Raw genomic sequence first — 48,832 nt, 5'->3', positions numbered from 1 at the left:
CCCCCGGGCAGGCACCCCCGGGCAGGCACCCCCGGGCAGGCACCCCCGGGCAGGCACCCCCGGGCAGGCACCCCCGGGCAGGCACCCCCGGGCAGGCACCCCCGGGCAGGACGCTCGCCCACCGCTTCGCGGGGGCATCGCGCCTGCCAGGGAGAGCGGGACCGAGGCACCCGTGTTGCGACCACCCTGACTCAGGCTCAGGATCCATCGGGGTCGTGCGAACCGGCGGGCCCGCGCGAAGACCGGGTGGGACCTGCCACCAGGTATTGAGTCTGGCTACCCCACCCACCCCCAGTACGGCCGTGACCTGCGACTACGTCACGGGACAGGGTGTCCGCTCTATGGCTGGACACCAGATCGGACGTCCATGGAAGGACACCCATGGTCCGACGCCCTGCGCGACAGCGAGCTGGTCACCGCGTCAACGGCAGGACAGGCTCACAGGCACATTCCCGGGCCGTAGCCACCGATCGATGGCGTCCCACCAAGTGGTGCAGCAGGGATCTTGGAATAACCTCTGGTCATGCGGCGGCCATCGCGCAACTCGCTGAGCGAGAAGGATCGCTGAGCAGCAAGCACGTGTCCCGCGGTGGTTCGTGTCACATCCTGCTAGCATCCGCCGCTACCGCACCCAGGGAGGGGTGCCACACCACGGGGAGGGACATGGACCCCGCACTCATCACCGGCATCGCCTCGGTGCTGTCGGCCGGTGTCGCATCCGCTGGAACGTACTTCACCATGCGAGGGAATCGGCGGCACGACAAAACCGAACAGGACTCGAAGATCCGCGACAAACGGGAACTGGTCTATAAGGATGCCGAGAAGCTCGTCACTGCGTTCGAGAGCACCGCCGCGCTTCTCGTCGAAGTTACCCTCCGGGAGCGCGGCGCCGTGCGGAAGGAACTCGGCGACAACTTGGTGCGCATGCTCCGCTATCACCGCACCCTTGCCCTAACCGGGCCAGTGGGGATCACCTACATATGGCGACTCATCGAGGGGCGCGCCAACAACCTCGTGCACGCACTGGACGATCTCGGATTCAGTGACCCGGACCACGAGCCGACGGCGGAGGAGGGGAAGCGGGCCGCCGAGGAGCTGGCGGACTTCGCCAAGCACGTCGCCCCGTCATTCGGCATCATGGGTACGCTGCTGGACGACCCGCGGCTGATGTGCAGGCTCGACATCCAGCACCAAGTCGATGAAGAAGGCGAGAGCCTCAGCGTGAGAGTTCCGCCAGCCAAGCGCCGACTGTGGTGGCTGGATCGGCGCTCTGCCGACAGATATGAGGCTCTGGGGCAGCCGGCGTCGGAGAGGCCCGAGTAGCCATATACGACGAATGGATCGTCTCCCCCACCCTGCGACAAACTCCCGCCCAGCGCACCACCGTTGACCCACGACCACTACACCACTTCATGGGACACGATCCACCGATCACGGGCACCGCGTGATCGGAGCGCCTGGCGCCTGGCGGATTGGGCGGTTCATCACCGTCGGGTATGGACGCTGCGCAACAGAACGGCTGAGGGTCGGCCGGGCCGGTGCGGGGGCGAGGAGGTCCTGGAACGCTCGGATCGTGGCCGGTGTGGGGCGTTCGTCGATCTCGGCCAGGCGGGCGCGCAGGCGCTCTTGGGTCCGACGGACGGCCTCGGTGCGGCCCAGGGCGATGTGCTGACGAGCGAGGCGCAGGTGGAGCTGTTCGTTGTACGGGTCGTGGTCCAGAGCACGTTCGAGGAGGCCGAGTGCTTCCTCAGGATCGGTCGTGTTGGCCGCGAGGGCGCCGAGGGCGTTGAGGACGCGGCGGCGGGCATCCTCGCGCGGGGCGGTGAGCCAGGGGCGGTCCAGGCCCTGGCAGAGTTCGCCGTGGTAGAGGTCGACGGTCCGGCGGTGCGCGGCGGTGCGCTCGGCCGGGTCGGTCGCGGCGGCCGCGCTTCGCGCGGCCACGTGGAACTGTTCGAGGTCGGTCTCGACGAGTGCGGGGTCGAGCCGCCACAGCCCGCCGGCCTGGAGGAGCACCGGCACGGAGGTGGTGGCTCCGAGAGCGGTGCGCAGGGCACCACGGATGCTCTTCTTCGCGGTATGAAAAGCCTCGGTGCCGGTAGTGGCCGGGTCCTTCTCGGGCCAGATGGCTTCGAGAACGGCATCCTTGGTCGAGCCTTCAGGACGAGTGGCGAGGTAGGCGAGGAGTTCACCGGCGTAGCCGGTCAGGCCGCGGGTGATCAATTCTCCTTGGACGGTGGTGGCCAAGGGCCCGAGCAGGGTGATGCTGATCGGTCGCCTCGTTTGTACTTCGGTCGAAGCCGTCGGCGGAGCTTCGCTCGGGACGGATTGCTCGGGTTGATGGCTTGAAGCCGCCCCAAAGGAAGTGCCGGGCTCGCAAGCTGCTTCTAATTGCTCACTTTCCTGAGGGCACTCCGAGAAGTCCCCTTTGTCATTTTCGAAATGGAGCAGCGCGCTTGCTGCCGCCTCATCTGAAAAACTGTCCCTCAACCGAAGAACGTCCGGACTGGTCACGCTCGGAGTGGATCTGACCTCCGGCGCCCCGGTCAGCGATGACGGCACTACGCGCTGTCGCGCTTCCGGGACCTGTTCATCAGCCTCCGGAAGCAGAGCGAGAAGGATGTCCGCGGTGGTGGTGGGCAGATGAAAGAGACGCAGCGAGTCTGGTGCGACCGCGCCTGTGGCAGTGGCGCTACCGTCTAAGGCAACGTGGTAGACGAGCGCGTCAGCGGGTGGGACGGCACCATCGGTGAGCACGACTGCCGCTAGACCGGTACCACGGCCGACTTCGAGGAGTGTCCGCAGGCGCTGGTGGTGGCGCGGCTCGTGGCGGGTGAGCAGGATCAGCAGTTGGGGCTCGTCCAGGCCGGCTGGGCCCGTGCCTTCATGGTGTTGGCGGGTGCGATGCAGGTGCTCATCTTCGAGTGCGCCGATGGCGGCTTCGGTGTCGGACACTAGGCAGCAGTGGTGGAGCCGGCCGTCGGTCAGGCCCGGAGCCAGGCGCGCGATCTCGGTGCGGGGCAGCAGCAGGCGCGCGGTCTCCGGCGCGGTGAGCGCGCTGACGAGCAGCGCGCGGGCGGCGTCTTCGGAGCCGGGGCCGGTGAGTGCCAACATCCGGTGATCGCGCTCGGTCAGCAGGTCGAGAAGGCCTTGCTCCCTGGTCCCGCGGGCTCCGACGGGAAGGTCAGGGGTCTGGGTGCCGGATACGGCGGTGGTGGGAGTGTTGTCCTGCTGGTGCCGGGTGATGCCGCGCATCGCCGCGACGAGCGACGTCTCTTCCGGGCGGGGACCGTGCGTGTCAGTCCCATCGCCGAGTTGGTAGTCGCGACGGCGGCGCAGGGTTCGTCGGACAGCGGCAGCGCTGAGAGCCGCGGCCGCGGTGAGCGCGAGGTAGCCTGCGCCGCTGGGCAGTTGGACTCCGGTCTCGTGGGGATGCCGCAGCACGGCAGCGGGACGGCTGGGCTCGGTGGCCTGCCCAGCGTGCGCAGTTGGCGAGGCTTGCTGCGCAGGCGAGGGAACTGGTCGCGCTGGCTGTGCGGCGAGCGTTGGAGGCGAAGGCGGTGTTTGGGTGGCACCTGGTGGGGCCGGGACGGGCGGCGGTGGAAGCTGGCCGAGGGCTGACGGGGATGTGGTGGGTAGGAGGAGGGTCCAGCCCGGGGTGATCTTGTCGGGGTCGCTGAGGTAGGTGCCGTCGGCCTGGATCTGGTGCTTGTTGAGTTCGTAGATCTCGCGCCAGCGCAGGGGATTGTCGAGGTGGCGCTCGGCCAGGTCCCAGAGGGTATCGCCGGACTGGACCGTGCAGGACGCAGCGGACTGAACCGCCGGGCCCGCCGGATCCTTCTGTGTCTGGTCGGCGAACGGAGGGGCGGTCGGGACGGCAGGCGCGGTGGCGGCGACCGGGGCAGTCCATGCCGCGAGCGTGGTGCTGGTGCGAACAGCGGGTGCGGTGCGCAAGCTGGTGGCGATAGCGAGGGCGATCGCACCGACGAGCAGCCCGGCGATGGTGCGGCGGGCGGTCAGTGCGAGGAGGTTCGGGCTGGTTCCGTGGCTGAGCGTGGCGAAGTTCGCTGCGTGCCAGAGGACTTCGCGAAGCGTCTGCAGAAGGAGGCGGGCCCACAGCAGCCAACACAGGCAGTAGAGGATCTGCAGGAGCAGGATCACGGAGAGCGGGTTGGCGGCCCAGACGGTGAGCTCGTCGAGATCGGGGAGGTGCCGAGGACGGAATGGCGCGGCCCAAGTGACCAGGGCATACGGGAGGCCGGCGAGAAGGCTGAGCAGGGCGACCCCGGCTGCGGCGGCGCGTAGGAGGGCGGCCAGGCGGCCGGCGTGCGGCGTCACTGGCCGGTCTCCTCGGCGTGCGCGATAGCGGTGGCGGTGACGCTGATGCTGGTGATGCCGATGAGCGTGAGAATTTGGGTGCGCTGGGAGCGGTGGACCGTGACGGTTACCTGGTCACCGCGGGCGGACGCGCTGCCAGTGGCACCAGCGGCGCGAAGGTAGGCGGTGGCAGCCTGCTCGGCGTCGGTGCTGCTCAGGACGAGGGTCTGTTCGTCCCGGAGCTGCTTGAGGTCGAGGTGACGGGCGCCGTCGCGGGCAGCCTCCTGTGCTTCGCCGTAGGCGCGGACTCTTGCGCTCAGGGCGAGCCCGCCATCGACGGTAAGGCCGAGCAGAGCAAGCAGGCCCAGGACGATGACCACGGTGAAGGCGGTCACCGTCCCCTCGGCCCTGTCACGGCAGCGTCTGCCAAGCGTGTGGTTGGTCATCAGCCCTCCTCCGCGCGGTAGTTCTCTACGGGTACAGCGAAGGTCTCGGTGAGGGTGTGGGTGCCGGGCCAGGGCAGCTCGGTCAGGCCGGCGAGGTCCGCGGTGCAGGCCACGGTTGCGCTCACCTGGCCGCCGGGCCTGAACGCGGTGGTGTCCACGGTGACCGAGAGTCCGCCGCATCCGGTCCCTGCGCCCGCAAGGGCCGCGGCTGCCGAGGAGTTCGCCGCTGTGCTCGCTGCTGCCGGGTTGCGCGCGAGAGAGGCGGCGCGGGCGGCCTGGTGGGCTGCGTCTGCGACATCGAGACGGGCCGAGACCAATCTGCCGGCACCGACCGCGGCCACCAGCAGCATGATCAGCACCTGGGCAACCAGAACCATCTGCACGGAAGCCGATCCGCAGTCGCCGCGCAGGCGCGGTCGAGTGGGCAAGGTGGGCTCCTCCGGATCAGTCGGTGGACGGGGCGAGTCGTTCGACGGGCCCGCTGGCGTGGGCTCGGACGTGCAGGTGGAGGCCCGGCAGCACGGCCACCACGCCGCCAGTCACCTCCGCACTCGCCTCACGCTCGGTTCGCTGGACGATCACCTGGGGATCCATCAGGGATCCTGATCCAACTTGCTGGAGGAAGGAATGCCCATCGGCCCATCCTGCCGAGGCCGTAGCGTGTTCAGCGCGGGCCGTCGCCAGCGCTCGCGCGGCTGCTGCCTGAGCGACGTGCTGCGCATGCTCGGCCATCGCGAACTGCACAACCGCCGCGATCAGAAGCATCAGCAGCGCAATACTGCCTGCGACTTCGGCAGTACTCTCGCCACGATCTCGATCAGGGGTCAGTGAACGTGGTAGACGCATGGCCACTTCTAGAAGTTGAGGGACTTGGCCTTGTCGAGAACCTTTGTCGTCAGGATGCCGAGTGCGCCCACCGCCACGATGATCAGCAGAGCGGTGATGACGACGGTCTCGGTGGTGTAGCCGGCTTCCGGCTCGCCCTTGGCCCGGGCGCGGGCTTCGGCGAGCCTGGCGGCGACGCGGCGCCCGACCGTGGCAGCGAAGGCGCGGGCGTAGGTCAACGTGTCACGCATCGAATACTCCTTGTGAAAAGGGCGCAGTGCAGCGGAACAGGCAGATTCAGAGGCCGGAGAGGGCGTGGGCGAGCGCGGGATAGCCGATGAACAAGAGGAAGCCGGCGAACAGCACGACGACGGGCAGGCTCATGCGCTCGGTGGCGGAAGCGGCTTCGGCCTCCGCCTCGGCCAGCAGGTGTCCGCGCAACGTGGCGGCCTTGCTGGTCAACGATGCCTTGACCTTCGCGCCTTCCTGGCCGGCCAGGGCGGTCGTGGCCGCCAGCTCCGAGAGCTCCGGCACACCGAGACGCTCGCCGAGTTCTCCGAGCGGTTGCCAGGGCGGGGTGCGGGTCACCTCGGCCTGCGACAGGGCACGGCGGAAGGCCGTGAACGCGGACCCGTGCCCGGCCATCGCGGCCGCGGTCAGGGCCTGCTCGACACCAGCGCCGCCGGAGAGTGCGACGACGGTCAGGTCGAGGAACATCGAGAGCGCGTGGCGGACCTCGGCCCGGTACCGATTGGCTCGCTGACGCAGCGCCAGATCGGGGGCGACGAACAACACAACGGCCACAGCCACAGAGCCCCAGGCGGGAACCAGCAGCGGGAGGCCTTCCCCCGCGATCGCCACCAGCACTGTGACCAGCCAGGGCATCAGGAAGCCCGCCACCGCGGCGGTCGCCTTCTCCGCGAGGTGCCGATCGACCGGGATCGCGAGGGCCCTCAGGTCAGCTGCGATCTTCTTCCCCGGCAGGTGGCAGCGCAGCAGCAGCGGCACGCACCGTGTGCCGAGCCGCCCCGACCAGCCGACGGCTCCGACGGCGGCACGCGGTGGAAGGGGTGCAGCTGGGATGAGGGCACGGGCGAGGGCGGGGACGGGAGGGCGCCAGCCGAGCCAGGCCCACCACGCGCCGGCACCGAAGGCGGCGCCGATCAGCAGGTACATCATGCGGCGGCCCCCGTTCCAGGACCGGCGAGCACGCGGGCGGGTTCGGCGAAGGTGGCGATCCGCCGCAGCCAGGTGAATGCGAGCGCGAACAGCCCACCGATCACGAGCAGGACCAGCTGTCCGGTGGCGGTGTCGAACGGCTGCAGGTAGGAGCGGTTGAGGACGATCAGCGTGGCGGCCATGCCGAGAGTGGTGGCCACCACGATCCGCACCGAAGTCCGGATCCGGGCCCGGGACGTGGTGGTCCGGGCACGCATCAGCGCCTGCTCCCGCGCGGAGCCGGCCAGGCCCGCCAACAAGTCGGAGAGCCGGCCAGACTGCCGGCCGGCGGCGCCCAGGAGCGCGATGACGACGAGGTCGCCGAGCGGGTCCGCGAGGTCCGCCTGGAGTTGCCGCAGCGCGTCCGGCAGACGATGGCCGCGCCGGATCGCCTCTGCACAGGCCGCGACCTGCGGGCGAACCGCGACCGGAGCAGTGGCGGTGGTGGCCAGCAGAGCCTGTTCCAGGCCGGCGGCCGCGGCAAGGGTGTCGCGCAACTGCTCGGTCCAGGTTGCGATCGCCTCGATCCGGGCCACCGCCTTCTCATGCTCCTTGTCGCGGCCCAGCACGGCGGGCAGCCACCAGACTGCCGCGGCAGTCAGCGGCGCCGCCACCGGCCACCCTGTCACCACCAGAGCGACCACAGCCACCGCAGCCGCGAGGGCCACGCGCCGGCCCAGGCACGCGGGCCGGCGCGCCCGCCACCAGACCACCAGGCGGCCTTCCGGCCGGTCCAACGGCCGCTCGACCGGCCGCACCGCAGTGAACAACTGCCAGGCTCCCCCGCCGAACCCGGCACCCAGCAGCAGGACCAGCAGCAGGCGGCCGCTCACAGCCCCCACCCGCCCGTGACCTCGGACGCCCGGTAGCCGACCGCCACCAGGTCCTCCATCGTCGCGGCGCGCAGCGGAGCCGCGGGCACCGCACGCCGGTCCGGTCCAGGACGGTAGATCTCGTTCGAGATCAGCTGGCTCCCGTCGGTATCGACGATCTCCCGGATCGAGGAGACGGCCCGGCGCCCAGCCGTGTCGCGGGTGAGGTGGATCACGAAGTGAACGGCGGAAGCCACCAGCAGGTTCGTCGCCTCCAGACTCAGCCGCTCCGGTGCCTGCACCGCGTAGGCCGCGAGCTTCGTGAAGACGCCGCGGGAGGTGGAGGCGTGGATCGTGCTGAGCGAACCGTCGTTGCCCTGCGACATCGCGTTGCACATCGGCACGACTTCGGCACCGCGGATCTCCCCGACGATCACCCGGTCCGGCGCCATCCGCAGGCCCCAGCGCACCAGCTCAGCCTGGTCGATCGCCCCCTCCCCCTCGATGTTCGCCTCACGCGCCTGCATCGGGACCACGTCCGGGTGCAAACCGTCCAGGTGAAGGCCCAGTTCGTACGTGTCCTCGATCGTCACCAACCGCTCGACGGCGGGAATCTCGGAGGCAAGCGCACGCAGCAGCGTCGTCTTACCCATGTTCGTGCCACCCGCGACGATGATGTTCTTGCGTGCCAGCACCAGCGCCCGCAGCAGTCCCTCCAGGTCGGCGTCAAACACGCCGAGCTGCCGCAACTGCGGCAGGGTTGCGCGCGGGTAGCGATGCATGCGGACGGAGAACGAGACCCGCCCGGAGACAGCCATCACCGCGAACATCCGCTGACCACCGGGAAGTTGCACGTTCAACCGGGGTACCGCTCGGTCGAACCGCCGCTCCTCGCTGCCACCGCGCGCCGCGATCGTGCGGATCAGCTCCACCAGCTCCTCGTCCGAGGCGGCAATCGGCGGCACCTGCTCCTTCCGCCCATCGGCGAACCGCACGAAAACGCGGTCGCATCCGTTCGCATCGACGTTCTCCACCTGCGGGTCGTCGAGCAGCTTCTGCAACTGGCCAAGGCCGAACAGGGCGTCGTGCGCGGCACGCAGCACCCGCCGCTCAGCCTCCGGGGTCAGTGCCTGAAGCCCTTGGGCCAACAGGACGGCCGTGAGCCGCTCCATCGCCTCGCTCAGGAACCGCTCCCCCGCCGCCCGGCGCTCGTGCACCGAGCGCGGCGGCTGGCCCATCTCCTCGCGGTACTGGCCGTCGGCCACCAGCTCCTTCGAGACCTCCGTCCGCAACCGCTCACTGAACTCCTCCTCGCGCCTGCGGTCCTGCTCGCCGCTGGCCGGCGCGGGAAGGTACTGGGGAGTCACGTTCATGCCTGATCACCTCGCAGCGCCGCAGCCAGATCCGCCGAGGCGGTTCGGGAAGGCTGCTCAGCCTGGAGTACTCCGGCCACAGGAACGGGCAGAAGCCGTTCGAGTGCAACCGCCAGGCCGCGAGCAGCATCCAGCAGCGGGTATCGCGTTGACCTCAGCGACCGGCGCTTCGGCGGCGTTGCCCCGCGCAACAGAGCGGCGCCAGCTGCGTCACGGGGCAGCAGCACGCACGCCGCCGCACCCAGCGCCACTGTCACCTCCTGGGCGGGCCAGAGGCAGGTACCGACCAACGCGACCACCACGGTCCTTCCCAACCCGCTCAGCCGCTGTGCGACTTCGGCCGTGTGCGCGAGCGCCTCCACCGCACCCTCACTCACCAACACGACCACGTCCGCGACGCCGACCACCTCCGCCGTACCGGGCGCAGTGGTCAGCCGGCCGCAGTCCGCCAGCACCAGCGTTCCGGCGAGATCCGCGCTCGCCCACACCGGGGCGAGTGCACCCAAGGCGGCTGTGCACTGCGCCGACTCCGCGGGCGCGGCCACCACCTCCACACCGCCGGGCAGCCGCTGCGCGTGCTCGGACACCAGCGACGCCGTCAGGCCCAACCGTCGGGCGGCCGCCGCCATGCTGACCAGTCCGGGGCTCTCTGGCAGGCCGAAGCGCAGCATCGCGTCACCCCCGGCCACGTCGGTCTCCGCCACCACCGGCCGGCCCTCACCCGGCCAGGCGGCCGCCAGGGCCAGCGCACACGTGCTCACTCCAGGTGCGCCCTTCGCCGATCCGAGAACGATCAGGCTCATCAGCGTTCACCGTCCGTGCCCGCGGCACCCAGCAGCACCACCGCGGGTTCCTGCACGGCCACCAACCGGCCCGCCTGGGTGGCAGGCACCTGCAGCGTCACCACCGCCTCGTCCGACGAGCCGCTGGTCGGCCGCACGTCGATCGTCATCGCCTCCGCTCCCACCGCAGCGGTGGCGGGTGATCCGACCCCACCCGGTGTCGTGGCCGGGCGGGCCTCGTACACCGCCACCCGGTCACCGGCGCCGAGGGTCGGCGGGTACCGGCCTTCCTTCAGAGCCAGCGGCACCACCGCCGTCCCCGGCGCAGTCGGCCCCTGGCCCAGCAGGTCCTCCGACAGCATCAAGCCCGCTGGCAGCGACGCGTTCACCCGCCGCCCCACTACCGAGTCCCGGCGGGTAGCCGGGACCGTTGCCGCCCCAGCCTCCGCCGAGACCAGCACCGGCCGCACGTCGTCGGCCGTCAGCACCTGCCCGGCGACCACCGGTCGGGCCAGCACCAGCACCTGGCTCCGATGCCCGGTCGCGATCGCCAGGGCCCCGAACAGCAGCGCGCAGACCGCCATCACCGAAAGGCCCGTGAACAGACGCATCCGATCGCGCCGCTTCACCACCGCGATCCGCACCTTCTCCCCGGCTGTGGTCGGAACGCCGGAAGTCCCACGGCGATCCCGAGCCATCGGGATCCTCAACTCCACCATCACCACACCTCCTCAGCTCTCGAGAACTCACGAACGCGCAGCTCAACGACCGCCATCGGTGACCACCAGCGACTGCACCTCGACGACCTTCACCGGCACCACCGACCGCGTCGTCAGATCGGGGAACACCCCGCCACGCCCCGCGCCCGCCCACGTCACCGACCAGTGCGCCGTCACCACCACCTGGAACACCCCGCCCGGCTCCTCCGCCGACGGCCGCGAGAACGTGTGCCCGCAGTCCGGCGAAGCCGCATCCGGATCCGAGGCCGGCCCGTACGGAGTCCCCGGCCCTGGACACACCGCCGGATCCGTCCCGTCCCCCAAGTCCCAGGTGACCGACGACGGCGTGGCGGTCGCCTGCACTTCCACGCCGGACACCTCGACACTGGAGTGCACCGGCGCCCACGAAGCCGCGTCGACCCACAGCCACGAGGGGACGCCGACAACCTGAGGCGACTGTTCTGACGGCGACATCCGTACCGCTGGCGCGGGCAACTCCAGCTTCGAGGCGGCCTGCTGAGCCAGGACGGCGGGATCAACGGGCTGCGGCTGCTCGCTGGGCTTCTGATCGCCGAAGTCCGTCCACAACGGGCCACCGGTCAGCGGTGTCGACCCGAAGCCGCCCTGCGGAAGCGTGCCCCCGCAGTCGAGCTCGTACCACTGGCCCTGATGCCCGTCCCCGAGCGTCAACACGCCAGTCACGGGCTTGCTCAAGCAGACGGGCTGCCCCGAGTCCGAACCACCTCCAGCCGCCGCTGGCGCGGCCTGGACCCCTGGCCGCCCGGCAGTCGCCGATGACACCGTCGCAGCCAGCTGACACGCCCCCTGTGCACACGACGTAGAGCCCGAGGCTCCCAGCGTTCCGTCGGCCTCCGCTGCCGGCGCGCCCACCACGAGGCCCAGGTGGCAGACCACGCCGAGGACGACAAGCCACTGTCTCAGCATGAGCCGACTTCCCCGATGACCTGCTGGTCCACCACCCAGGACCCGTCAGGCCTACGGACGATGGCCGCCGCGGAGGTGTGCCTGCCGCCCGGGACGTTGTCGGCGAGTTGCCCGTCGGGCTTGTACTTCAGCCAGGCACTGTCGTCCAGGCAGTCGGCTACCTCCACCCGATCCGGGTGCTCTTCCGGGCTCACCTTGGTGACCCGAGGACTCCATCGCGGCGCGCCGTGGCTCACCAGACCCTTGGCGTGGAGGTCGGCCAGCGTGGTGGTCCAGAACGAAAGCGCTTGGCCAGTCATGTGCGCCGCCAGCTGCGGATTCTTGTAGTCCGCAGTCGCTGCCATCGCTGTGATGTCTCGCATCATCGCGTCATAGGCCGCAAGAGCCTCAGGCGGCGCCGGTACACCGCTCCATGCTGGCGGCGCCGCAGCAGTCGAGCTCGGCGCCGGCGAACCCGCGGACTCAGTCGCGCCTGCGGTGACCGCCGGAGGACCGGCCTGCGCGGAGGCCTCATGGCTGGGCGTTCCACTGCTCGCGCACCCGGTCAGGGCGACGAAGCCGATGAAACCCACCGCCAATCGTGCAAGAGGCTCTCGGCCCCACACCAGAGATAGTCGCACTGCGCGCACACCTCACCCGTTGCTCTGTCCGCGGAGAACCTGCGCCACGATTCAGCGGCGACCCGGCTCCATTGCACACCGAGAAAGATCACGAAAGCGATCTTTCTCACACGAGAGAGTGCAAAGTCCGACAAGCTGTCCAGCTGACTCCTGGTCCGACTTCGCGCTCCCTGGTACGGGTCTACTGCGAAGCCGGACGGCAAAGCCAGTACACCATCGGTGGGTTCACGAGCACGGAGGACGGGCTTCTCGAACTAACTGCCCATCCGGAGGAATTCTGGGCGGATTCACCGGGCAAGATCCTCCAACAGTGTCGGCGCCCTTCGAACGTTTCGAGCTCAGCCGGGCAAGGTGCTCCCCGCCCACGGACTATCCGCGGCGCCGGCCCAGACCGTCGGGCGCCACCTGCCGCTCGGCCACGCGGGAACGCTCCGGTACCTTCGTGGCGTGCGGGAGTGACCGAGGGGGTGGCGGCAATGCTGGTGCCGAGCAGCGACGAGCGCAATGGTTACCGGGGATTGATCCTGGATTTCGCGGGAGTGCTTACGGCGGGGATTCTGGAGTCGCAGCTGGCATGGGCCGAGCGTCACGGCCTGGCCCCCGGAGCCTGGCGAGCCGCCCTCAACGACGACCCGGAGGGGCGACGCCTGTATGCGGCGCTGGAGGTCGGGGAGATCAGCCAGGTCGAGTGGAACGCCAGGACGGCGGCGCTGCTCGGACTGCAGGACGGGGCGAACCTGATGGGCCGGGCCTGGGCCGGCGTGCAGCCCGCGCTCGACATGATCGAGCTGGCTCGGGCCGCTCGCACGGCCGGTCTTACGGTCGCCATGCTCTCCAACTCCTTCGGACTGGAGCCCTTCGACCCCTACGCCCACGTCGGGGTATGGGACCTGTTCGACGTGACCGTGATCTCGGAGCACGAGCGGCTCGCCAAGCCGCATCCGGAGATCTACCAGCGCTGCCTTGACCGGATGGGGCTCCGTGGCGAGGAGTGCGTCTTCGTGGACGACCACCTGGCCAACTTGCCGCCGGCTGAAGCGCTCGGCATCACAACAGTGCACGCCGACGGCCAGGGTGACACCGTGGCTCGTGTTGCCGAGCTCCTCGGGCTGGTCCCGGCCGACGGCTCCTGAGCATCAGTCAACGGTTCGTCGCTTCCTCTGTCGGGCAGTTGACGCGGACGGGCACCGCGGAGTGGCCCCGGGGCGTAATTTCGCCTACGAGGCCAGTCTGACGAACGGAGCCGGCCATGACGCAATGGCAGGATCGCACCACGGGCGAACGGGTCAAGCTGCTTCGCGGCCCGGACATGACGCAGGAGCAACTCGCCGCCAGCGCCGGAGTCTCGGTGAAGACCGTGCAGAAGCTGGAGCAGGGCGGCAACCTGTCGCTGCCGTTCCTGCTGCGCATCGCCGGGGCACTCGGCACCGACGTCTCCACCATCCTCGGCCAGCAGTCACCCCGCCGAGGCATGGACCGGGACGAGCGCAGCGCGCTGCGGGCCCTGTCAGCGGCGGTGCACGGGACTGCGATGGGCGACATCGGCGACGTGGAACCGGGGCCGCTGGCCGATTTACGAGCCGCGGCCCGGCAAGCCGACCGGGCGATGTGGGAGGCCCACTATCCGCAGATGGGCGGCATCCTGTCACTGTTGCTGCCGGAGGCTCGTGCGCTGTACGACTCCAGCACTGGCGAGCAGCGCACCGCTGCGGCCGGCGTGCTCGCCGACGCCTACCAGACCGCCGCCTACGCCTCCAACCTCATGGGCGCCCGCGACCTGGCCTATGCGGCGCTGAACTACGGGCGGGCGATGGCGGTCGGGGTGGGTGACGATCTACGGGCGGCTCACCTGTCCTCGACCGTCGCCTGGGTGAGCCTCCGGGACGGGAACATGGCCCGCGGACTGGCGATCGCGGAGAAGGCGGCGGCCTCGATCGAGCCGCGGATGTCGGAGACCGATCCCGACCGGCTGAGCGTCTACGGCCAGTTGGTGACCAACGCCGCTGTCTCGGCCTCCCGGGGCGCTGCCGGCACGGACACTGCGCGGGACTGGCTGAGCCAGGCCCACGCGGTCGCCGCCCGACTCGGCAGAGAGCATGCCCGGGGCCAGCAGAACCAGCCCTTCGGCCCCTCGTACGCCGCAACGCAGTCCCTATCGGTCGCCATCGCCCTGGGGGACCACGGGAAGGCACTGCGGTTGATCGACACCACCCGGCTGGACCCGTCGATGCCGTTGTCCACCCTCGCTCGCTGGCACCTCGACGTGGCGCTGGTACGAACCGAGACCAGGCAGTGGGACGCGGCGTTGGAGGCCCTGGAAGAGGTCTGCGAGATGGCACCGGCGTGGGTCCGGCACCAGGCCCTGCCCGGCGTCATCGTCAACCGGCTGGCCGACGTCTCCGTCACAAAGGTGCGCAAGGTCGCGGCGAAGGCCGGGGTGTCGCTGAACCTTCGCTGAGTCGCTCCCACGGGGCGTGGGAGCCGCACGCCGGGTGATTGCCGAACTCCCACACTGCGGACGTTCACTGTTGGTGATCGGTGCGTGACAGTAATCGTCATGACCTTGGCCACCGGCCCCAGGCGACCCCGAGTACCGGTCGCCGTCTACCTCTGTACCGGGGAGACCGACGCGGTCGACCTCCTGGCGAACTACTGCTACCAGTACGCCAAGGCCCGCGAGTGGACGATCCACGACACCGTCCACGACCCGGACCGTCGGCAGCAGTTGGCCAAGCGGCCCGGGTGGGCCCAGGTGTTCGCCGCGCTCAAGAGCGGTGAGGTGAGCGGCATCGTCACGCTGTCGCTGCCCATGGTGGCCATCGGGGAGGACGGAGCGGCGGACCGGGAGGTCTACGACGCGCTGCGGCAGTCGATCGCCGGCCTCGGCGGCTTTCTGATCGCGATCCGCGCTGACTGGCACCAGGAGGTGCGCCGTAGTGGTGGCGAGCTGGCCCGACGGCACACCCTCCTCACTCGCGCTGCAGGTTGGGAGGAGCTGTGACCGGCGACGACCGACGTCCGCACCCGACCACCCGGGGGTTCGGGTCGACCACGGGCCTCGTCCTCATCCGCTCCATTGGCGGGGCGTCCAACTCGCTCCGCTGCGAGCTGCCGGTCGCACACGAGGCCGCAGGCATGGCCCGTGCACGGTTGAACCAGCACTTCGCCGAGCGCCTGATGCCCGCCGAACAGGACAATGCGAAGCTCATCCTGACCGAGCTCGTCGCCAACGCCGTCGCGGCATCCAAGTCCTCGGAGTCAATCTGGATCGAAGCTCAACTGGCCGACCACGAGCTACTGCTGGAGGTCTTTGACGGATCTGCCTTGGAGCCCAAGCCACGCACCGCGGACGACCTCGCGGAGAACGGGCGTGGGCTCCTGCTAGTGGAGGCGCTCAGCACCTCGTGGGGGTGGCGCCAAGCCCCCGGCGGCAAGGTCGTCTGGGCCGTCGTCAAGGCCGATGCCGCGTGAAGCGCACGACGACACGCCCCGTGGCAACGCACGCCCGGACGCCCGGTTCGACTTCCCGGAGTTCACCGAGACCCGGGAGGCGCCGAGCTCCTGGCAGATGTCCAACGCCTTCGCGCTGTTCGGTCGCTTCGACGGCCGCGCCGTGCTGCTCGTCGGCCATCGACATCGAGGTCCCGGCCGGCCTGACGATGCGGATCGAGGACGCATTGCGCCGCCGCGCCTCCTTCGGCCGGGTGTCCTTCCCCAGTCCTCGCACCACCTCGGCCGCTGGCTCGCCGTCCACCCGGCTGACCGGGAGCTGGCTGCCCGCACGCAGCCCTGCCTTCGGTCCACCGCCTGCCGCCCGGAGCCAGTGAGCCATCTACAGAGGGGAGTTCGACCCGTGGGTCGGGCGCTGCCCAACCGTGCCCGGGCGGCCCTGGGAATCAGCAGCACCCGCTCCTGGACCTCAGTTCGGCTCCCCGCCTCCCTCTTCCCGAGCCGCACCAAAGAAGTGGAGTTCAGCGTGACAGCACCCGCCGTGTTCCCCTCGTTCCAGCACGCCTACACCGCCGTCCTGCGGCACGTCACCGAGAACTACGAGCACATCAACACCGCTCGCGGAAACGACAGCCACGAGGTTATCGGCGCAAGCTTCCGTCTCACCGACCCCCGGCAGCGCGCCCTGTTCCTGAGGAGCCGGCCGGTCAACCCGGTCTACCACTACGCGGAAGCGCTCTGGTACCTGGGCGGCTTGCGGAACGTGGATCTGATCGGGCACTACGCCTCCCGCCGCCGAGCGGACTCGCGTGACGGTACGACGATCGACGGCTCGGCCTACGGCGCGCGGATCTTCGCCCCCCGGCCGGACGGCGCCCCCTCGGCGTTCGACCAGGCACTGGAGATGCTGAGGGCCGAGAAGGACAGCAAGCGGGCCTACCTGCCGGTGTTCGAGAGCCGTGACCTGGACGAGATCAGCAGCCCCGACCTGCCGTGCCTGGTCGGGCTCCACCTGCTGGCCCGTGAGGGATACCTGCACATGGTCACCTACATGCGGGCCAACGACGCCAACCGGGGTCTGGTCTGCGACGTGTACTCCTTCACCCTGATCCAGGAGTTCGCCGCCGTGCTACTCGGCCTGCGCCTGGGCTCGTACACCCACCACGTGGGGTCGATGCACGTCGGCGTCCGGGACCTGGCCCGCGTGGGCAAGGTGTTGGAGGAGACGGCGGCCAGCCCCAAGGGCATGCCGCTCTTCGCGGCCCCGGTGATGCCCGCCGACACCACCTCGAAGCACGTCCGAACCCTCTTGGAGCACGAAGAGCTGCTGCGCACCAACCAGGTCCAGTACGCCCCAGCCGACATCGCCACGCTGGACCTGCCGCTGTACTGGCAGCGGGTGCTGCTGCTCTTCGAGGCGCACCGGCAGGTGGTCAACTGCCCGGCGGACCCCGTCGATCAGCAGTTGCTCGACGCGCTGGAGCCAGGCGCCCGCTGGCAGTTCGAGCGCCGCTGGCCGACCCGGGTCGCCACCGGGGAGGTCGCGTGATGCAGCAGGATGCGCTGCGGGGCGTGGACTGGTCCCGCTGGAGCGTCGTGCTCCTCAAACCGGACTGCCTGCGCCGCGGTCTGAGCGACCAGGTGCTGGCCCGGCTGGAGCCGGCCGCGCGGATCGTCCACCGACGGCAGGTCATCGTGGAGGACTGGCAGATCTTCGTCCACTACTGGGACCTGCTGATCACTCGGGACCGGTTCGACGTGAACGTACCCGGTTGCCTGCGCAGCACCTACGTGGGACAGCCGGTGGAAGTGGCACTCGCCCACGGCGGGCCCGGCACCCCCGAGCGGCTGCGCGACCTGCTCGGGCATTTCGACCCCCGTCATGCCGAGCCAGGCACCATCCGCGCCGATCTGGGCACCGACAGCCTCACCGCAGCCCGAGCACAGCAACGCCTGGTGGAGAACCTGATCCACACCTCCGACGACCCGCGCGCCGCGCACCGGGACTTCGGGACGTGGTTCGGCGCCGGCCAGCAGCAGTTACTGGACATCAAGGAGAATCACCGATGACGACCGCCACCCCCAGGGCCCGGCGCCCGTTGCCCTTGCTGAACACCGAGCAGATCGCCTCACTCAAGCCGGAGCTGGCCGAGGTCATCGAGTACCGCAAGTCCGGCCTGTCCCTCAACCACGTCATCGGCTGCCCGCTGGACTGCGGCTACTGCGTGCGCCACCTGTTCGACAACTTCGAGCTGAAGACGCCCCGCGCCCTGATGAGCGACGAGGCCGCGGTGGAACTGCTGACCGGGCACCGGTACTTCCGCCCCCACCGCACGCCCATCCAGCTGTTCAACCGGGCGACGGACCCGATGCTGCCGGTCGTCAAGCCGCACACCTTCAACACGCTGCGGCTGCTGGACGAGCAGCAGCTCACCAACCACGTCCTGGTCATCACCCGCTGGCGCGTCAGCCCCGAGGACTGCCAGGTCCTGAACAGCTTCCGCCACATCCGGCTGACGATCCTGGTCACCCGCTCCGGCATCGAGCACCCGGGCATCGAGCCCGTGGACTCCGCCATCGCCGCCGCCAGCCTCAAGACCCTCCACGAGAACGCCGAGCGCTACCGCACCGTGCTGTACTGGCGGCCCATCGTTCCCGGCCTCAACGACTCCGACGAGCACATCCGGCGCGCCCTGGAGCTGTCGAGGCACGCCCACGCGACAGTGTTCACCGGGCTGTTCTTCCGCAACGAGATCGCCGCCTACTACGCCGACCACGGCTTGCCGGCCCCCTACGAGGACACCGCCCGCCGCAAGATCATGCCGGAGGAGTCCGAGCAGCGCATCCTCGCCGCCTTCCGCCGAGCCGACGACCAGGGCGAACCGTACGGGCCCCTGTTCAGGAAGACCAGCTGCGGGGTCGCCTACGCCCACAAGGTGCCCGACTACAACGGGCACTACGGCATCAGGGAGCTGTGCGACATCTGCCCGGTCGCCCAGCTGGGCCTCTGCCGCGACGCCTGGCAGACCCCCACCGTGGAAGAGGCCACCAAGCAGGCCCGTGCTCTCGGGGCGACCGACGACGTTGAGGTGAACGAACGCGCCATCATCGTCGAGGGCCTGAACGAACCGCCGCGCTACTTCATGCAGCACGGCTTCGGCTACCAGGTCCACGACCGTGACAAGCCGCACCACCACCGCCGGCACGGCCGCGCCGAAATCGGCTGGGCCGACCCCAAGTAAGGAGCCCTGATGGACTACGGCACCTGGCCCCGACTCTTCGTCGTGGACGTGGAAGGCAACGGAGCCCAACCGCCGGACCTGGTGGAGGTCGCCGCGATTCCCTTGGTGAAGGGGAGCCCGGTGCCGTCGTCCGCACGCTCCACCCTGCTCCGCCCGCCGAACCCCATCACGCCGTTCGCCATGCGGGTGCACCACATCACCAACCAGGACGTCGCCACGGCACCGACCTGGGAGCAGGTCGGCCCCCAGGTGCACGCCGACCTGGAGGGCGCGTGGATCGCCGCGCACAACGCCCACGTGGACTACGGCGTGCTGCTGCGACACATGCCCCATTGGCGGCCGGCCGGGGTGCTGGACACCCTCCGGCTCGCCCGCGCGACCTACCCCGCGGCCGGCGGGTACAGCCTCGACGCGCTGATCGAGCTGACCGGCATCGACCTGGCGGCCGTTCCCGGCCGGCGCCACCGGGCCGCCTACGACGCCCACGCAACCGCACTGCTGCTACTCGACCTCGCCGAGCACTACGACACCTGGGACGCGCTGATCGCCGCCGCCGTCCCGCCCAGAATGCCCGGCGCCCCCCAATCCGCTACCGCCCCCGACTCCGAGGAGCCGACACTGTGGTGACACCGCTTCGCCTCTGCATCGCCGGAACGCACTCGACCGGCAAGACCACCCTCGCCCGGCGCATCGAGATGGAATTGCGCGCCACCGGCATCACCGTCACCCGCACCGGCGGCTTCGCCAAGCGCGCCGCCGAGCTCGGCTTCCCGAAGATGACGCGCCACACCGCCCAGTCCACCGCCTGGATCATCCACGCCACCTCCAGGGCCACCCTGGAAGCCGAACTCACCGCGGACGTCGTGATCGTGGACCGCACCTCCTATGACGCCCTCGCCTACTACCTGGCCGCACTCCAGCACCGGGACGAGCACCCCGACCCCGAAGCACTGTCCCGCCTGACCGGCCTGGCGCAGCTGGCCTGCCCCCGCCCTACGGTGTTCCTCGCCACCATCCTCGACCCCGCGCTGCCGCTGGCCGCCCATCCGGGCAAGGACCCCGACTGGACGGACGCCGGGTTCCGCGAGGCCATGGACCAGCAGCTGCACCGGGCCCTTGGCGCCTACGCCGTCCCGCACCTCCCGGTGCCCAGCGACGGGCACGCCGCCGCCGTCGAAGTGGCGGTCGAGAACATCACCGCCGCTTGGGCGGCTGCCGCGTGAACACGATCACGATCGCGGGAAAGCAGGTCCCCCGCGTGGGCCTGGGCAGCATGCGCCTGACCGGGCCCGGAACCTGGGGCAACCCGGCCGACCCCGCCGCCGCCACCGAACTGCTCCGCACGGCCGTTCACGACCTCGGCATCCTCCACATCGACACAGCCGACGCCTACGGCCCGCACACCGTCGAAGAGCTGATCCGCCGCGCGCTGCGCCCCTACCCCGAGGAGCTGCTGCTCGCCACCAAGGTCGGAATGGTGCGGCCCGCACCGAACGTCTGGCGCCCGCTGGGCCGCCCCGAGTACCTTCGCGCCGCCGTCGAGGCATCCCTTCGCCGCCTGGACTGCGAGCGGATCGACTTGTGCTACCTGCACCGCGTGGACCCCACAGTGCCGCTGGCCGACCAAGTCGGGGAACTCGCCGCGCTCCGGCAGGAGGGGAAGATCGGTGAGATCGGCCTCTCCAAGGTGACCCCCGAGCAGATCCGGCAGGCCGGCGCCGTGATGACGGTCGCCGCCGTGCAGAACTGCCTGAACGTCGCCGAGCCGGACGATCCGGCGCTGGCGTACTGCCTGGCCAACGGCATCCCGTACGTGCCGTTCCGGCCGCTGAACGCCGGTCTGCTGTCCGACCCGGCGGCGGCGCTGCGGTGGCTGCTGGGCCTCGGCCCGCAGGTGGCACCGATCCCCGGCACCGCCGACCCCGCCCACCTGCGCGCGCTCTTCGCGCCCGCGACCTGAACGGCAGGAGGCACCCCGATGTCGAAGACCTGGCTCCCCCGCGAGGAGTTCGTCAAGACACTGCCCCGTGCCCTGCACGGCTGCGGCGCCCTGCTCTTCGACCCCGTCGGGCGGCTGCTGCTCGTGCACGACTCCTACAGCGCGGGCCGGGCCGCCCAGGGCTGGCCGCAGCGCTGGTGGGCGCCGGGCGGTCTCCTCGAGGACGGCGAGGCCCCCGTGCAGAGGGCCCGGCGGGAAGTCCTCGAAGAGACCGGCCTCCAGCTCGACGGCCCGCTGTACCCGGTGGGCGTGGACTTCCTGCCGCCGGCCGAGGGCTGGCCGCCCGTGACCACCTACGTCTTCTCCGGCGGGACCCTCACCCGGCAGCAGATCGACTCGATCACGCTGTCCGAGGCACACGACGACCACCAGTTCCATCAACTCACCGACTGGGGAGACAAGGTGTCACCCACGATGCTCTCGCGCCTGACCGCACTGGTCACCGCCCACGCGACCGGAAGCCCGGTCATCCTGCACTGCGGCAGGCCGATGTGAACTGGAAGCAGCACGCCCGCGAGACGGTCTTCACCGGCCCCCGCCTGGCCATCCACCTGGACCAGGTCACCCAGCCGGACGGGCTGGCCGCTGAGGTGTGGGTCACCGAGCAGCCGGACGGCGCTCTGATCGTCCCCATGGACGACCGCGGCCGAGTGGGCATGGTCCGCTCGGTCACGTACGTCCACGGCGAGGTCGTCACCCCGCCGGGAGGTCACGTCGAGCCTGGAGAGAGCCCCTTGGAGGCCGGGCAGCGGGAACTCCTCGAAGAGGCCGGGATCACCGCCCGGGAGTGGACGCCACTGGGCAACGTCGCCCTGATGACCCGCAACACCGCCAGGCTGCACTTCTTCCTGGCGCGCGGCCTCACCCTCGGCGAGCAGCAGCTGACCAGCTCGGAGACCGGCATGACCCTGGAGTGGTGGGACCTGCCAGATGCGGTCGAGGCCGCCTGCGACGGCCGACTGACCTTGTCCGGCGCGTCGTTGGGGATCCTCATGGCAGCCCGCCACCTGGAGGAGTCCGAGGAAAACGGCCTACAGCAGTAGGAGAGCGTTGTGTGCACGGCGTTCATCAGCATCGACCCGAGCTCGGCGGTGCCGGTTCTCCTGCTCGCCGTCCGGGACGAGTACACCGACCGGATGTGGCTGCCTCCCGGCCGCCCCTGGCCGACCCAGCCCAACGTCACCGGCGGCCTGGACCTGGAAACGGGTGGAACTTGGCTCGCCGTCACCCCAAGCAGCGAGCACGGGGCCGAGCCGATAGCAGCCTGCCTGCTCAACGGCTTCGGCCCACGCGCTCCCCAACAGCAGCGACTCTCCCGAGGCAAGATCCCGCTCATCGCCGCCAGCGGCCAAACGATCACCAGCAGCCGGATGGAGCGCTACGACCCGTTCCACCTGATCACCGCCCGGCCCAGCGGGGTGCACGTGGTCAGCTGGAGCGGCAGCAGCGTGGAGGGCCACGAGCTGCCCGCTGGCTTGAGCGTCGTGCTCAACGACGGTCTGGAGGGCACGACGGGCAGCCGCGCCTGCCCTCCGCATATCCGCGCCACGATGTCCGCCCGCCTCGCGCACTTCCGGGCACGACTGCAGGCCGTTGCGCGACCCGAGCCAGCAGCTGGCCTGCCGGATGACGCGTGGGGCCAGTGGCTCCCGATCGCGCGCGGCGACGGGCTGTCACCGGATGACCCGGCCGCCCTGATACGCCGCCTGGAGTCACCGAACGGACGCGTCTGGGGCTCTGTGTCGCTCTCCGTGGTCGCGCTCGCACCCACGCGAGTGCGCTACGACTTCGGCACCGTCGTCTGCTCCGGCTCCGGCTCCTCGCCCCGGATCGTCCTGGAGCCAGTGCCCATCACTGCCGACCTCCACCCGTCAGCATGAATGGAGAAGATGGTTGATCGACTTCGTTTTGCCGGTTAGCCTGGCGCGCCGGGATGGAGCCAAGGGCATCGGTGTGGCGGTCACCAGCGCGGACCTCTCCAAGGACGACACCGAGGCCCTCGCCGCACGCTTCAAGGCCCTCTCCGACCCGGTCCGCCTCCGCCCCTTCTCCTGGGTCGCCTCCCACCCGCTGGCGATGCCTGCGTCTGTGACATCCAGGACGTCGGCGCCTCCCAACCCACGGTCAGCCACCACCTGAAGAAGCCGCGAAGCGGCTGATTGGATCAAGAGATTGCATTCTGCACACCCCGCAGGAACACCGGCCACTGACCGGACAGCCGTATGTCCAGTCCCGCGTTCTGCAGGGAGAGTTGCAGGGTCCGCCGCAGGGGGTGCGGGGAATGCATGATCGCCTCGTTGCGAAGGGCCAGCCGGTGCAGTTCCTCAGCGGTGGGTGGCCGGTCGCTCTTCGCGCCGTTGCAGCCCTGGTGGGCCGGCGCGAGGTTCCACAGCCGGTCCAGGTCAGGCCCGTGCCAGGTGGAGAGCGCGACCATGCGGCGCATGAGCGCGTGCGGGAAGACGTGGTCGACAGCGGTGCTGTCACCGGGCGTGATGAGTTCGTTGCAGATCAGGCAGCGGCCGTGCTGAAATCCGATGACGGCCTCGGTGACCCCGGCCACGGACCGACGCCGGAGCCGGTCGGTAACCGTGAACGTGTTCAGATCGACGGCGACACCCTCGTTGATGAGGCTGCGCCCGATCCCGACCGTGAAAGAGCTCTCGACGATGCTCCACCGCGCGTCGGCTTCCGCCCGCAAGGCAGCCGCCCGCCCGGAGGAGGCGACCGCGCGGAGATGGGGTGTCAGGCGGACGATGCGCTGAGGCCCACGGCCGGTGATCTCGTAGAAGCGGTGGGGCACCTCAGCACGGTGCAGGTTGTGGAACTTCTGCATCACCATCGCCGGCATCGACGCCATGGCCGCCTGCCGCAACCGGTCGGTGGGTCGGCCGAGCGTCAGCGACTCCCGTGCTTCGCGTTCGGCGATCGCCAGGAAGTCCCTGTCCCCGAGACCAGTGCTCTCCGGGGCCTGCGGCCCATCCGCCAGGTGCCGCACGATGCCCATCGCGTAGGGGTCAGCGAGGTCGCCCAGGGTCACCTCGCTGCGGCCTTCGGCGGCAAGGTCGAGCAACGCCGTGGCAAGCGCGAACTTGTACGTGCGGCTGTTCGATCCCATCAACACCGCAAGACGCCAGGAGGTTGCCGGGGTCGGCTCGGTGCGGTAGAAGTCGACGCTCACCAGGCACCCTCACTCGACACATCACGGCCTCTGCGCAGCACGACCGTGCTCCAGGACACCGTGTCGCGGCCGAGCTGGTCCTGCCCATCGGCAGCGAGGACCTCACCACGCAGCCCGAGTCGGGCGGCCAGCGCGATCGTCTCGGCCGCCGGGACGTCGAACATGCGCCGCCCCTCCGGCACCGGCCCGTGCCGCAGTGTCAGCATCGCCAGACCACCCGGGGCCAACAGCTCGCGCACACGCCGCATCGCCACCTCCCGCTCCCCCGAGTCCAGGTGCATCCACACGGCGCTGAGCCACACCACCTCGAACTCTCCATGCACCGAAGCAAGCTCCGGTAGCGCGTCGTCCATCCAGGTGACGGCCGCATCAGCGTGCAACCGCTGCGCCCAGCCACGCAGTTCGGCCACCGGCTCCACCGCGGTGACGACATGCCCACGCTCGGCGAGCGCAGCCGCATCCCGCCCGGTTCCGGCGCCAATGTCCACCACCCGAGCAGCCGCAGGTGGCAGAACGGGCAGCACAGCGGCGTGCACCACCTCGAAGGCCACACTCTCGTACCGCGTCGCCAGCCGGTCCGCGTCCCGCGCATACCCCGCAGTGCTGAAAGTCGTCACAGCGCACGCCCCACCTGTCGGCCACCTTCTCCGTCCATGCCCGAACGCTATGACACGCCGCTGACATCGCAGGCCAGAAAACGTTGTCGGGCTGGGGACGCTCAGCTTCCGAGGTTCCGCCGGATCCGTTCCATATCGGAGTCGTCCGGTCCGTAGAGGCGCTCGCAGTCGGCCAGGTTCCGGTCCAGCAGGGTTCGTGCCTCATCGAGGCGGCCGGCGGCTGCGAGCCGCTCGGCGAGGAGAACGCGGGCCTTGACCGAAAGCGGGTGATCTTCTCCCAGCAGCCTTTCCCGTCCTTCCACAACCTCTCGCATCATCTCGACGGCCTCCTCGTGGCGGCCGCAGAGCATCAGTGCCCAACTGAGGACGAGCTTCGCCGAGTAGACCAGCGGGTGCTCGGTTCCCAGAGCTCGAATACGTCCTTCCAGGGCGCGCCGGGCCGCTGCCTGTGCGTCTTCGGGGCTGCCCGCATGCAGCAGCCCGAACGCGTAGTTGCTGTAGGCGATCACAGTGACTGGGTGGTCCGGCCCGAGGAAGCGCTCGCAGTCGGCCACCGTCACGGGACCGAGGCGGCTGAATTCGTCCAGTTGCCCGGTCTGGGCGAGCACTTCGAGGATGAGGGCACGGCTGCGCAGGGTCTCCGGATGCTCTTCGCCGAGGGCGCGCTGCTGGCCTTCGATGGCGCGCTGCAGGTGGGTCAGGCTCTCTGTGCTGCGGCCAAGGAGGAACAGCGGGATCGCGAGGGCGGCGCTGGTCAGCAACGTGTCCGGGTCGTCCGCCCCGAGGACGCGTTCGCGATCGGCGAGGACCTGCCGCAGCAGGTCCTCGGCCTGCTGCATCCGGCCCAGGCGTCGTAGCGCTTGGCCGGCGTGGTGGCGGGCGGCCAGCGTGTCCGGATGGTCGGGTCCTTGGAGACGCTGTGCGGTCTCTGCGGCCGCGTCGGCGAGAGCGAGGGCTGCCTCGTAGTCGCCGGCCTCGTAGATCTGACTGGCTACGCGTACCGCCAGCCGCGTGACCGAGGAGGCGATCTGGGGGCCAGTCCGGTGTAGCAGGGCGTGGGCGTGCGGAGCCAGTAGGCGCAGCGGCTCCCTGCCGGCTCCGGGTGAGGTCTCCTCCGGCAGGGCGGCGTTGAGGAGGTGGGTTGCGGCGTTGATCAGCGTTTGGTGCTGCTCCGGTGGGATGGCCGTGGCGACGCTGTCGAGCAGGACGCCGTGCGATTGGATGCACCGTGTGGGCGGGGTGCCTGCGCTCCCGGGTACCTCGATGAGGGTGGACAGGGAGTGGTCCAGCAGGGCACGCAGGGTCGGCTCCAGATGGGTGCTGTCCAGGGCGGGGTCGGCGTGGTCGAGGCCGGCGGTGTCCATGGCGGAGCGGGCCAGGACGGTGAGGGGCAGCGGTTCCGCGGCCCAGCAGGAGAGCAGTCGCAGCAGAGTGGTGGCTTGTGGGAGTCCGTGTTCGGTGAGGGTGTCCAGGGTGATCTGCCAGGTGCGGCTCACCAGTTGACGGTGTCCGCGAGTGGAGGTTCCCGGCGCGGCTCCCTGGTCGATGAGGCTGGTCGATTCTGCGCGCAGCCTCTCGTCGTACTCGCTCATCGTCCACGACTCCAGAAGTTGGTGGGCCAGGTAGGAGCCGGCCAGGGTGAGGGCCAGCGGGAGACAGCCGAGGGTGCGCGCGACAGCTTCGGCCTCGCTGCGGCTGCCGGCGTCCGGCGCGAGGTCGCAGAGAACTTGGGCTGCGTCTTCGAGGGGCAGAACGTCGATCTTGTGGCGGACAGCTGTGTGCCACACGGGCGAGGTGGCGTGCCGGGAGGTCACCACGACGATGCCCATCGGACTCGCACGGAGCCAACCGCCCTCGTCCAGGATGGTGGGGTCGTCGGCGTTGTCGACGACCAGCAGCCACGGCTGCGCGGAGTGGTCGAGGTAATGCCAGACCAGGTCGGCGGCGGCGCGCTGCCCGCTGTGCGCGGCGACGAGTTCGCCCGTCTGGGCACCGCGGTCCGCCGCCACGGCGAGCATGCCGGCGCGCAGCGTGATCCGGTCGGCGGCGTTGACCCACAAACCGATCCGCCCGTTGCCGACCGCTTCCTGGAAAAGCGTGTAGGCCACTGCGGTCTTGCCACTGCCGCCCATCCCGTACAGGAGGTGGACGACGCCCTCCCCTCCCGGGCCGCGCGGGCGAAGTTCGCGCATGAGGTCGTGCCGGTCGCGTAAGACGCGGGGCGGTCGCTCGGCCAGCGGCATGCGCACCGTGTCCGGTCCTGGCCACAGGGATGGGGTGCCGGTGCCGGGTGGGCCCACCAGCACCCGGGTCAACGGCTCAGGACCGGTCGACGGCGCGTAGTGATGATGGTGTTCGGTGATGAGCTGGTCCCCGGCCGCCTGGTACACCCGGCCGTGGCCGAACGCCTCGCCCTCGATGCGGGGGCCGTTGACGCTTCGCTCCCCCTCGGCGCCCGGGCTCATGCCTCGGTGATGTGCTGGTCGCGGCCCGCCTGGTAGACCCGGCCGTGGCCGGACGCCGTCGCACTCATCCGGATCTCGCCCACCGCCGGCTGCCCGGCATCGGAGGGCGCGAACTCCTCCAGGAAGCTCCGCAGTTCCTCCGCCAGGTGTGGTTCGGCCGCCAGGAGCCGCCGCAGCCGGCCCTGCCAGTCCGATCGCAGCTCCTCCTCGCTCTGCTCGTCCCCTGCCGCGCGGGCGGCGATCAGCTCCTCCCGCGTGGCATCGAGCTGGCCGGCGACAGCCTCGGCCCGCTCCGGATGGGCACGGCGCCACAGGGCCACGATCCCGTCGCGGGCACGGTTCCAGGTATCGGTGGCCATCAGCGTGACCACGGTGGTTCCCGCCGTCCTCGCGAGATCGACGACCTGCGGATCCATCCGTCCCCCATTCTGCTCACGATCCGTAGCGTGGCCGCGACGTGGCGCCACCCGTCCACCATAGCCAAAGCACCCCCACCGAGGGAGCCATGATGATCCTCGGCAAGGCCGACGGAGGCTCAAACTCGCGCCCCAGGGGTTGCACTGCACCGTGATCCTTGGATTGGGTAGCACACGCTCACCGCCATGGGAGAGCGATCTGCGATGCAACCGACCCAGGAGGCACGTATGGCTCGTCCGGACTTCAGCACCGCACGCTGGCGCAAGAGCAGCGGCAGCGGCGACTCTGGCTGCGTCGAAGTGGCCTACCACGACGGCTGGATCGGCGTACGCGACACCAAGGACCACGGGACCGGTCCCGTCCTCGCCTTCACCGAAGCGGAGTGGCAGGCCTTCCTCTCAGGCGCTCACAACGGCGAATTCGCGCCGGATCAGCTCGCCAACTGACGGAACGTCACACAGAGGACCTGGACATGACGCGGGCAGCAGAACAATCCCTCACCGAGACCACCAGAGGCGGTGTTGGGCCGCTGCTCGCGTCAACCGGCATCTCCGTCACCGGCGACGGCGCCTTCCTCGCCGCCGCACCACTGCTGGCCGCTTCCCTGACCACCAACCCCTTCGAGGTCTCCACCGTCACCGCCGCGTTCTACGCACCCTGGCTCCTGGCTGGCCTGCCCGCCGGCGCCCTGGCGGACCGCTGGCCCCGGCGCCTGGTCATGGTCACCGCCGACCTCGTCCGCGCCGCCGTACTGGCCGGACTCGCTCTCACGGTGGCCGTCGGCCACGCGAGCATCCCCGTCCTGCTGGCAGCCATCCTGCTCGTCGGCATCGCGCAGTGCTTCTTCGACTCCTCAGCCCAGGCCGTCATCCCCACAATCGTTGGGCGCGACAAGGAAGCTCTCGCCCGCACCAACGGTCGCTACTGGGCCATCGACACGGTCGGCCGCTCACTGGCCGGACCACCGCTCGGAACAGCGACCTTCACCCTCAACAAGCTACTGCCCTTCGCCGCCGACGCACTTTCCTTCATAGCCTCCGCCCTGTGCGTCAGCCGCCTGCCCCCGATGCCCGCGGCGAGCGAACACCACCAAACGGTGACCACCGCGATTCGCGTCGGCCTCCAGCACCTCCGGAACACCCGAGAACTCCGGCTCCTCGCCGCCGCCATGGCCAGCTACAACTTCGCCTACAACGTCGCCTTCGCCACCTTCGTGCTGTACGCGACCAAGGTCCTGCACGTGGCGAACGCCGGTTACGGCCTACTCCTCGCCACCGGCGCCATCGGCGGCATGCTCGCCGGCTGGCGCGCCGCCCCACTCACCCGCCGCCTCTCCTACCGGCAGGTCATGGCCATCGCCAGCCTCACCCAAGGCCTCGTATGGCTCGGCATTACCCTGCTGCCGAACACCTATGCCGCGGGCATCCTCCTGGCGTTCCTCGGAGCCGCCTCCTCCCTCACCAGCGTCGCCGTCGGCTCCGCACGGCAAGCGATGACACCCGACCACCTCCTGAGCCGAGTCGTCTCCGCCTTCCGCCTCTTCGGCATCGGCGCCGCCGCCCTCGGCGCCCTCGGCGCCCTCACCGGCGGCACCGCCGCCGGTGCAGCCGGCCTCCATGCCCCCCTGTGGATCTCCGCCATCCTCATGGGCATCGCTGCATCGATCACCTGGCCGTGGCGCCAGAGGCTGTCAATGGACGCCACAGACTCAACGACAACAACCAGTTGACCTCTGTGGATGTCGAGGAATCATCCAGCCTGGTCACGCGGCTTATCGGTACTGGGCCCGCCCCCACGCGCACGGGAGCGGTCGATTGGCTGGTCGAGCTTGGCCTTCACACGGCTGGCGCGAAAAGCGCCGCCAGGCCTGCCAGGGATCCCCACCGTGGGTGCGGGCGCAGTCAACCAGCTGGCGCAGGCCGCCGGTCTTCGGGGAGCATCCCCGCGGGTGCGGGGAGCAGATGTTGGAGATCGACGGGACCGACCAAACCCCGGGACCATCCCCGCGGGTGCGGGGAGCAGCTCCTCACCGCCCCGCGCTCGGGCATCTCGTCGGCACCATCCCCGCGGGGTGCGGGGAGCAGACGGCGTGATCTACGACTCGAAGGCGGACGCGGGGACCATCCCCGCGGGTGCGGGGAGCAGACCCCGCCATCGCGCGGATCATCGCCTGTGCGGGAAGCAGGACGCGGCGTTCCCGGCTGCCTGCCGACTGGCGGGACCATCCCCGCGGGTGCGGGGAGCAGTGCCCACGACACCATCACCGCACAGGAGCAACGGGACCATCCCCGCGGGTGCAGGGAGCAGCGGAGCCTGTCGAGGTGCCGGAGTTGGACTGGGGGACCATCCCCGCGGGTGCGGGGAGCAGGTCCCTGCTTCGTCGAGAGCAGGGCGCCGAGGGGGACCATCCCCGCGGATGCGGGGAGCAGTTGCAGAGTCGGCCGTTGACGTTGGCGATGTCAGGACCATCCCCGCGGGTGCGGGGAGCAGGGCGAATGCGGATGCTTTGGAGCGGCGGTCGAGGGACCATCCCCGCGGGTGCGGGGAGCAGAGGTCCTCAACAACTGACCAGCCCCGTCGGGAGGGACCATCCCCGCGGGTGCGGGGAGCAGTTGGCGAACAGGCCCTGCACGGCAGGTGTGACGGGACCATCCCCGCGGGTGCGGGGAGCAGATGGCGGCGCTGTCCAACATGACGAATCACGGGGGACCATCCCCGCGGGTGCGGGGAGCAGAAGGTCGAGCCGTCGACCATCACCCGGCCTTCGGGACCATCCCCGCGGGTGCGGGGAGCAGGCGTGAAGAACGTGCCGCTTCACCAGGGTCTCGGGACCATCCCCGCGGGTGCGGGGAGCAGTTCGCTTGTGACTTCGACGTCACTGGATCTCAGGGACCATCCCCGCGGGTGCGGGGAGCAGCTCCGACCAGCCCACCAGGTGAGCGAGGGCGTGGGACCATCCCCGCGGGTGCGGGGAGCAGGGGCCAGATCGGCTACGACCCGGCGTCGAACAGGGACCATCCCCGCGGGTGCGGGGAGCAGGTCTTCGCGGGCCTCGTCGACAACGGGTTGCAGGGACCATCCCCGCGGGTGCGGGGAGCAGAGGTCGGGCCCGATGGCGATCTGGTGGTTGAGGGGACCATCCCCGCGGGTGCGGGGAGCAGGTGGCCATCGGATCCATCCCCCGGGGTTCGCGGGACCATCCCCGCGGGTGCGGGGAGCAGACGTCCGACTGGCGGCGGTTCTCGGTCTGGGGGGACCATCCCCGCGGGTGCGGGGAGCAGTGGTCCGCCTCCGTCTGGGGCGAGTTCGTCATGGGACCATCCCCGCGGGTGCGGGGAGCAGGGGAGGTTGAGCCGCACCGCGGTGTCCATGAGGGGACCATCCCCGCGGGTGCGGGGAGCAGGGAGTGGAGACCCGGCCCCCGCCGTAGGCGGCGGGACCATCCCCGCGGGTGCGGGGAGCAGTGGCGGAAGGCGCGCGGCTACCGGGTGCAGACGGGACCATCCCCGCGGGTGCGGGGAGCAGTTGGCACCCGAAATCGTGGTCGGAGTCACGACGGGACCATCCCCGCGGGTGCGGGGAGCAGAAGCTCGTCCAGCGCGAGGATGGCCCGGCGCGGGGACCATCCCCGCGGGTGCGGGGAGCAGCTTCTCGATGGTCAAGCTCGGCAGGGTGTTCTGGGACCATCCCCGCGGGTGCGGGGAGCAGAGTCTGCGCCCGAACTGGCTTGGTCAGGCGACGGGACCATCCCCGCGGGTGCGGGGAGCAGCCGGTGGACTGCGGTGACGAGGTGTTCGCCGCGGGACCATCCCCGCGGGTGCGGGGAGCAGGGCAGCCCGGGAGAGTCGGTAGACGGGCATGGGGGACCATCCCCGCGGGTGCGGGGAGCAGCCGTCCTCGTCGGGGGCGGGCAGCGGGTGGACGGGACCATCCCCGCGGGTGCGGGGAGCAGGACGGTTGTCCAGCCGTCAGAAGCAGCGTGCAGGGACCATCCCCGCGGGTGCGGGGAGCAGTTCAGTGAGGCCGGCACGATGAGCAGGGAGTTGGGACCATCCCCGCGGGTGCGGGGAGCAGACGACTTCGGTGGTTCCGCTGTGCTCCACGGCGGGACCATCCCCGCGGGTGCGGGGAGCAGACTGCGTCACCTGCAGTTCCTTCAGGCACATCCCTGCTGCCCTACCAGTTTTTCGAATTCGCCCATAGTACCCAAAACGCCTAAACCTCCCCGCACGTGTACCTATCAACCAGCCAGCAGAGACCGCTCCACCCGACGCTCATCTGAAGCCGACCAACAAACGGTTCGAAGCCACGCGACCAGGAGGAACAGCGATCTGATCAACGGAGCTGAACAAGCGCCAGAACGGCCACGCACAGCGTTATCGCACCCCCGAAGGCCTTGCTGGCAGATCTAACGGCCGAGACGTTCGACGAACCCTCCTTGACCGCCATGAGGGCCGCCGCCAGGCCAACTGCCAACGAAGCAGCGGCAGCCGCGATCAACCAGGGCAGGACGGGCGGTACCACAGCAGGCAGCGAAGCAGACACGGCAGAGTCCTTCCGAGGCTCAAGGCGAGCAACAGTCGAGCAGCTCCCCCGAGGACGGTCTGAGCCGGTCAACCAGCAGAAGTGTTACCAGACCCCACCGGGACTCAAACCATTGTGTGCTCAAGGGTGGCGAATTCACAGGGCCCCGGACTCGCCCAAGCCGCGAAAGTGCCGGACCATGTCAATGGCCCGGCACAGAAGCCCCGCGTGCGCGGGGAGCAGGTCACCCCTCAGCACCCAATGAGGGTCATCCCCGGAAGCGGGGAGCAGCCAGGCATCCAGGCTACCTCCGTCCACGCAGCCACTTGCAAAGCGGCAATCCGGCTACACGAAGCACCGCCCCCACTCGACCTGCCCACACGTTGCACGGGCGCACCGACCCTGACCCACGCGACTCGCGTAGCCTCCCAGCGTCACACGTGGCCGAGCCCCTTGACGCGCCCCCTCTGCACTCCAGAGCACCCGCGGAGCCGGCATCGCCCATGCAGCACTCGGGCGCACAAACGTTCTCGTATTCCATCAGGTGCATCGGAGTTGATGACAGACCAGTCATTGCATCCCAAGTGAGCGCGGAGTATACCGATGACAGTCAATCTTGGAAGCCGTTTGGAAAATCTTGGAAATTAACGGAGTTGGTGCGCTACCGTACACACATGGCCGAGACCATCGATGAGCTCGAGGCGCGCCTGGCAGACCTGCGGGTACGCCTGCGCGAGGCGACCCGTGCCCGAGACAAGGCAGGTGCTGCCCGTATCCGTCGCGAGATGCAGAGCATCGAGGCGGCATGGGAGGAGGCCCTTGGCGAGGAAGAAGCGCGACCTGCCACGGGCTCTACGCCGTCTCACTCCCCCGTGGACTCCTCATCCCCTGGGAACGCACTCCGCGCAACCGTGCCGCACGGTCCGCCAGGGATTCCCATCCGTGAGCAAGTGCACCAGACCCTGGCCGTCCTCAGGGCTCCAGCCGCACCCAAGTTGATCTCTGCCACCTACCAGGCGTTCTTCACCGAACCTCTGATCGCAACAAAACTCGGCTCGCTACGCCGCGACGAGGAGCGGTCCTTCACGTCGCAGGGCCACACCCGCCCCTACTACATCTGTGCCGCACTCACCTACGACCGGTTCGCCGCAGCACGCGGGCTGCTCGCCTTGTCCACCTGGCCGTTGGACCGGCGGATCATCGGACCGCTCAGTCCCCGCACCGACTTCCTGACGCATGCGGTCAGCACCGCCGTGCAGATCCAGCGCCTCGAGTCGCTCGGCCATTCCCCAAGCGAGGAGGCCTGGCGGCTACTGCGACGGTTCGCGTTCAATATCCCTGGCGCCCACGAGTTCGGCGACCTCGACCCCACCCGGGTCATTGCCGCCGCACAAGCAGAAGCCACCGTCCACCGGGATGCCGACACCACCGAGCGCACTGCAGCGGCCATCCAAGCCCGGTCTCAACTCGCCGACGTGCAACAGCTGTTCGGCGCACCGCTCCATCAGATCGGGCGGCTTGCCGCCAACAACGGTTCCTGACCTCTTCTCGGTCTCAAACCGACGCATCCTGCCCGGCGCCATTTGCACCCCGCGGCGCCGAGGTCTCATCTGACTGACCAAGAAACCAACCATGCCCCTGCCTCCCTCCGGCGCGCCCACAGATCGGTTCGCGCGCCTCCGCGGCCCCGTGCCGCCCAAGGCCTACGACGCCCGCAAGATCACCGCGCTGACTACGAACCCGGCCTGCGATCGCCGGGCGGTCCTCGATGCCGCCGGTGTCGACAAGGCTGCGCTGGCCCGTCGGGTCGGCTTCGATCCGCGTTTCGGGCAGTCGCCGTTCACCATTACCCGTGGAATCGCCTTCGAGGAATTGGTCAAGCGGGACGGTTACGCCGAACTTCTGCGCATGCTGCGTGAGCAGACCGGAGCACCGGTCGCCGAGGCGGCCGTGGCCGATCTCAACGAAGTCGGCGGCAACGCGTCACTGACAGTCCGTCACAAGGAGACCATGCGGCTGATCGAGCGGCTGGCCGCCGGTGATACAGAACGGCTGATCCTGGACCACCCCGTGCTCACGCTGGAGGTCGCCGGCCGGACGGCGTACCTGGAACCGGACGCGCTCACCCATCGGGTGGGCGGTCGCTTCCACTTGGTGGAGATCAAGTCGTTCCCCGCGGTCGACGGCGTCGCTGATCCACTGGCTGTGGCCGAGGCTGCCAAGCAGGCTGCGGTGTATGCGATCGCGCTGCGCCAGGCGTTCGAGGAAGCCGGGTACGACCCGGATCTCGTGGCCGAGGAGTTCCTGCTGGTCTGCCCGAAGGACTTCGGCAACCGCCCGTACGGTCGGCTGGTGGACCTCCGCCAGGAACGCGACACCATCGCCTTCCAGTTGGCGCGGCTACGTCGTGCGGAGGAGCTCGCCATCACGTTGCCCAACGACGCCACCTTCGATGTCAGGGAAGACTCCGAACACAGCGCGACGGCGCTGACGCAGTCGATTTCCGCGCTCAGCGCCGCCTATGCCCCGGGGTGTCTGTCGTTCTGTGAGCTGGCGCGCTTCTGCCGGCAGGAGGCTGAGGAGTGTGGATCGCCCGCGCGCCTTGGCAGTGCGGCGCGCAATGTGATGCCGGGCCTGGACAACACCCGGACGGTGCTGGACCAGCTCAACGGTGTGGCCGGCCCTGCCGCCGATACGGGGCAGGCCGAGGTCCTGGAGCTACTGAGGAGGGCCGAACGGCTGCGTCAGGCCCGGCGAGGGGTGGTCGCATGACCACGCTCACCGCGCTGGCCGCTCTGCAGGCGGCAGGCACCGGCTACGCCGAACCGATCGCCACCGTATGCCACGTCCACTCGGAGGAAAGTCCGTTCGTGCTGGTGCCGCTCACTCTCGCTGGCGAGGCCTGCGCGCCGCTGGCCGCGCTGGCTGGCACCGATCCCGAGCACCCAGTTCTCTTGACTGTTCACCGGCCACGCGACCGCACAGCGCGGTTCCGCTTCGTCGAGGAGCTGGCCGACCTGGTGCTGCCATACCTGGTGGATCGGCTGGCCGAGACGGAGACCTACCAGGCCGGGCGGGAGAAGGAGCAGCGGAGCCGGGCTGTGCGCGGGCCGCAGTTGATCGTCCCGAACGGCGAAGGCATCGGCTGGCTGAGCAGGCTCGGCCGGCTGACCAGGTTACGCGCGACCGAGGGCCCATTCGCCGTGCACCCCTCCGTGGTGCTGCTTGGCAAGTGGCTGACCTGGCTCGCCGACCGGTCCGAGTTCCCCGGCACCGGCACCCTGCTGGCCATGACCCGGCTGCTGGCCGAACACTGGGCAACCGGCCAGAGCAGCGCTGAGGACTCCCACCTGGCCTCGCTGCTGGCCTGGATCGACCCGCCGGCGGGTCAGACCGGTGCCGCTGCCGCCCGGGCAGCCGAGGACCCAGCCGCGTTTCCTCCGGCCGGCCCGGCGACCGATCCGGTGTTCGACAGCACGACGCTGCACGGCCTGATGACCGGCTACGACGAGGCGCTCACCGACCGGGGCCGCTCGGGCTTCGCCCGGGCGATGGACCGGGAGCTGCGGGCACAGATGCTCCCTACCTGGAAGTCGGTGTGGCAGGGGCTCGGGCTGTTGCGTGCACTGCCCGCAGGCCGACACACCGCCGCCCGGTGGGAGCGCGACCGGGAGGAATTCTCCTCCTACAGCACCTACCTGGCCGAGGACGGGCGCCCGCAGAGCCGCCGCGACCCCGCTGTCGGAGCGGCCCGCAGACTGGCCCGACTCGAGGAAGCCGGGCATCTGTACCAGGTGCAGCGCGCCTTCGATGACCCGCTGGTGATGGCCGAGTACGAGCTGACGGGGGAGGCGTTCACCGGCACGGTGGTCGACCGCGATCCGGACCGGCTGGACCAGGGCGGCAAGACGCCCCGACGGCGGCCCACCATCACACTGCGGGTGACCGAACGCCCGGAGGTCGCTGCAGGAGCGGCCGTCCGCTCCCCCGCACGTCCGGGCCAGTCGGCCCTGATGCAGGCCCTCACACCGGTGGGGCAGGACGGCTTCGAGGTGTTGTTGGAGATCACCGGTGGCCTCGGCCGCGGCTACAAGCAACCACTGGCGCCAGGCACGGTGCCGGACCTGGGTGAGGAGCTGACCTTCACCACGCTCGACCCATCCTCGCCACCGTTCCGGCTGCCTGCCGCCGAGGACACCCCGTGGACACACGGCGGTCCGCCGCAGCCGTACGAGCCGACCGCCGACGACGCCGAGGAGAGCTGGGCATGACCGACCACAACCCGGTTGCCCTCCAGGCCCCCGCGCGCACACCGGGCGAGCGCGCCGAGCGCGCCGTCGCCGGGATCCTCCACGACCTTGACCGAGCTGCCGGGCGCGGCGTCGTCGTGGACTCCCCACCCGGCGCCGGCAAGTCCACCCTGGTGGTGCGTGCGACCGGTCACTTGGCCACGGCCGGGCATCAACTGATGATCGTGGCGCAGACCAATGAGCAAGTCGACGACCTCACCGACCGTCTGGCCCGGGAGTACCCCGGCCTCCCACTCGGCCGCCTTCATGCCAAGACGGTCCAACCGCCCGAGCGCGTCGTCCGCCATCAGCAGGTGCGTACGTCCCCGCGGATCGATGCGCTGCGCGAGCTCCCGGTGGTGCTGTCGACCGCCAAGAAGTGGTCGTACGTGACACCGGACACCTGTGAACCCTGGCGCTGGGCGATTGTGGACGAGGCGTACCAGATGCGCTCGGACGCGCTCCTCGCCACCGCGCCCCTGTTCGACGGGCCAGCGGCGCGGGTGCTGTTCGTCGGCGACCCCGGGCAGCTCGATCCCTTCTCCACTGTGGAGACGGACCGTTGGCGGGGCCTGAGCTGGGATCCGCTGTTGAACGCGGTGGACGTCACCCTCAGCCATACCGATGACCTGGCACGCCACCAGCTTCCGATCTCCTGGCGGCTCCCCGCCAGTGCAGCGCCATTGGTCGAGGAGGCGTTCTATCCGTACTACCCGTTCGAGTCCGGTACCGCGCCCGAGGACCGTCGGCTGAGCTTCACCACGGCCGCGCACTCCGCCTCGCCGGTCGACGAGGTCCTCGCCCGCGCCGCCGACTCCGGGTGGGGTCTGCTGGAACTGGAGTCGCGGCACACTCTCGACCATGACCCGGATGTCGCCGAGGCGCTGGCCGCCACCGCGGCCCGGCTACTGGAGCGCGGTGCCTCGACCGACGGCAGCCCGCTCACCGAGGACCGGATCGCAATCGGCGCCGCCCGCACGCTGCAGGCGGCTGCCGTCCGCCGGCGCCTGGCCGAGCGCGGTCTGACGCATATCACCGTCGACACCGCAAACCGGCTGCAAGGCCGCGAGTTCGACGTGACGCTGGTGTGGCACCCGCTCTCCGGGCGCCTCGACGCTAGTGCCTTCCATCTGGAGGCAGGCCGCCTCTGCGTGCTGCTCTCAAGGCACCGCTACGCCTGCATCGTGGTCGCGCGGGCCGGCATCCGCGACGTTCTCGATCGGCAACCGACGACCCGGCCGGTCCACCTCGATGTGAAACCCAAGTTCCCCGACGGCTGGCGCGCCCACCAGACCGTCATGACCCACCTGGAGCGGCCCGGTTACCAGGTCAGGGCGCTCTGACCGACGACTTTGGGAGGCCTGCCCCGATGCGGCCTCCGCCGGAGGACCCATGAATCCCGTACAGACGATTTCCGAGGCCGCGCGAACGGTCTGGGCCAAGCACGACAAGGACGACGGCTGGTTACCGCTGTGGCAGCACATGGCCGACAGCGGGGCCGTCGCAGGCCTGCTGTGGGACAACTGGCTGCCCGCTCAGATTCGCCGCCTGGTCGCGGAGGTGATGCCACGGGGCGAGGATGATGCGCGACGGCTGGCCATCTGGTTGGCACGTGCGCATGACATCGGCAAGGCAACGCCGGCCTTTGCGTTTCAGGTCGAGGCGCTCGCCGAGCGGATGCGGACGGTCGGGCTGGCCATGCCGCCCACGCACGTGCTGTGGGCGGACCGGAAGCTTGCCCCGCACGGGTTGGCAGGGCAGCTGTTGCTTCAGCAGTGGTTGGAACGACGGCATGGTTGGTTACGGCCGGCCGGTGCCCAGTTCACGGTCGTCGTGGGCGGTCACCACGGTGTGCCGTCGGACGATCCGCAGATCACGGCGCTCAGGCGGCGTCCCGAACTGCTGCACGGGTCCGGGCCGGCCGAGGCGCTCTGGCGCTCGGTCCAGGAGGAACTGCTGGAGCTCTGCAGCCAGCAGGCGGGTGTGGCCGCGAGGCTGGCGGAGTGGCAGCGGGTGAAACTGCCGCAGCCCGTGCAGGTGCTGTTGTCGGCGCTGGTGATCGTGGCGGACTGGATCGCCAGCAACCGGGCCCTGTTCCCGTACCTCACTGAGGAAGGGGCGGCCGGCACGGCCGAGCGAGCCCGGGCGGCCTGGGAACAGCTGGACCTGCCGGGCCCCTGGCAACCTGCCGAGCCACCGTCCGACACCACCGAACTGTTCGCCACCCGCTTCGAGCTACCCGAAGGAGCCAACCCACGCCCGGTCCAGGAGGCGGCGGTTCGCGTTGCACGCACGATGCCCGCGCCCGGGCTGCTGATCGTCGAGGCCCCGATGGGCGAGGGCAAGACCGAGGCGGCGCTGGGCACTGCAGAGGTACTCGCCGCGCGCAGCGGGGCCGGCGGAGTCTTCTTCGCCCTGCCGACCATGGCCACGAGCAATGCAATGTTCCCGCGGCTCCTGGACTGGTTGGAGCGGGTGCCAGCACCGGCCGGCCAGCAGTTGACCATCCTGCTGGCCCACTCCAAAGCAGCCCTGAACAAGGAGTTCAACCAGCTCCGAACCGGACGCGGACATGACCGACTGGTCGCCGTCGATGTGGACGGCGACCAGGAAATGCCGCCACCGGGTGGTGAGCTTCGGTTGGCGCCCGCGGAGCTGGTGGCGCACCAGTGGCTGAGCGGGCGGAAGAAGGGGATGCTCTCCTCCTTCGTCGCGGGCACCATCGACCAGCTGCTGTTCGCCGGCCTCAAGAGCCGCCACCTGGCCCTGCGGCACCTGGCGCTGGCGGGCAAGGTGGTGGTGATCGATGAGGCACACGCCTACGACGCCTTCATGAACTGCTACCTCGACCGGGTGCTGGAGTGGTTGGGCGCCTACCGGGTTCCGGTGGTCGTGCTATCCGCGACGCTGCCCTCCGGGCGCAGGGCGGAGCTGGCGGCGGCCTACGCCGGTGCCTCGACACAGGAACCGGCGTACGCCGCCCTGGCCACCGCCGATGCTTACCCCCTAATCACTGCGGTCGCGCCCGGGCACACGCCAGTCCAGGACCAACCCGCTGCTTCAGGCCGAGCCGGCGATGTACAGGTCGAAGCGCTGAGCGACGACCTTGACCTGCTGGCCAACCGACTGGCGAGCGAGTTGGCCGACGGTGGCTGTGTCCTGGTGGTCCGCAACACGGTCAACCGGGTGCTGGAGACGGCCGACGCGCTCCGCAGGCACTTCGGCACGGACATGGTGACCGTGGCGCACGCGCGGTTCGTGGACGCCGACCGGGCGGTGAAGGACGAGGACCTGCTGGCGAGGTTCGGGCCGCCGAAGGCCTGCCGCTCGGGCCGGCCCGAGCGGCACATCGTGGTGGCCAGCCAGGTCGCCGAGCAGTCGCTGGACGTCGATTTCGACCTGCTGGTCACCGACCTCGCCCCGATCGACCTGCTGCTGCAGCGTATGGGGCGCCTGCACCGCCACATCAGGACTCGCCCGCCCCGACTGCGCGTCGCCCGCTGCCTGGTGGCCGGGGTCGACTGGCAGGCACCGGTTCCGGCTCCGGTGCCCGGCTCGTGCAGGGTATACGGACTGTACGCCCTACTGCGCTCGGCGGCCGTGTTCCAGCCGCACCTGTCGGGCGCCGCTCTTCGACTGCCGCAGGACATCAGCCCGCTCGTCCAGCAGGCCTACGGGAACACTGCGGTGGGCCCGGTGCAGTGGGCCGGGGCGCTGGAGGAGGCACGCCAGCGGCACGAGGAGCAGCTGGCTGACAAGGAGCAGCGGGCCGGAGTGTTCCGGATCGCTGCGGCGGCCCGCGCGGGCCGGCCGCTGATCGGGTGGCTGGCCGCCGGGGTGGGCGACGCAGACGACACCCGGGCAGGCCGTGCCCAGGTCCGCGACAGCCAAGAGAGTGTCGAGGTGATCGCGGTGCAGCAGCTGCCCGACGGCTCCCTGCAGACCTTCCCTTGGCTGGCGGAGGGGCGTGGCGGGTTGGCGTTGCCGGTGGATGCAGTCCCGTCCGGAAAGGCGGCCCGCGCGGCGGCGGCAAGTGCGCTGCGACTGCCGCTGGGGCTGTCGCAGCCGCGCATCATCGACCAGGTCATCGCGGAGCTGAAAAAGTACTGCCCGCCGGCCTGGCAGTCCAAGGAGAGTCCTTGGCTCGCAGGTGAGTTGATCCTTCCGTTCGACGTTGGCGGTCGCGCGCGGTTGGCCGGGTTCGTCCTGACGTACAGCCGCGACGACGGTCTGGAGGTACAAAGTGACTCGTGATGCCGAACCGACCGACTCGAGTGGCCCGCCGGCGTTCGACCTGACAGAACGACCGTGGCTTCCCGTGCAGTTGCTGACCGGCGACGAGCGCGAACTTTCGCTGCGCGAGGTCTTCGACCAGGCGGGCGTGATCCGTCGGCTGTCCGGGGAGGTCCCCACGCAGGATTTCGCACTGCTGCGACTGCTCCTCGCCATCCTGCACGACGCCCTGGAGGGCCCGCAGGACACCGATGACTGGGCAGACTTGTGGAATGCCGACGACCCGTTCGCCGGCGTGCCCAACTACTTGGAGCGGCACCGGCAGCGGTTCGACCTGTGCCACCCAACCATGCCCTTCTTCCAAGTCCCGGGCCTGACCAGCGGCAAGGACGAGGTCTTTCCGCTGAACAGGCTGGTCGCGGACGTGCCGAACGGTACTCCGTTCTTTACCACCCGCTTCCCCACCGTCCAGCGCTTGTCGTTCGCCGAGGCGGCACGCTGGCTCGTGCACGCGCATGCCTTCGACACCTCGGGCATCAAGACCGGTGTGCTGGAAGACCCGCGGGTCAAGGGCGGCAAGGCCTACCCGCAGGGCCCGGCCTGGGCCGGGAACCTGGGCGGCGTCACCGTCGAGGCCGCGAACCTGCGTGAGACGCTACTGCTCAACCTGATTGCGCCTGGCTCTCCCCAGGACAAGGACCTCCCAGCCTGGAAGCGTCCCGTGAACGGTCCTGGAAAGGGCAACCTCGCCCACCGTCCCACCGGGTACCGCGACCTGTACACCTGGCAGTCGCGGCGCGTGCGCCTACAGGCCGACACCGATGGCGTGTTCGGGGCACTACTGACCTACGGAGACCCACTCACCCCGCGGAACATGCACACCATCGAACCGATGAGCGGCTGGCGGCGCAGCCGAGCCCAGGAGAAGAAGCACGGCGAACAACTGGTCTACATGCCACGTGAACACAACCCGGAGCGCGCCGCCTGGCGTGGCCTGGCCGCACTGCTGGGTGCGGACGACCGCACTGCAGCCGCTCCCAGTCTTGAGCCGGCCGAGTTCCTGCAACCGGCGCTGGTCCACTGGTTGGGGCGTCTGGAGAACGACGGTCTGCTGCCGGATGGGAAGCTGGTGCGGCTGCGCACCTACGGCGCTGTGTACGGAACCCAGCAGTCCGTGATCGACGAGATCGTTTCCGACGAGGTCGCGATGGCCGTCGTACTGTTGGACGAGTCCGACCGCCGGCTGGGCACCTGTGCCGTGGAAGCCGTCTCGCGTGCCGAGGAGGCGGTAGACATCCTCGGTGATCTCGCGCACGATCTGGTGGTCGTCGGCGTGGCCAACGACAAGCGCCGCGTCCAGGGCGACGACAAGACGGTGGCCGAGATCGCCCGGGACCAGGCCCGTGACCGCGCATACGGCGAACTGGACGGCCATTACCGCACCTGGCTGGCGGCCATCCGTCCCGGCGACGACCCGCAAGAACTCGGAGCCGCCTGGCAGCACACCGCACGCCGGGAGATCGTCCGCCTGGGAGGCCAACTGCTGGCGGCCGCCGGGGAACGCGCCTGGAGCGGCCGGATGGTGCAGTTTAAGGACGGCTCCGAACGATGGGTCAACACCACCTCGGCCGAACACCGCTTCCACAGGCGCCTGACCGACGCCTTGCCGTACACCCGTCGAGCCGGTACCGAGCCCGGCCCCGACAGCTCCTCCCCCACAGCAGCCGACTAGCCAGGAAGACCCAATCATGACCCTCGCCCCACCCCCGCCCAGGGAACGCCCCGCACTAACCGCTGTCGGCACCACAGCCGGCACCGAGATCACCCGCCTACAACGTGGTTACCTCACCAAGCGCTCGGATGCCGTAGCCGCGCTCGCACGGCTACGCCGTGGTGCCGGACGGGACACCGCCGCCGTACCGGATCTCTGGGGTCTCCTCGACCTCGACCCGCTGTACGAGCAGCCCGATCTCCACCAGAGCCGGGCGGAGAACGCCCTGTACACCGCGATGACCCTGTGGGCCGTCCACCAGCAGTCACAGAGCAACCCGATGCACCAGCGCAGGCAGGAACTCGGCGCAGCCGTACGACAACTGATGCGGCCGGGCGACATCGACGAGGCGATCCTCAAGCGCTTCGTCCGCGCCGGCACCGCCCCCACACTCACCCTGCTGTCGGTCCGCCTGCGTGAGCTCGTCACGCTGCTGCGGCGCGACGGCATCGGCCTCGACTACTCCGTACTGGCCGACCAGCTCTACTGGTGGCAGTTCCCCGGAAGAGCAGACGGCGTCCGCCGCGCTTGGGGCCGTTCGTTCCACGCCTACCGGCCGGACACCGAACCGGATGAGCAGACCGCCAGCTTCACCACCTCCTGACACACCTGCAACACGCCTTGCCATCGCTCCTGCCGCTTCCACCCAAGGACACACGTCATGACCAACCGCACCATCGTCGAGGTCCACGCCCTCCAGAACGTTCCCCCGAGCAACATCAACCGGGACGACACCGGCACCCCGAAGACCGCCGTGTACGGCGGTGTCACCCGTGCCCGCGTCTCCAGCCAGGCCTGGAAGCGCGCCACCCGTAAGCACTTCAGCGCGGTGCTCGACCCGAGCGAGCTCGGGGTCCGTACCAAGCAGGTCGCTGAGTTGCTCGCGCAGCGAATCACCGCCAAGCAAACTGGGCTGGCGGGCGCACCGGCCATGGCCCTCGCCGTCGAGGTCCTGCAGACTGCCACCGGCGCGAAGATCGAGGTTCCGAAGCGCAAGAGCTCGAAGTCGAACGGTGAGGACGACAGCACCGCCGAAGCCGCTCCGCAGTCCTCCTACCTGATGTTCCTGAGCAACCGCCAGTTCGACGCGCTGGCCGAGCTGGCGCTCGAAGGTGCCGCCGACATCAAGGCGTTCCTCAAGGAGAAGGAGCACAAGGACCGCGCGAAGCAGATCGCCAACACCCGGCACTCGGTGGACATCGCCCTGTTCGGGCGGATGGTCGCCAACGCCGCCGACATCAACGTCGACGCGGCCGCCCAGGTGGCCCACGCACTCAGCGTCCACCGGGTGGAGAGCGAGTCGGACTACTACACCGCCGTGGACGACCGGAACACCGCCGACGAGACCGGGGCCGGAATGATCGGCACGGTCGACTTCAACTCCGCGACGCTGTACCGGTATGCGGCCGTCGATGTCGACCGGCTCGCGGACAACCTGGGCATGGGGCTGGCCGAGGACAAGTCCCCGGCAACTCCAGCGCGGCGAGCGGTCGAGGTGTTCCTGGACGGCTTCGTCTCCTCGCTGCCCACCGGCAAGATCAACACTTTCGGCAATCACACCCTGCCGGACCTCGTGATCGTCAAGCTCCGCTCCAGCCGCCCGATCAGCTTCGTGTCCGCCTTCGAACGCCCCGTCGTCGCTGATGAGTTCGGCGGTCACCTGGAGCCCGCCTGTGCTCGCCTCGCCGACTACGTGCCGGAGATCGAGCGCGCCTACGGCGAGGAGAACACGGACACCTGGGTGCTGCGCGTCGGCCCCGCCACCCGCAAGCTCGCCGACCTCGGCACCGAGGTGCCCAGCATGAAGCAGCTCACCGAGCTGGTCGGCGCGGCGGTCACGGAGCGTCTGGAGGGACGCGGATGAGCGTCCTGACACTGCAACTGGCCGGCCCACTGCAGTCCTGGGGTGCCTCGTCCCGGTTCGCCGCCCGCCGAACGACCGAGAACGCGCCGACCAAGAGCGGGGTGCTCGGTCTGCTCGCCGCCGCCCGCGGACTGGCCCGGGACGCCGACGAGGAGCTCGCCGAACTCACGAAACTGCGGTTCGGTGTGCGCATCGACCAACCGGGCACCCGGGTTCGCGACTTCCAGACCGCACACGACCTGGACACCGACGAGCCGATGCCGCTCTCGGAGCGCTTCTACTTGTCCGATGCGGTCTTCGTCGCGGCCGTCGCCGGTGCCGAGACGGTAGTGACCGAGCTGTACGAAGCCCTGCGCCGGCCCGTCTACCTGCCCTATCTGGGCAGACGCTCCTGCCTGCCCGCCCGGCCTGTCGAGCTCACCGTTCACCCGGGCGACGACCTGACCGGCGTCCTGCGAGCCGAGCCATGGCGCGCCGCCGACTGGTACCAGCGCCGTCGCGAGCGCGAAGCCGAGGTGGAGCTGACCCTGATGGCCGAGGCTACGGCCCCGGGCAGCGCCCCCAATGCCACGCTGCGCGACCAACCGCTCAGCTTCGATCCCCGGCACCGCCGATACGGCCTGCGCAGCGTGCACTCCTCCACCGTGACCATCCCCAACCCTCGTGCCCGCGCCCGCCAGAGTGTTCCCCCGCACGACCCGACCAGCCTCCTGGACCTCGTCTGATGCATCTCACCCGCTTCCGTCTCAACGCTGCCCGCCCCGGCGCTCGAAAGCTGATCGCCTCCCCGCAAGCGCTCCACGCCGCGGTCATGTCCTCCTTCCCCGACCTGCTGCCCGGCGCCGCCGGTCAGCCACGCGTGCTCTGGCGCCTGGACCGCAATGCCGCTGCGGAACTGCTGCTGTACGTGGTGAGCGCCAGCCGCCCGGATCTGACCCACCTCGTCGAGCAGGCCGGCTGGCCCGCCGCCGCGGCCTCCGGTACGCCGGGCTGGCAGACGTACGGCTACGCTCCGTTCCTGGAACGCCTCGACAAGGGCAGTGCCTGGAACTTCCGCCTCACAGCGAACCCGGTACACAGCGTCCGGGTACGCGACGGGCAACCGACCAAGCGCACCGCGCACGTCACCACCCGGCACCAGATCGAGTGGCTGCTGGCGCGCCAGGAGATCGGGGGCTTCCGTATCCAGGAGAAGCCCCAGGAACGTCGGCACACCGAGCATGGAGACGTCCATCAACTCGTCGTCCGCGACCAGCGATCGCTGGAGTTCCGCAAGGGCGGCTCCAAAGGACCCGTCACGATCAGGACCGTAACGTTCGACGGCCGGCTCGAAGTCACGGACGCCGACGCACTGCGCAAGCTCCTCACCGAGGGCCTGGGCAAGGCCAAGGCCTACGGCTGCGGACTAATGACCCTCGCTCCCATTACGACTTGACGGCCAATCACCGGATTCACTGCCTGGGAGGCAAACAATGAGCGCCGGTCGCAGACCTGCTAGCACACCGGTGGAGCTGGCTCGCGCCGGCGACCGGCTCTCCTTCGTCTATCTCGAGCGCTGCGTCGTCCACCGTGACGCCAACGCGATCACCGCCGAGAGCGCATCGGGCACGACCCACATCCCCTCCGCCACCATCGGAACACTCCTGCTCGGGCCGGGCACCCGCATCACCCATCAAGCGATGAGCATTCTCGGCGAAACCGGAGCCGGAGTCGCCTGGGTGGGAGAGAACGGCGTGCGCTACTACGCCGGCGGCCGCGCCCTGACCCGCTCAGCCGTGCTCGCCGAAGCACAGGCCGGCTGCTGGGCCAACCGCCGAAGCCGGTTGGAGGTCGCACGGGCCATGTACCGGCTCCGGTTCCCCGGCGAGGACGTCGACGGCCTGATGCGCCGCGAACTCCTCGGCCGCGAGGGGCGTCGGGTCAAGGAGTGCTACCGGGCCAACGCCGAACGAACCGGCATCCCCTGGCGAGGTCGGCACTACCGACCGGGCGACTTCAGCTCCGGCGACCCGGTCAACCAGGCCATCACCGCCGCGGCACAGGTGATGTACGGCATCAGCCACGCCGTCGTCACGGCTCTGGGCTGCTCCCCTGCGCTCGGGTTCATCCACTCCGGGCACGAGCTGTCCTTCGTCCTGGACATCGCGGACCTGTACAAGACCGAGATCGGAATCCCGATCGCCTTCGACACCGCCGCCACCTCGCCTGAGGACGTCGGCGCCACGACTCGCCGGGCGCTGCGCGACCGCATCCACCATCTCGGCCTGCTCGACCGCATCGTCGACGACATCAAGGGCCTCCTCCTGCCGCACACCAGCCAGCCGAGCGACAGTACTGAGGTGGTTCCCGCACTCGGGCCGGACGAAGACCGAATGGCGCTCCAGTCCGATCACAACGCCGATCTGCCGGCAGGCGTCAACTGGGACACATGGGAGCAGGGAGAGACCTGGTGACCGTCATCGTACTGACCAACTGCCCAACCGGCCTACGCGGTTTCCTCACCCGCTGGCTCCTTGAGATCTCCGCCGGCATCTTCATCGGCGCGCCATCGGCACGGATCCGGGACCTGCTGTGGACCGAAGTACAGGCCTACGCGGGCCAGGGGCGGGCCCTCCTCGTCCACAACGCCGACACCGAACAGGGCTTCACCTTCACCACCCACGACCACGCCTGGCAACCCATCGACCACGAAGGCCTGACCTTGATCCACCGCCCCGCGACGCCCCCGATCACCACGGCCACCAACCCAAAGCCAGGCTGGAGTAAAGCCGCCAAGCGCCGCTTCGGGCGCCGCTGACATCGGACAGCGAGAACGGTCTGACCGGGGACGAAATGTGTCCGAAATGCCGAGTTCTCAAGTAGTGGTGCAACCTGGCTATCCGCCCTAGCAAAGCCGCAGGTCACGCAGTCTGCTCCCCGCACCCGCGGGGATGGTCCCTCCCCCACGCACCCCCACCCGGCCGGAGAAAGCTGCTCCCCGCACCCGCGGGGATGGTCCCACCCGGACGCTGCCGTACTTGTCTGCCTCCTCCTGCTCCCCGCACCCGCGGGGATGGTCCCCAGCTGAACGTCAGCCTCGCCGCCGGCAGCCACTGCTCCCCGCACCCGCGGGGATGGTCCCTGGCCCAGCTGCTCGTCGCCGAGGCTGAGGTGCTGCTCCCCGCACCCGCGGGGATGGTCCCATCGGGACGGATGTCGGTGGCATCGCGGCCGCCTGCTCCCCGCACCCGCGGGGATGGTCCCCCCGACGCCTTGGCGTACATGCTGACGATTCACTGCTCCCCGCACCCGCGGGGATGGTCCCGCCTGAGGGCTCCAGGGCCGGGCGCGCCTGCACTGCTCCCCGCACCCGCGGGGATGGTCCACGGCACCGCCGGACGGGAACTGCTGCAGCCGGCCTGCTCCCCGCACCCGCGGGGATGGTCCCCGTTGGCGCCAACCGTTGTGAAGTAGTTGACGCTGCTCCCCGCACCCGCGGGGATGGTCCCAGGCCGTCACCGGCCGGCCAGGTCGCCGCGATCTGCTCCCCGCACCCGCGGGGATGGTCCCTTCATCGCCGTGCCGCGCTCCAGCCTCCCGCCCTGCTCCCCGCACCCGCGGGGATGGTTCCAGGCCGTCACCGGCCGGCCAGGTCGCCGCGATCTGCTCCCCGCACCCGCGGGGATGGTCCCCGGTGGCCGTCGGCGGGTCAGGCCGGGCTCGACTGCTCCCCGCACCCGCGGGGATGGTCCCCGGCTGCCAGCTGCTCCGCCACACCGCGGTAGCTGCTCCCCGCACCCGCGGGGATGGTCCCTACGAGGACGGCTACGCCGGAACGCTGGACTACTGCTCCCCGCACCCGCGGGGATGGTCCCGACGGCGAACCGTGCGAGTTCAGCGCCTACAGCTGCTCCCCGCACCCGCGGGGATGGTCCCGGCCAGTGCGTCGGTGACCTGCCCGGCCACGACTGCTCCCCGCACCCGCGGGGATGGTCCCGGTCGTACCGCGCCACTCTGCCGCGGCCTCGACTGCTCCCCGCACCCGCGGGGATGGTCCCGCGACGGAGGCCTGAGATCGACCTCTCCTCGCCTGCTCCCCGCACCCGCGGGGATGGTCCCACGGTCTCGCCCGCCATGGGTGCCTCTTCTCTCTGCTCCCCGCACCCGCGGGGATGGTCCCATCATCGAGTGGCTGGTGCTCGACGAGCAGGCCTGCTCCCCGCACCCGCGGGGATGGTCCCCGGGCTGGCGGCAGCCGGGCTTGGCGTAGCCGCTGCTCCCCGCACCCGCGGGGATGGTCCCAGCACCTGCTGCGCCACCGTGGTCTTCCCGACCTGCTCCCCGCACCCGCGGGGATGGTCCCTCCACTCCGAGTGAGAAGACCCAGACGGCGTACTGCTCCCCGCACCCGCGGGGATGGTCCCGGTACTCGTACAGGTCAAGGCCCAGGTTAGGGCTGCTCCCCGCACCCGCGGGGATGGTCCCTACGCGAACCGCATCTCGACCCGGGTCGGCGACTGCTCCCCGCACCCGCGGGGATGGTCCCGCCGAGCTCTGGTTGGACGAGACCGCTGATATCTGCTCCCCGCACCCGCGGGGATGGTCCCATGGCGCGACCTGCGGTTCTTCGTTCCGGCCACTGCTCCCCGCACCCGCGGGTCGTGTCCCGCCGAGTGGTGTAGCCGATCTTGCCTCAAAGCTTCACAGGTGCGCAGCTGCCGGGAGACCGGACGGCGCCCTCGGACTGAAG

At 70.0% G+C, this 48,832-nt stretch carries 46 protein-coding genes, 1 pseudogene and 2 CRISPR repeat arrays; of the genes and pseudogenes, 30 read left to right on the top strand and 17 right to left on the bottom strand.

What is annotated here, in order from left to right; genetic code table 11:
* Positions 1-663 precede the first annotated feature (663 nt).
* Positions 664-1,323: a hypothetical protein gene (locus tag ACZ38L_RS27525; protein WP_465698195.1), complete on the top strand. Its 660-nt coding sequence runs from the start codon at positions 664-666 to the stop codon at positions 1,321-1,323.
* A 108-nt stretch (positions 1,324-1,431) separates the two neighbouring features.
* Here ACZ38L_RS27525 and ACZ38L_RS27520 read toward each other — a convergent pair whose 3' ends face one another.
* The 4 genes from ACZ38L_RS27520 to ACZ38L_RS27505 are packed head-to-tail and all read right to left on the bottom strand — an operon-like array spanning position 1,432 to position 5,354.
* The gene (locus ACZ38L_RS27520; RefSeq protein ID WP_465698193.1) at positions 1,432-4,335 is read right to left on the bottom strand and encodes a BTAD domain-containing putative transcriptional regulator; all 2,904 of its coding nucleotides are present in this window, start codon (positions 4,333-4,335) and stop codon (positions 1,432-1,434) included.
* Positions 4,332-4,760, bottom strand: a complete 429-nt coding sequence (locus ACZ38L_RS27515) for a pilus assembly protein TadG-related protein (RefSeq protein ID WP_465698191.1) — start codon at positions 4,758-4,760, stop codon at positions 4,332-4,334. The genes ACZ38L_RS27520 and ACZ38L_RS27515 overlap by 4 nt, the downstream gene beginning before the upstream one ends.
* The gene (locus ACZ38L_RS27510; RefSeq protein WP_465698189.1) at positions 4,760-5,188 is read right to left on the bottom strand and encodes a TadE/TadG family type IV pilus assembly protein; all 429 of its coding nucleotides are present in this window, start codon (positions 5,186-5,188) and stop codon (positions 4,760-4,762) included. The genes ACZ38L_RS27515 and ACZ38L_RS27510 overlap by 1 nt, the downstream gene beginning before the upstream one ends.
* Positions 5,189-5,204: 16 nt before the next feature.
* Positions 5,205-5,354 carry a hypothetical protein gene (locus ACZ38L_RS27505; protein ID WP_465698187.1) on the bottom strand — a complete coding sequence of 50 codons (150 nt, stop codon included), beginning with the start codon at positions 5,352-5,354 and terminating at the stop codon, positions 5,205-5,207.
* 18 nt (positions 5,355-5,372) lie between these two features.
* Here ACZ38L_RS27505 and ACZ38L_RS27500 point away from each other — a divergent pair, with 18 nt between their 5' ends.
* Positions 5,373-5,591, top strand: coding sequence for a hypothetical protein (locus tag ACZ38L_RS27500; protein ID WP_465698185.1), 219 nt, complete (start codon positions 5,373-5,375; stop codon positions 5,589-5,591).
* Between the two features lie 23 nt (positions 5,592-5,614).
* Here ACZ38L_RS27500 and ACZ38L_RS27495 read toward each other — a convergent pair whose 3' ends face one another.
* The 8 genes from ACZ38L_RS27495 to ACZ38L_RS27460 form a co-directional block, all read right to left on the bottom strand.
* Positions 5,615-5,836 (bottom strand): hypothetical protein, encoded by a 222-nt coding sequence (locus tag ACZ38L_RS27495; RefSeq protein ID WP_465698183.1) that lies wholly within the window; start codon positions 5,834-5,836, stop codon positions 5,615-5,617.
* Between the two features lie 46 nt (positions 5,837-5,882).
* The gene (locus tag ACZ38L_RS27490; protein WP_465698181.1) at positions 5,883-6,593 is read right to left on the bottom strand and encodes a type II secretion system F family protein; all 711 of its coding nucleotides are present in this window, start codon (positions 6,591-6,593) and stop codon (positions 5,883-5,885) included.
* 167 nt (positions 6,594-6,760) lie between these two features.
* A complete protein-coding gene (locus tag ACZ38L_RS27485) occupies positions 6,761-7,636 on the bottom strand; it encodes a type II secretion system F family protein (protein WP_465698179.1) in 876 nt (291 codons plus the stop codon).
* Positions 7,633-8,880: a CpaF family protein gene (locus ACZ38L_RS27480; protein ID WP_465698177.1), complete on the bottom strand. Its 1,248-nt coding sequence runs from the start codon at positions 8,878-8,880 to the stop codon at positions 7,633-7,635. Before ACZ38L_RS27480 ends, ACZ38L_RS27485 begins: the two co-directional genes overlap by 4 nt.
* Before the next feature lie 104 nt (positions 8,881-8,984).
* Entirely contained in the window at positions 8,985-9,791 is an 807-nt protein-coding gene (locus tag ACZ38L_RS27475; RefSeq protein WP_465698175.1) for a hypothetical protein, read from the bottom strand.
* A complete protein-coding gene (locus tag ACZ38L_RS27470; RefSeq protein ID WP_465698173.1) occupies positions 9,791-10,381 on the bottom strand; it encodes an SAF domain-containing protein in 591 nt (196 codons plus the stop codon). The genes ACZ38L_RS27475 and ACZ38L_RS27470 overlap by 1 nt, the downstream gene beginning before the upstream one ends.
* A 150-nt stretch (positions 10,382-10,531) precedes the next feature.
* The gene (locus ACZ38L_RS27465) at positions 10,532-11,203 is read right to left on the bottom strand and encodes a hypothetical protein (protein ID WP_465698171.1); all 672 of its coding nucleotides are present in this window, start codon (positions 11,201-11,203) and stop codon (positions 10,532-10,534) included.
* 224 nt (positions 11,204-11,427) lie between these two features.
* Positions 11,428-11,778, bottom strand: a complete 351-nt coding sequence (locus ACZ38L_RS27460) for a hypothetical protein (protein WP_465698169.1) — start codon at positions 11,776-11,778, stop codon at positions 11,428-11,430.
* A 752-nt stretch (positions 11,779-12,530) separates the two neighbouring features.
* On the opposite strand from ACZ38L_RS27460, the gene ACZ38L_RS27455 reads away from it, so the two are divergent.
* The 14 genes and pseudogenes from ACZ38L_RS27455 to ACZ38L_RS27390 all read left to right on the top strand — a co-directional run.
* Complete coding sequence (locus ACZ38L_RS27455) at positions 12,531-13,187, top strand: HAD-IA family hydrolase (RefSeq protein ID WP_465698167.1); 657 nt, start codon at positions 12,531-12,533, stop codon at positions 13,185-13,187.
* 116 nt (positions 13,188-13,303) lie between these two features.
* Positions 13,304-14,512: a helix-turn-helix domain-containing protein gene (locus ACZ38L_RS27450; protein WP_465698165.1), complete on the top strand. Its 1,209-nt coding sequence runs from the start codon at positions 13,304-13,306 to the stop codon at positions 14,510-14,512.
* Positions 14,513-14,611: 99 nt separating this feature from the next.
* Entirely contained in the window at positions 14,612-15,055 is a 444-nt protein-coding gene (locus ACZ38L_RS27445; RefSeq protein ID WP_465698163.1) for a recombinase family protein, read from the top strand.
* Entirely contained in the window at positions 15,052-15,525 is a 474-nt protein-coding gene (locus ACZ38L_RS27440; protein ID WP_465698161.1) for an ATP-binding protein, read from the top strand. Before ACZ38L_RS27445 ends, ACZ38L_RS27440 begins: the two co-directional genes overlap by 4 nt.
* Positions 15,526-16,030: 505 nt before the next feature.
* Positions 16,031-17,053, top strand: a complete 1,023-nt coding sequence (locus ACZ38L_RS27435; protein WP_465698159.1) for a thymidylate synthase — start codon at positions 16,031-16,033, stop codon at positions 17,051-17,053.
* Positions 17,053-17,574: a nucleoside-diphosphate kinase gene (locus ACZ38L_RS27430; protein WP_465698201.1), complete on the top strand. Its 522-nt coding sequence runs from the start codon at positions 17,053-17,055 to the stop codon at positions 17,572-17,574. Before ACZ38L_RS27435 ends, ACZ38L_RS27430 begins: the two co-directional genes overlap by 1 nt.
* A complete protein-coding gene (locus tag ACZ38L_RS27425) occupies positions 17,571-18,746 on the top strand; it encodes a radical SAM protein (protein ID WP_465698157.1) in 1,176 nt (391 codons plus the stop codon). Before ACZ38L_RS27430 ends, ACZ38L_RS27425 begins: the two co-directional genes overlap by 4 nt.
* A 9-nt stretch (positions 18,747-18,755) precedes the next feature.
* A complete protein-coding gene (locus tag ACZ38L_RS27420) occupies positions 18,756-19,373 on the top strand; it encodes a 3'-5' exonuclease (protein WP_465698156.1) in 618 nt (205 codons plus the stop codon).
* Positions 19,370-19,969: an AAA family ATPase gene (locus ACZ38L_RS27415; RefSeq protein ID WP_465698154.1), complete on the top strand. Its 600-nt coding sequence runs from the start codon at positions 19,370-19,372 to the stop codon at positions 19,967-19,969. Before ACZ38L_RS27420 ends, ACZ38L_RS27415 begins: the two co-directional genes overlap by 4 nt.
* Positions 19,966-20,706, top strand: coding sequence for an aldo/keto reductase (locus ACZ38L_RS27410; RefSeq protein ID WP_465698152.1), 741 nt, complete (start codon positions 19,966-19,968; stop codon positions 20,704-20,706). The genes ACZ38L_RS27415 and ACZ38L_RS27410 overlap by 4 nt, the downstream gene beginning before the upstream one ends.
* Before the next feature lie 18 nt (positions 20,707-20,724).
* The gene (locus tag ACZ38L_RS27405) at positions 20,725-21,240 is read left to right on the top strand and encodes an NUDIX domain-containing protein (RefSeq protein WP_465698150.1); all 516 of its coding nucleotides are present in this window, start codon (positions 20,725-20,727) and stop codon (positions 21,238-21,240) included.
* Complete coding sequence (locus tag ACZ38L_RS27400) at positions 21,237-21,788, top strand: NUDIX domain-containing protein (RefSeq protein ID WP_465698148.1); 552 nt, start codon at positions 21,237-21,239, stop codon at positions 21,786-21,788. Before ACZ38L_RS27405 ends, ACZ38L_RS27400 begins: the two co-directional genes overlap by 4 nt.
* A gap of 9 nt (positions 21,789-21,797) precedes the next feature.
* On the top strand, positions 21,798-22,625 hold the full coding sequence (locus ACZ38L_RS27395) for an NRDE family protein (RefSeq protein ID WP_465698146.1): 828 nt from the start codon (positions 21,798-21,800) through the stop codon (positions 22,623-22,625).
* A 67-nt stretch (positions 22,626-22,692) separates the two neighbouring features.
* Positions 22,693-22,895 (top strand): annotated as a pseudogene (locus tag ACZ38L_RS27390) (ArsR/SmtB family transcription factor); the annotation flags it as partial.
* Positions 22,896-22,909: 14 nt separating this feature from the next.
* On the opposite strand, the gene ACZ38L_RS27385 reads toward ACZ38L_RS27390, so the two are convergent.
* The 4 genes from ACZ38L_RS27385 to ACZ38L_RS27370 form a co-directional block, all read right to left on the bottom strand.
* A complete protein-coding gene (locus ACZ38L_RS27385) occupies positions 22,910-23,923 on the bottom strand; it encodes an HNH endonuclease (RefSeq protein ID WP_465698144.1) in 1,014 nt (337 codons plus the stop codon).
* Positions 23,920-24,474 carry a class I SAM-dependent methyltransferase gene (locus ACZ38L_RS27380; RefSeq protein WP_465698142.1) on the bottom strand — a complete coding sequence of 185 codons (555 nt, stop codon included), beginning with the start codon at positions 24,472-24,474 and terminating at the stop codon, positions 23,920-23,922. Before ACZ38L_RS27380 ends, ACZ38L_RS27385 begins: the two co-directional genes overlap by 4 nt.
* Before the next feature lie 167 nt (positions 24,475-24,641).
* The gene (locus ACZ38L_RS27375) at positions 24,642-27,005 is read right to left on the bottom strand and encodes a tetratricopeptide repeat protein (protein ID WP_465698140.1); all 2,364 of its coding nucleotides are present in this window, start codon (positions 27,003-27,005) and stop codon (positions 24,642-24,644) included.
* Positions 27,002-27,421 carry a hypothetical protein gene (locus ACZ38L_RS27370; RefSeq protein WP_465698138.1) on the bottom strand — a complete coding sequence of 140 codons (420 nt, stop codon included), beginning with the start codon at positions 27,419-27,421 and terminating at the stop codon, positions 27,002-27,004. The genes ACZ38L_RS27375 and ACZ38L_RS27370 overlap by 4 nt, the downstream gene beginning before the upstream one ends.
* A 228-nt stretch (positions 27,422-27,649) precedes the next feature.
* On the opposite strand from ACZ38L_RS27370, the gene ACZ38L_RS27365 reads away from it, so the two are divergent.
* Both ACZ38L_RS27365 and ACZ38L_RS27360 read left to right on the top strand, forming a co-directional pair.
* Positions 27,650-27,868: a DUF397 domain-containing protein gene (locus ACZ38L_RS27365; RefSeq protein ID WP_465698136.1), complete on the top strand. Its 219-nt coding sequence runs from the start codon at positions 27,650-27,652 to the stop codon at positions 27,866-27,868.
* 26 nt (positions 27,869-27,894) lie between these two features.
* Positions 27,895-29,151, top strand: coding sequence for an MFS transporter (locus ACZ38L_RS27360; RefSeq protein ID WP_465698134.1), 1,257 nt, complete (start codon positions 27,895-27,897; stop codon positions 29,149-29,151).
* A 386-nt stretch (positions 29,152-29,537) separates the two neighbouring features.
* A CRISPR array of direct repeats spans positions 29,538-31,557; the repeat unit is 29 nt; unit sequence GGGACCATCCCCGCGGGTGCGGGGAGCAG.
* 200 nt (positions 31,558-31,757) lie between these two features.
* On the opposite strand, the gene ACZ38L_RS27355 is transcribed toward ACZ38L_RS27360, so the two are convergent.
* The gene (locus tag ACZ38L_RS27355; RefSeq protein ID WP_465698132.1) at positions 31,758-31,967 is read right to left on the bottom strand and encodes a hypothetical protein; all 210 of its coding nucleotides are present in this window, start codon (positions 31,965-31,967) and stop codon (positions 31,758-31,760) included.
* A 653-nt stretch (positions 31,968-32,620) separates the two neighbouring features.
* On the opposite strand from ACZ38L_RS27355, the gene ACZ38L_RS27350 reads away from it, so the two are divergent.
* From ACZ38L_RS27350 to cas2e, 12 genes are all read left to right on the top strand, one after another.
* Positions 32,621-33,487 (top strand): hypothetical protein, encoded by an 867-nt coding sequence (locus ACZ38L_RS27350; RefSeq protein WP_465698130.1) that lies wholly within the window; start codon positions 32,621-32,623, stop codon positions 33,485-33,487.
* Positions 33,488-33,578: 91 nt separating this feature from the next.
* Positions 33,579-34,718: a hypothetical protein gene (locus ACZ38L_RS27345; RefSeq protein ID WP_465698128.1), complete on the top strand. Its 1,140-nt coding sequence runs from the start codon at positions 33,579-33,581 to the stop codon at positions 34,716-34,718.
* Entirely contained in the window at positions 34,715-36,217 is a 1,503-nt protein-coding gene (locus tag ACZ38L_RS27340) for a hypothetical protein (RefSeq protein WP_465698126.1), read from the top strand. The genes ACZ38L_RS27345 and ACZ38L_RS27340 overlap by 4 nt, the downstream gene beginning before the upstream one ends.
* A complete protein-coding gene (locus tag ACZ38L_RS27335; RefSeq protein WP_465698124.1) occupies positions 36,214-37,578 on the top strand; it encodes an AAA family ATPase in 1,365 nt (454 codons plus the stop codon). Before ACZ38L_RS27340 ends, ACZ38L_RS27335 begins: the two co-directional genes overlap by 4 nt.
* Before the next feature lie 49 nt (positions 37,579-37,627).
* Complete coding sequence (cas3, locus tag ACZ38L_RS27330) at positions 37,628-40,489, top strand: CRISPR-associated helicase Cas3' (RefSeq protein ID WP_465698122.1); 2,862 nt, start codon at positions 37,628-37,630, stop codon at positions 40,487-40,489.
* A gap of 64 nt (positions 40,490-40,553) precedes the next feature.
* Complete coding sequence (gene casA, locus ACZ38L_RS27325; RefSeq protein ID WP_465698120.1) at positions 40,554-42,200, top strand: type I-E CRISPR-associated protein Cse1/CasA; 1,647 nt, start codon at positions 40,554-40,556, stop codon at positions 42,198-42,200.
* A 16-nt stretch (positions 42,201-42,216) separates the two neighbouring features.
* The gene (gene casB, locus ACZ38L_RS27320) at positions 42,217-42,843 is read left to right on the top strand and encodes a type I-E CRISPR-associated protein Cse2/CasB (RefSeq protein ID WP_465698118.1); all 627 of its coding nucleotides are present in this window, start codon (positions 42,217-42,219) and stop codon (positions 42,841-42,843) included.
* 57 nt (positions 42,844-42,900) lie between these two features.
* Positions 42,901-44,103 carry a type I-E CRISPR-associated protein Cas7/Cse4/CasC gene (gene cas7e / locus ACZ38L_RS27315; protein WP_465698116.1) on the top strand — a complete coding sequence of 401 codons (1,203 nt, stop codon included), beginning with the start codon at positions 42,901-42,903 and terminating at the stop codon, positions 44,101-44,103.
* Entirely contained in the window at positions 44,100-44,828 is a 729-nt protein-coding gene (cas5e, locus tag ACZ38L_RS27310) for a type I-E CRISPR-associated protein Cas5/CasD (protein WP_465698114.1), read from the top strand. Before cas7e ends, cas5e begins: the two co-directional genes overlap by 4 nt.
* Entirely contained in the window at positions 44,828-45,538 is a 711-nt protein-coding gene (cas6e, locus tag ACZ38L_RS27305; protein ID WP_465698112.1) for a type I-E CRISPR-associated protein Cas6/Cse3/CasE, read from the top strand. The genes cas5e and cas6e overlap by 1 nt, the downstream gene beginning before the upstream one ends.
* A gap of 37 nt (positions 45,539-45,575) precedes the next feature.
* Positions 45,576-46,556, top strand: coding sequence for a type I-E CRISPR-associated endonuclease Cas1e (gene cas1e / locus ACZ38L_RS27300; protein WP_465698110.1), 981 nt, complete (start codon positions 45,576-45,578; stop codon positions 46,554-46,556).
* Positions 46,553-46,900 carry a type I-E CRISPR-associated endoribonuclease Cas2e gene (gene cas2e / locus ACZ38L_RS27295; RefSeq protein WP_465698108.1) on the top strand — a complete coding sequence of 116 codons (348 nt, stop codon included), beginning with the start codon at positions 46,553-46,555 and terminating at the stop codon, positions 46,898-46,900. The genes cas1e and cas2e overlap by 4 nt, the downstream gene beginning before the upstream one ends.
* A 112-nt stretch (positions 46,901-47,012) precedes the next feature.
* A CRISPR array of direct repeats spans positions 47,013-48,750; the repeat unit is 29 nt; unit sequence CTGCTCCCCGCACCCGCGGGGATGGTCCC.
* Positions 48,751-48,832 lie beyond the last annotated feature (82 nt).

The sequence above is a fragment of the Kitasatospora sp. NPDC024654 genome, from assembly GCF_055559155.1.
This window is presented reverse-complemented; position numbering and strand designations above follow the sequence as displayed.

What these genes read in the sequence shown, in the direction of transcription:
- ACZ38L_RS27350 (WP_465698130.1), top strand. Translation starts at nt 32,621, where the DNA reads ATGGCCGAGACCATCGATGAGCTCGAGGCGCGCCTGGCAGACCTGCGG.
- ACZ38L_RS27370 (WP_465698138.1), bottom strand. Translation starts at nt 27,421, where the DNA reads ATGGATCCGCAGGTCGTCGATCTCGCGAGGACGGCGGGAACCACCGTG.
- ACZ38L_RS27335 (WP_465698124.1), top strand. Translation starts at nt 36,214, where the DNA reads ATGACCGACCACAACCCGGTTGCCCTCCAGGCCCCCGCGCGCACACCG.
- ACZ38L_RS27445 (WP_465698163.1), top strand. Translation starts at nt 14,612, where the DNA reads ATGACCTTGGCCACCGGCCCCAGGCGACCCCGAGTACCGGTCGCCGTC.
- ACZ38L_RS27345 (WP_465698128.1), top strand. Translation starts at nt 33,579, where the DNA reads ATGCCCCTGCCTCCCTCCGGCGCGCCCACAGATCGGTTCGCGCGCCTC.
- cas1e (WP_465698110.1), top strand. Translation starts at nt 45,576, where the DNA reads ATGAGCGCCGGTCGCAGACCTGCTAGCACACCGGTGGAGCTGGCTCGC.
- ACZ38L_RS27420 (WP_465698156.1), top strand. Translation starts at nt 18,756, where the DNA reads ATGGACTACGGCACCTGGCCCCGACTCTTCGTCGTGGACGTGGAAGGC.
- cas3 (WP_465698122.1), top strand. Translation starts at nt 37,628, where the DNA reads ATGAATCCCGTACAGACGATTTCCGAGGCCGCGCGAACGGTCTGGGCC.
- ACZ38L_RS27450 (WP_465698165.1), top strand. Translation starts at nt 13,304, where the DNA reads ATGACGCAATGGCAGGATCGCACCACGGGCGAACGGGTCAAGCTGCTT.
- casB (WP_465698118.1), top strand. Translation starts at nt 42,217, where the DNA reads ATGACCCTCGCCCCACCCCCGCCCAGGGAACGCCCCGCACTAACCGCT.
- ACZ38L_RS27495 (WP_465698183.1), bottom strand. Translation starts at nt 5,836, where the DNA reads ATGCGTGACACGTTGACCTACGCCCGCGCCTTCGCTGCCACGGTCGGG.
- cas7e (WP_465698116.1), top strand. Translation starts at nt 42,901, where the DNA reads ATGACCAACCGCACCATCGTCGAGGTCCACGCCCTCCAGAACGTTCCC.
- ACZ38L_RS27470 (WP_465698173.1), bottom strand. Translation starts at nt 10,381, where the DNA reads ATGCGTCTGTTCACGGGCCTTTCGGTGATGGCGGTCTGCGCGCTGCTG.
- ACZ38L_RS27525 (WP_465698195.1), top strand. Translation starts at nt 664, where the DNA reads ATGGACCCCGCACTCATCACCGGCATCGCCTCGGTGCTGTCGGCCGGT.
- ACZ38L_RS27365 (WP_465698136.1), top strand. Translation starts at nt 27,650, where the DNA reads ATGGCTCGTCCGGACTTCAGCACCGCACGCTGGCGCAAGAGCAGCGGC.
- ACZ38L_RS27460 (WP_465698169.1), bottom strand. Translation starts at nt 11,778, where the DNA reads ATGGCAGCGACTGCGGACTACAAGAATCCGCAGCTGGCGGCGCACATG.
- ACZ38L_RS27405 (WP_465698150.1), top strand. Translation starts at nt 20,725, where the DNA reads ATGTCGAAGACCTGGCTCCCCCGCGAGGAGTTCGTCAAGACACTGCCC.
- cas5e (WP_465698114.1), top strand. Translation starts at nt 44,100, where the DNA reads ATGAGCGTCCTGACACTGCAACTGGCCGGCCCACTGCAGTCCTGGGGT.
- ACZ38L_RS27515 (WP_465698191.1), bottom strand. Translation starts at nt 4,760, where the DNA reads ATGACCAACCACACGCTTGGCAGACGCTGCCGTGACAGGGCCGAGGGG.
- ACZ38L_RS27340 (WP_465698126.1), top strand. Translation starts at nt 34,715, where the DNA reads ATGACCACGCTCACCGCGCTGGCCGCTCTGCAGGCGGCAGGCACCGGC.
- ACZ38L_RS27455 (WP_465698167.1), top strand. Translation starts at nt 12,531, where the DNA reads ATGCTGGTGCCGAGCAGCGACGAGCGCAATGGTTACCGGGGATTGATC.
- ACZ38L_RS27360 (WP_465698134.1), top strand. Translation starts at nt 27,895, where the DNA reads ATGACGCGGGCAGCAGAACAATCCCTCACCGAGACCACCAGAGGCGGT.
- ACZ38L_RS27430 (WP_465698201.1), top strand. Translation starts at nt 17,053, where the DNA reads ATGCAGCAGGATGCGCTGCGGGGCGTGGACTGGTCCCGCTGGAGCGTC.
- ACZ38L_RS27505 (WP_465698187.1), bottom strand. Translation starts at nt 5,354, where the DNA reads ATGGATCCCCAGGTGATCGTCCAGCGAACCGAGCGTGAGGCGAGTGCG.
- ACZ38L_RS27375 (WP_465698140.1), bottom strand. Translation starts at nt 27,005, where the DNA reads ATGAGCCCGGGCGCCGAGGGGGAGCGAAGCGTCAACGGCCCCCGCATC.
- ACZ38L_RS27425 (WP_465698157.1), top strand. Translation starts at nt 17,571, where the DNA reads ATGACGACCGCCACCCCCAGGGCCCGGCGCCCGTTGCCCTTGCTGAAC.
- cas6e (WP_465698112.1), top strand. Translation starts at nt 44,828, where the DNA reads ATGCATCTCACCCGCTTCCGTCTCAACGCTGCCCGCCCCGGCGCTCGA.
- ACZ38L_RS27475 (WP_465698175.1), bottom strand. Translation starts at nt 9,791, where the DNA reads ATGAGCCTGATCGTTCTCGGATCGGCGAAGGGCGCACCTGGAGTGAGC.